The sequence below is a fragment of the Stenotrophomonas sp. Steno-C18 genome, assembly GCF_056393195.1.
In genome coordinates this window covers 57672-113016 of record NZ_JBWJOX010000011.1, presented here as the reverse complement: position 1 = coordinate 113016, position 55345 = coordinate 57672, and the positions used below count along the sequence as shown (strand labels likewise).

General features: G+C 66.6%; 57 protein-coding genes (1 of these 57 running past the window's edge). 45 read left to right on the top strand and 12 right to left on the bottom strand.

Going from position 1 to position 55345, the window contains the following annotated elements:
• From AC06FE_RS18245 to AC06FE_RS18230, 4 genes are all read left to right on the top strand, one after another.
• Positions 1-34, top strand: the 3' end of a protein-coding gene (locus AC06FE_RS18245; protein WP_478073861.1) for an esterase/lipase family protein. Its footprint begins 1589 nt before the window's first position; 34 of the gene's 1623 nt are visible here — the last part of the coding sequence; the start codon falls outside the window, past its left edge; its stop codon occupies positions 32-34.
• Between the two features lie 115 nt (positions 35-149).
• Positions 150-1034, top strand: a complete 885-nt coding sequence (locus AC06FE_RS18240) for a T6SS immunity protein Tli4 family protein (RefSeq protein WP_478073860.1) — start codon at positions 150-152, stop codon at positions 1032-1034.
• Positions 1035-1258: 224 nt separating this feature from the next.
• Positions 1259-1654, top strand: a complete 396-nt coding sequence (locus tag AC06FE_RS18235; RefSeq protein ID WP_478073859.1) for a hypothetical protein — start codon at positions 1259-1261, stop codon at positions 1652-1654.
• Between the two features lie 169 nt (positions 1655-1823).
• On the top strand, positions 1824-2186 hold the full coding sequence (locus AC06FE_RS18230; protein WP_132865973.1) for a roadblock/LC7 domain-containing protein: 363 nt from the start codon (positions 1824-1826) through the stop codon (positions 2184-2186).
• A 128-nt stretch (positions 2187-2314) separates the two neighbouring features.
• On the opposite strand, the gene AC06FE_RS18225 is transcribed toward AC06FE_RS18230, so the two are convergent.
• Complete coding sequence (locus tag AC06FE_RS18225; RefSeq protein ID WP_478073858.1) at positions 2315-2602, bottom strand: hypothetical protein; 288 nt, start codon at positions 2600-2602, stop codon at positions 2315-2317.
• Positions 2603-2891: 289 nt separating this feature from the next.
• Here AC06FE_RS18225 and AC06FE_RS18220 point away from each other — a divergent pair, with 289 nt between their 5' ends.
• Positions 2892-4400 (top strand): EAL domain-containing protein, encoded by a 1509-nt coding sequence (locus tag AC06FE_RS18220; protein WP_478073857.1) that lies wholly within the window; start codon positions 2892-2894, stop codon positions 4398-4400.
• 27 nt (positions 4401-4427) lie between these two features.
• Here AC06FE_RS18220 and AC06FE_RS18215 read toward each other — a convergent pair whose 3' ends face one another.
• Positions 4428-4721, bottom strand: a complete 294-nt coding sequence (locus AC06FE_RS18215) for a hypothetical protein (RefSeq protein ID WP_132865976.1) — start codon at positions 4719-4721, stop codon at positions 4428-4430.
• A 268-nt stretch (positions 4722-4989) separates the two neighbouring features.
• Between AC06FE_RS18215 and lexA the strand changes: the two genes are divergently transcribed.
• The 5 genes from lexA (at position 4990) to AC06FE_RS18190 (ending at position 11245) form a co-directional block, all read left to right on the top strand.
• Positions 4990-5592: a transcriptional repressor LexA gene (gene lexA, locus AC06FE_RS18210; RefSeq protein WP_313256075.1), complete on the top strand. Its 603-nt coding sequence runs from the start codon at positions 4990-4992 to the stop codon at positions 5590-5592.
• A 3-nt stretch (positions 5593-5595) separates the two neighbouring features.
• Positions 5596-6210, top strand: a complete 615-nt coding sequence (gene imuA, locus AC06FE_RS18205) for a translesion DNA synthesis-associated protein ImuA (protein WP_478073856.1) — start codon at positions 5596-5598, stop codon at positions 6208-6210.
• 9 nt (positions 6211-6219) lie between these two features.
• Positions 6220-7638 carry a Y-family DNA polymerase gene (locus tag AC06FE_RS18200; protein WP_478073855.1) on the top strand — a complete coding sequence of 473 codons (1419 nt, stop codon included), beginning with the start codon at positions 6220-6222 and terminating at the stop codon, positions 7636-7638.
• Complete coding sequence (locus tag AC06FE_RS18195) at positions 7635-10892, top strand: error-prone DNA polymerase (RefSeq protein ID WP_478073854.1); 3258 nt, start codon at positions 7635-7637, stop codon at positions 10890-10892. The genes AC06FE_RS18200 and AC06FE_RS18195 overlap by 4 nt, the downstream gene beginning before the upstream one ends.
• An 86-nt stretch (positions 10893-10978) precedes the next feature.
• The gene (locus AC06FE_RS18190; RefSeq protein ID WP_132865979.1) at positions 10979-11245 is read left to right on the top strand and encodes a hypothetical protein; all 267 of its coding nucleotides are present in this window, start codon (positions 10979-10981) and stop codon (positions 11243-11245) included.
• Between the two features lie 27 nt (positions 11246-11272).
• Here AC06FE_RS18190 and AC06FE_RS18185 read toward each other — a convergent pair whose 3' ends face one another.
• Positions 11273-11686, bottom strand: a complete 414-nt coding sequence (locus AC06FE_RS18185; protein ID WP_192285614.1) for a winged helix-turn-helix transcriptional regulator — start codon at positions 11684-11686, stop codon at positions 11273-11275.
• A 119-nt stretch (positions 11687-11805) separates the two neighbouring features.
• Between AC06FE_RS18185 and AC06FE_RS18180 the strand changes: the two genes are divergently transcribed.
• The gene (locus AC06FE_RS18180) at positions 11806-12684 is read left to right on the top strand and encodes an SDR family oxidoreductase (protein WP_478073853.1); all 879 of its coding nucleotides are present in this window, start codon (positions 11806-11808) and stop codon (positions 12682-12684) included.
• 92 nt (positions 12685-12776) lie between these two features.
• On the opposite strand, the gene AC06FE_RS18175 is transcribed toward AC06FE_RS18180, so the two are convergent.
• The gene (locus AC06FE_RS18175; protein ID WP_478073852.1) at positions 12777-15053 is read right to left on the bottom strand and encodes an FdhF/YdeP family oxidoreductase; all 2277 of its coding nucleotides are present in this window, start codon (positions 15051-15053) and stop codon (positions 12777-12779) included.
• 331 nt (positions 15054-15384) lie between these two features.
• On the bottom strand, positions 15385-16245 hold the full coding sequence (gene fdhD / locus AC06FE_RS18170) for a formate dehydrogenase accessory sulfurtransferase FdhD (protein WP_446541724.1): 861 nt from the start codon (positions 16243-16245) through the stop codon (positions 15385-15387).
• Positions 16246-16377: 132 nt separating this feature from the next.
• On the opposite strand from fdhD, the gene AC06FE_RS18165 reads away from it, so the two are divergent.
• Positions 16378-16617: a hypothetical protein gene (locus AC06FE_RS18165; protein WP_478073851.1), complete on the top strand. Its 240-nt coding sequence runs from the start codon at positions 16378-16380 to the stop codon at positions 16615-16617.
• Positions 16614-16943, top strand: coding sequence for a hypothetical protein (locus AC06FE_RS18160; protein WP_478073850.1), 330 nt, complete (start codon positions 16614-16616; stop codon positions 16941-16943). The genes AC06FE_RS18165 and AC06FE_RS18160 overlap by 4 nt, the downstream gene beginning before the upstream one ends.
• On the opposite strand, the gene AC06FE_RS18155 is transcribed toward AC06FE_RS18160, so the two are convergent.
• Positions 16937-17341: a ribonucleotide reductase subunit alpha gene (locus AC06FE_RS18155; protein WP_478073849.1), complete on the bottom strand. Its 405-nt coding sequence runs from the start codon at positions 17339-17341 to the stop codon at positions 16937-16939. The two genes, AC06FE_RS18160 and AC06FE_RS18155, sit on opposite strands and share 7 nt — an antisense overlap.
• A 186-nt stretch (positions 17342-17527) precedes the next feature.
• On the opposite strand from AC06FE_RS18155, the gene moaA reads away from it, so the two are divergent.
• The 19 genes from moaA (at position 17528) to AC06FE_RS18060 (ending at position 37167) form a co-directional block, all read left to right on the top strand.
• Positions 17528-18508 carry a GTP 3',8-cyclase MoaA gene (moaA, locus tag AC06FE_RS18150; RefSeq protein ID WP_478073848.1) on the top strand — a complete coding sequence of 327 codons (981 nt, stop codon included), beginning with the start codon at positions 17528-17530 and terminating at the stop codon, positions 18506-18508.
• Positions 18509-18516: 8 nt separating this feature from the next.
• Positions 18517-19536: a bifunctional molybdenum cofactor biosynthesis protein MoaC/MoaB gene (gene moaCB, locus AC06FE_RS18145; protein ID WP_478073866.1), complete on the top strand. Its 1020-nt coding sequence runs from the start codon at positions 18517-18519 to the stop codon at positions 19534-19536.
• Positions 19533-20789 carry a molybdopterin molybdotransferase MoeA gene (locus AC06FE_RS18140; protein WP_478073847.1) on the top strand — a complete coding sequence of 419 codons (1257 nt, stop codon included), beginning with the start codon at positions 19533-19535 and terminating at the stop codon, positions 20787-20789. Before moaCB ends, AC06FE_RS18140 begins: the two co-directional genes overlap by 4 nt.
• Complete coding sequence (locus tag AC06FE_RS18135) at positions 20786-21046, top strand: MoaD/ThiS family protein (protein ID WP_192285632.1); 261 nt, start codon at positions 20786-20788, stop codon at positions 21044-21046. The genes AC06FE_RS18140 and AC06FE_RS18135 overlap by 4 nt, the downstream gene beginning before the upstream one ends.
• Position 21047: 1 nt before the next feature.
• Positions 21048-21551 carry a molybdenum cofactor biosynthesis protein MoaE gene (locus tag AC06FE_RS18130; protein WP_478073846.1) on the top strand — a complete coding sequence of 168 codons (504 nt, stop codon included), beginning with the start codon at positions 21048-21050 and terminating at the stop codon, positions 21549-21551.
• Positions 21517-22098 (top strand): molybdenum cofactor guanylyltransferase, encoded by a 582-nt coding sequence (gene mobA, locus AC06FE_RS18125; RefSeq protein ID WP_478073845.1) that lies wholly within the window; start codon positions 21517-21519, stop codon positions 22096-22098. Before AC06FE_RS18130 ends, mobA begins: the two co-directional genes overlap by 35 nt.
• Entirely contained in the window at positions 22095-22442 is a 348-nt protein-coding gene (locus tag AC06FE_RS18120) for a DUF7009 family protein (RefSeq protein ID WP_478073844.1), read from the top strand. Before mobA ends, AC06FE_RS18120 begins: the two co-directional genes overlap by 4 nt.
• A gap of 168 nt (positions 22443-22610) precedes the next feature.
• Positions 22611-24026 carry a NarK family nitrate/nitrite MFS transporter gene (locus AC06FE_RS18115; protein WP_478073843.1) on the top strand — a complete coding sequence of 472 codons (1416 nt, stop codon included), beginning with the start codon at positions 22611-22613 and terminating at the stop codon, positions 24024-24026.
• Positions 24027-24095: 69 nt separating this feature from the next.
• Positions 24096-27839 carry a nitrate reductase subunit alpha gene (locus AC06FE_RS18110; protein WP_478073842.1) on the top strand — a complete coding sequence of 1248 codons (3744 nt, stop codon included), beginning with the start codon at positions 24096-24098 and terminating at the stop codon, positions 27837-27839.
• Positions 27839-29383, top strand: coding sequence for a nitrate reductase subunit beta (narH, locus tag AC06FE_RS18105; RefSeq protein ID WP_478073841.1), 1545 nt, complete (start codon positions 27839-27841; stop codon positions 29381-29383). The genes AC06FE_RS18110 and narH overlap by 1 nt, the downstream gene beginning before the upstream one ends.
• Positions 29380-30060 (top strand): nitrate reductase molybdenum cofactor assembly chaperone, encoded by a 681-nt coding sequence (narJ, locus tag AC06FE_RS18100; RefSeq protein ID WP_478073840.1) that lies wholly within the window; start codon positions 29380-29382, stop codon positions 30058-30060. The genes narH and narJ overlap by 4 nt, the downstream gene beginning before the upstream one ends.
• The gene (gene narI / locus AC06FE_RS18095) at positions 30060-30767 is read left to right on the top strand and encodes a respiratory nitrate reductase subunit gamma (RefSeq protein WP_478073865.1); all 708 of its coding nucleotides are present in this window, start codon (positions 30060-30062) and stop codon (positions 30765-30767) included. Before narJ ends, narI begins: the two co-directional genes overlap by 1 nt.
• A 3-nt stretch (positions 30768-30770) precedes the next feature.
• On the top strand, positions 30771-31664 hold the full coding sequence (locus AC06FE_RS18090) for a peptidylprolyl isomerase (protein ID WP_478073839.1): 894 nt from the start codon (positions 30771-30773) through the stop codon (positions 31662-31664).
• 23 nt (positions 31665-31687) lie between these two features.
• The gene (locus tag AC06FE_RS18085) at positions 31688-33019 is read left to right on the top strand and encodes an MFS transporter (RefSeq protein WP_478073838.1); all 1332 of its coding nucleotides are present in this window, start codon (positions 31688-31690) and stop codon (positions 33017-33019) included.
• A gap of 64 nt (positions 33020-33083) precedes the next feature.
• Complete coding sequence (locus AC06FE_RS18080; protein ID WP_478073837.1) at positions 33084-34280, top strand: oxygen-independent coproporphyrinogen III oxidase; 1197 nt, start codon at positions 33084-33086, stop codon at positions 34278-34280.
• A gap of 9 nt (positions 34281-34289) precedes the next feature.
• Entirely contained in the window at positions 34290-35063 is a 774-nt protein-coding gene (locus AC06FE_RS18075) for a helix-turn-helix domain-containing protein (protein ID WP_478073864.1), read from the top strand.
• Between the two features lie 18 nt (positions 35064-35081).
• On the top strand, positions 35082-35825 hold the full coding sequence (gene modA / locus AC06FE_RS18070) for a molybdate ABC transporter substrate-binding protein (RefSeq protein WP_478073836.1): 744 nt from the start codon (positions 35082-35084) through the stop codon (positions 35823-35825).
• A 3-nt stretch (positions 35826-35828) separates the two neighbouring features.
• Positions 35829-36512, top strand: coding sequence for a molybdate ABC transporter permease subunit (gene modB, locus AC06FE_RS18065; protein WP_192285664.1), 684 nt, complete (start codon positions 35829-35831; stop codon positions 36510-36512).
• Positions 36502-37167 carry a sulfate/molybdate ABC transporter ATP-binding protein gene (locus AC06FE_RS18060; RefSeq protein ID WP_478073863.1) on the top strand — a complete coding sequence of 222 codons (666 nt, stop codon included), beginning with the start codon at positions 36502-36504 and terminating at the stop codon, positions 37165-37167. The genes modB and AC06FE_RS18060 overlap by 11 nt, the downstream gene beginning before the upstream one ends.
• Positions 37168-37224: 57 nt before the next feature.
• Here the strand turns inward: AC06FE_RS18060 and AC06FE_RS18055 are convergent, their stop codons facing one another.
• The gene (locus tag AC06FE_RS18055) at positions 37225-38118 is read right to left on the bottom strand and encodes an ATP-grasp domain-containing protein (protein WP_478073835.1); all 894 of its coding nucleotides are present in this window, start codon (positions 38116-38118) and stop codon (positions 37225-37227) included.
• 174 nt (positions 38119-38292) lie between these two features.
• Here AC06FE_RS18055 and AC06FE_RS18050 point away from each other — a divergent pair, with 174 nt between their 5' ends.
• The gene (locus tag AC06FE_RS18050; protein WP_478073834.1) at positions 38293-39648 is read left to right on the top strand and encodes an SWIM zinc finger family protein; all 1356 of its coding nucleotides are present in this window, start codon (positions 38293-38295) and stop codon (positions 39646-39648) included.
• A gap of 17 nt (positions 39649-39665) precedes the next feature.
• Positions 39666-42395, top strand: coding sequence for a DUF6493 family protein (locus tag AC06FE_RS18045; protein ID WP_478073833.1), 2730 nt, complete (start codon positions 39666-39668; stop codon positions 42393-42395).
• An 8-nt stretch (positions 42396-42403) separates the two neighbouring features.
• On the opposite strand, the gene AC06FE_RS18040 is transcribed toward AC06FE_RS18045, so the two are convergent.
• The gene (locus AC06FE_RS18040; RefSeq protein ID WP_478073832.1) at positions 42404-43219 is read right to left on the bottom strand and encodes a hypothetical protein; all 816 of its coding nucleotides are present in this window, start codon (positions 43217-43219) and stop codon (positions 42404-42406) included.
• A gap of 184 nt (positions 43220-43403) precedes the next feature.
• Here AC06FE_RS18040 and AC06FE_RS18035 point away from each other — a divergent pair, with 184 nt between their 5' ends.
• From AC06FE_RS18035 to AC06FE_RS18005, 7 genes are all read left to right on the top strand, one after another.
• Entirely contained in the window at positions 43404-43982 is a 579-nt protein-coding gene (locus AC06FE_RS18035; protein ID WP_318639515.1) for a TetR/AcrR family transcriptional regulator, read from the top strand.
• Between the two features lie 18 nt (positions 43983-44000).
• Positions 44001-44927: an alpha/beta fold hydrolase gene (locus tag AC06FE_RS18030; RefSeq protein WP_192285670.1), complete on the top strand. Its 927-nt coding sequence runs from the start codon at positions 44001-44003 to the stop codon at positions 44925-44927.
• Positions 44928-44959: 32 nt separating this feature from the next.
• The gene (locus AC06FE_RS18025; RefSeq protein WP_478073831.1) at positions 44960-45403 is read left to right on the top strand and encodes an RrF2 family transcriptional regulator; all 444 of its coding nucleotides are present in this window, start codon (positions 44960-44962) and stop codon (positions 45401-45403) included.
• Positions 45400-46293 carry an NAD(P)/FAD-dependent oxidoreductase gene (locus AC06FE_RS18020; RefSeq protein ID WP_478073830.1) on the top strand — a complete coding sequence of 298 codons (894 nt, stop codon included), beginning with the start codon at positions 45400-45402 and terminating at the stop codon, positions 46291-46293. Before AC06FE_RS18025 ends, AC06FE_RS18020 begins: the two co-directional genes overlap by 4 nt.
• Positions 46294-46383: 90 nt before the next feature.
• A complete protein-coding gene (locus AC06FE_RS18015) occupies positions 46384-46845 on the top strand; it encodes an acetyltransferase (RefSeq protein ID WP_478073829.1) in 462 nt (153 codons plus the stop codon).
• A gap of 175 nt (positions 46846-47020) precedes the next feature.
• Positions 47021-47302: a DUF3247 family protein gene (locus AC06FE_RS18010; RefSeq protein ID WP_446541741.1), complete on the top strand. Its 282-nt coding sequence runs from the start codon at positions 47021-47023 to the stop codon at positions 47300-47302.
• Positions 47303-47423: 121 nt separating this feature from the next.
• Positions 47424-48023: an NADPH-dependent FMN reductase gene (locus tag AC06FE_RS18005; protein ID WP_478073828.1), complete on the top strand. Its 600-nt coding sequence runs from the start codon at positions 47424-47426 to the stop codon at positions 48021-48023.
• Positions 48024-48086: 63 nt separating this feature from the next.
• Here AC06FE_RS18005 and AC06FE_RS18000 read toward each other — a convergent pair whose 3' ends face one another.
• From AC06FE_RS18000 to AC06FE_RS17985, 4 genes are all read right to left on the bottom strand, one after another.
• Positions 48087-49532, bottom strand: a complete 1446-nt coding sequence (locus AC06FE_RS18000; RefSeq protein WP_478073827.1) for an efflux transporter outer membrane subunit — start codon at positions 49530-49532, stop codon at positions 48087-48089.
• Positions 49533-49540: 8 nt separating this feature from the next.
• Positions 49541-50722 carry an HlyD family secretion protein gene (locus AC06FE_RS17995; RefSeq protein WP_313256046.1) on the bottom strand — a complete coding sequence of 394 codons (1182 nt, stop codon included), beginning with the start codon at positions 50720-50722 and terminating at the stop codon, positions 49541-49543.
• A 4-nt stretch (positions 50723-50726) separates the two neighbouring features.
• A complete protein-coding gene (locus AC06FE_RS17990; RefSeq protein WP_478073826.1) occupies positions 50727-51245 on the bottom strand; it encodes a DUF3302 domain-containing protein in 519 nt (172 codons plus the stop codon).
• Positions 51246-51320: 75 nt separating this feature from the next.
• Positions 51321-51710, bottom strand: a complete 390-nt coding sequence (locus tag AC06FE_RS17985; RefSeq protein ID WP_478073825.1) for a response regulator transcription factor — start codon at positions 51708-51710, stop codon at positions 51321-51323.
• Between the two features lie 205 nt (positions 51711-51915).
• On the opposite strand from AC06FE_RS17985, the gene AC06FE_RS17980 reads away from it, so the two are divergent.
• The 4 genes from AC06FE_RS17980 (at position 51916) to AC06FE_RS17965 (ending at position 55208) form a co-directional block, all read left to right on the top strand.
• A complete protein-coding gene (locus AC06FE_RS17980) occupies positions 51916-53364 on the top strand; it encodes a sensor histidine kinase (protein ID WP_478073824.1) in 1449 nt (482 codons plus the stop codon).
• A gap of 3 nt (positions 53365-53367) precedes the next feature.
• Positions 53368-53979: a response regulator transcription factor gene (locus tag AC06FE_RS17975; RefSeq protein ID WP_478073823.1), complete on the top strand. Its 612-nt coding sequence runs from the start codon at positions 53368-53370 to the stop codon at positions 53977-53979.
• A gap of 138 nt (positions 53980-54117) precedes the next feature.
• A complete protein-coding gene (locus AC06FE_RS17970; RefSeq protein WP_478073822.1) occupies positions 54118-54777 on the top strand; it encodes a lysoplasmalogenase in 660 nt (219 codons plus the stop codon).
• 53 nt (positions 54778-54830) lie between these two features.
• Complete coding sequence (locus AC06FE_RS17965) at positions 54831-55208, top strand: MmcQ/YjbR family DNA-binding protein (protein WP_313256038.1); 378 nt, start codon at positions 54831-54833, stop codon at positions 55206-55208.
• Positions 55209-55345 lie beyond the last annotated feature (137 nt).

Here is a 55345-nt window from a genome sequence, read left to right as displayed (position 1 = left end):
GGTGCGATTGGCGCAGGGCGCGGACTGGGCCTGAGCGGGTGACGATGGCCTCGGGATGGCCGGCACTGCGCGCCCTGCTGGCGTTGACGGTATTGGCCCTTGGCGCCGCGGGTGTTGCCTGTGCGGCGCCGCTACAACGGGAAAGCGATATGAAGACATTATGCGTTGGACGATTCCTGCTGGATGTCCCGGCCGGTACCACGGTCAACCCTGGCTACGTGTATGCGAAGAAGAAGGTGGAGACCGCCACCGGCGTTTCGACCGAACGGTTCCGGCAGCAGGTTGCCGCGCGCGAGGCCGCGTTGGCGGCCGCGTCGCATCGGTTGGGCGGCAGCATGTCGGTGAGCCAGACCCGCATCGACGAGGATGCGGTGCTGCTGACCTCCTGGGTGAGCGACACCAGCAAGGCCGGCCATCGGCAGGAACTGTATGTGCTGGACCGTGCGCATGGCGTGCGCTACCTGGTCAGCGGCGAGACCGATGCGGCCAAACTGCCGGCCGCTATCGAGAACTATCGCGCCCTGCGCCCGCGTATCAGTTACCGCGATCCCGCCACCATCCCGACCGCCGCCGGGTTCTGCATCGACTCGGGCTTCATCGCGGGCAACCGCATCAACAGCGAGGAGATGACCATCGGCCTGCGTCCACGCGCTTATCCGGGCGCCCGGATGACGCTGATGTCGTACGTGACCGGGCGGCCGGACCGCCCGCTGTTGCAGCGTAGTAGCGACCTGCCACCCGAGTACGCCGCCGCCCAGGCGAAGATGCGCAATCTGCGCCGCGGTGAGCGCGACGTGGGGCCGATCCAGGGGCAGGAGATCCTTGCCCATGCCGAGGAGGGCGGCAAACGCATGTACGCGTTCCTGTGGGAATCGCAGGGGCGCGCGGAGTCGTTGCAGTTCCCGTTCCTCTCGCTGCAGTTGTTGACCGAGAAACAGGCTGCGCCGGCCGCCGCCTTTGACAACGATGCCGAGGCACTGGCGGCCTGGGACCAGGTGCTGGGCAGCCTGCGGTTGCGCCCGGGCGCGATCTGACGTGCCTGCCGCGACCGGGCTGCATCGCCGCCATCTGCCTTATCGATTGATGGCGGCGATCATGCCGGCGCTACAGGCTTCTCCCTTGCAATGGCGGCGGGTGTTCGTGGGGGAGCACGCCCCCTGATTTGTGATCTGCGTGGACAGTTCTCTTCACATTCCGTTTGCTAGATTTGCCTCGGGGAAACCAGCAAGATCACGGGATGTTCAAGTACGCGGTACGAGTGGATGCCAGCCAGGGAAAAGTGAAGGTGGCGCTGGTTGACTGGCCGGAAGTTTCCGTTGCCGCCCGCCGTGATCCGCTCATCGAGCTCAAGGGTGCGCTGTTGGCGGAGATCGCCCGCTGCGTGCGCTCCAAGCTGCCCATCCGCGTTCCCAAGGCCCGGCCTTCGCCTTCCTTCTTTGTGCGGCTCTCGCCGGGCGAGGCCCTCAAGGTGATGGTCATCAACGAGATGTTTGCCAGCGGGCGCGATTTCAGGGCGGCGGCCGCCAGCCTGGACCTGCCCGAACGCGTCATCAAGCAGGCATTGGACCTGGGCCAGCCCACGGATGTCGAACTGCTCAACCGCATCCTGGCCGTGGTGGGCAAGCGCCTGCTGGCCTATACCGTCGCCTGTTGAGGCATTGCCATCGCCGTTGCGTGTGATCGAAAGAGAACATGTGCGATGGTTTGCGATCATTCGTGAGTGAAGCCCGTTCCCCTGCGCTCCTAGACTCCGCCCCAATCGCTTGCGCGGCCGGCCTGCCGGCGTGCGAGCGGGTCACCATGGAGTCGAAAAGGATCAAGCGATGGCTGGAAACGTGAAGCTGGACAAGTTGAGCGAGTTGGAGGGTTTTGTGGGTGCTGCGCTGGTGGACAGCGGCAGCGGCATGGCCCTGGGCCTGCTCGGGGGCGGTTCGTTGAACATGGAGATCGCCGCTGCCGGCAACGCCGAAGTGGTGCGCGCCAAGCGTCGTGCCGCTGCTTCGCTGGGGCTGACCGACACCATTGACGATGTCCTGATCACCCTGGCCAAGCAGTACCACCTGCTGCGCCCGCTGGAGAGCAACCAGGACCTGTTCCTGTACGTGGTACTGGACCGCTCCCGCGCCAACCTGGCGCTGGCACGCCACGCACTGAAGTCGTTCGAACAGACGCTCGACTTCAAGTAAGCAAGGCGTGTCACCGACCGCTTTGGGCGGTCACCTGCAGCGCTCGTCCTGGGGACTGCTGCAGACCACGCCAGGCAGCGGCTTGCTGCCTGGCGACCGCCACGGCCCGGTTCCCCGGGCCGTTTTCGTCAGGGCAGGCGCCGGGACGGAGTGAGCCACCCGGGGGCCGTTTGCAGGATGCGTTCGCACTGCTCGATGGCCCCGACATGGCTTTGGACCCGGTGGAGCAGGGCATCAACCGATGCGGCCACCGCCCCCGCATCGGGCAACCCGTCGGCGGCCGACAGCACCCGGCCGGCCAGCAGGCCGACCCGCTGAAGGTGGAAGGACCGCTCGGCGTGTGACATGCCATAGGCATGGGCGATCAGCTCGGAGGCCGAGTCCTCAAGCGCTGCGCGCAGCTCTGCAAATCCCATCACAGCCCCCTGAATCTGCAACGGATGTCACGGTTTTGGCCAGTATGCGCCTGACGGCAGGCCGAGCGTCAAGGGGCTTTTGCGGCCAGTTGCCGGAGGCCTGGCGGACGTGGCGTCGATGGGTCACCGGCCAGGCCCGGGGCTGAAACGGCCCTTCCCCCATGGCGGTGAATGGCGGGTGTATCGTAATGACGGTTTGCCCAAGGGAAAGGGCATGCCGACATTGCGAGGGTGCATGAGAAAACGATCGGTAATGTTCAGCGCAGTGCTTCTGGCAATCACCGCAGGCATGCTCCCCCTGCTTGGCGTGTCGAAGCTGCTGCAGGCGCAGTCACTGAGGGCGCAGGAACAATACGTTGGCAATGCAGCTGCCTGGACCGCATCACGCGTGGAACGCACGCTGGATGATGCCAGGCAGGCCTTGTCGCGTGCGCAGCGTATCGACCGGACCGACTGTTCGCTCGCGCACCGCAAGATGATGGGGCAGGTGGCCGCGGACTCGCGCAGCATCGAGGACGTGGGCTTCTTCAGGAACTCGGAACTGGTCTGCTCGCGGCTGGGCAGCATCGATCCGCCGGTGCCGGCGCATCCGTCCGACCTTGATATCGGCGGTGGCAACTGGCTGTCCTATGCCGAGCGTCCGGTCCTGTTCAAGGGCAGCCCGCGCGTCGAGATCCGGCGCGGGGACTATGGCGTGCTCATCACGCCGGGGCGGCTCACCGACCTGGTCGCGGACAAGGGCACGGTGTACGGGGTGGCCAGCCGCCAGGGGCGCGTGCTGGAATCCTCCACGCAGGTTGACCCGCAGCTCGTGCAGGCGCTGCTGGTCGGAGGCCATTCGCCGCGCGCCGACCAGTTCGTCTTTGCCGCGCGCCCCGTTTCGGGCCTGGTCGCGTTCGCGCTTGTCGAGAAGGGGGCGCACGAAGCGTCGCTGCTGCTGGACTGGCGCTACACCGTGCTCATCGGTGGTGTCATCTCGGCCATGCTGCTGGGCCTGATCCTGTGCGTGTGGCGGCAGCAGCCCTCGCCGGAAAAAGCCCTGAAGCGGGCGATCAGGAACCGCGAACTGGTGGTGCATTACCAGCCGATCATGGATCTTACGACCGGCCGTTGCCGGGGGGCCGAGGCGCTCGTGCGCTGGCCGCAGCCGGATGGCCGGATTGCCTTGCCCGGCGAGTTCCTGCCCCTGGCCGAAGCCAAGGGCCTGACTTCGGCGCTGACGGAACTGGTGATCGAAACCGCGCTGGAGGAAATGGGGGCCTTCTTCCGTGCACATGGCGAGCTGCATGTCAGCCTCAACATTCCCGCCGATGACATGGAGACGGCGTGCTTCCTGCCCCGGCTTTCCCAGGCGGTGAGCCGGGCAGGCGTGGACCCATCGCAGGTCTGGCTGGAGATCACCGAGCACGGTTTCATGAATGCCTCCGCTGCCGCGGTGGCGATCCGGAAGGTGCGCGCCGCGGGCCACCGCGTGGTGATCGACGATTTCGGTACCGGCTATTCAAGCCTGTCGCTGCTTGAGGGGCTGTCGCTGGATGCGCTGAAGATCGACAAGTCCTTCGTCAAGGCCATCGACCAGGAGGCCGCCCAGAGCATCGTGGTCAACCACATCATCAGCATGGCGCACCAGTTGAATCTGGCGATGGTGGCCGAAGGGGTGGAGACCGAGGCGCAGGCGCGTTACCTCATGGAAGCCGGCGTCCAGTACGCGCAGGGCTGGTTGTATGCCAAGGCGTTGCCTGCCGATGCCTTCAAGGCCTTCGTCCAGGGCCGGCAGGGTGGAACGGTGGGTGGGTAACGCAGCGGCGGCGCAACGATGCGGTGATCAATCGCGGCAGGTGTGCCGGTTGCCGAGGTAATGGCGCGCGGTGCGCTCGCGGATGTTCTCGCACTGCTCCACGGCGTTGACCATGCTGTTGGCGCGGTGGATGGTGCCGTCCAGCGCACACAGGATCTTGACCTCATCGGCCCGTCCCTGCACCACCTGGGCAATCTGGCCGGCGATCAGGCAGAGCTCGCGCATCATGTGCTTGCGTTCGCCATCGCGCAGGGCGAAGGCGTAGACGACGATTTCCTGGGCCAGGCTGTCAAAACTGGCCTGTAGGTTTTCGTAACTCATAAAGCATCCAACGCCGTGGCTGCCTGTCAGAAGTTAGGAATGTTCCCGTCGGGACGGCCCTTACACAATGCGGGTTAGGCCCGACGCCCTGTAAGTTTATTCCTACAGATGCTGCAGTCTGGTTTCCGGCAGATGGCGTTGATGGGGCCAAGGACAGTGGCGCGCGTGAGGTGAATGGGTGGGAGGAGATCGCTTGCCGGCGACGTGCCTGTCAGGTTTTGCAATCCGTTATTGGCAGTTGAATGCCTTTGGTGTACATATGTACACCATGTCAGAATTGTCCTCACAACGTGCAGCGGTACTGGCCTTCCTGCGCGAGCGGGTGGGCCAGGGCGCGCCGCCCAGCCTGGCCGAGATCGCGGCCCATTGCGGGTTTGCCTCGCGCACTGCCGCGCAGAAGCATGTGCAGGCGCTGGCCGAGGCCGGGCTGATCGAGCTGCGCAGCGGGCAGAAGCGGGGCATCCGCATCCCCGGGGCCGAGCCGCAGGCCGTGCTGGACCTGCCGGTGCTGGGCCGGGTGGCGGCCGGCCAGCCGATCGGGCCGGACATCGGCCTGGAGCGGCAACTGCGGCTGGACCGTGGCCTGTTCGCGCGGCGCCCGGACTACCTGCTGCAGGTGCAGGGCGATTCGATGATCGACGACGGCATCCTGGACGGTGACCTAGTGGGCGTGCAGCGCAGCGGCGAGGCACGCAACGGCCAGATCGTGGTGGCGCGCCTGGACGATGAAATCACCATCAAGCGGCTGGAGCGGGGGGCCGATGGGATCCGCCTGTTGCCGCGCAACCCGGCACATGCGCCGATCGTGGTGGCGGCCGATGCCGACTTCGCCATCGAAGGCATCTACTGCGGCCTGATCAGGCAGGGTTGAACAATGGGCGAAGTACTGGCCCTGGATGAGCTGATGGCGGCACGCACGGTATGGCGGGCCAGCCGTGGCAGTGCGCTCAACCATGAGGGCGAGGCCACCGGCCACGCCCCGCTGGACGCGGTGTTGCCCACCAGTGGCTGGCCGCGCAAGGCACTGACGGAACTGCTGCTGCCAGCCGATGGCGTGGGCGAGATCGCGTTGCTGCTGCCGACGCTGGCGCGGATGACGCAGGCCGGCAACCGGGTGGTGCTGGTGGCGCCTCCATACATTCCCTATGCGCCGGCGTGGCAGTCCGGTGGCGTGGCGCTGGCCGGGCTGGAGGTGGTGGAAGCCGAGCCGCGCGATGCGCTGTGGGCGTTCGAGCAATGCCTGCGCAGCGGTGCCTGTGCGGCGGTGCTGGGGTGGCCGAAGACCGCCGATGCGCGGGCGATGCGACGCCTGCAGGTGGCGGCCGACAGCGGCGACTGCTGTGGTTTTGCATTGCGTGATCGACGCCATGCGGTGAATGCCTCGCCGGCCGCGCTGCGGCTGGAATACCTGCCGGCGCAGGATGCCTGGCAGGTGCGCAAATGCCGCGGCGGACAGGTGCCGTCGCAGCCCCTGCGACTGGTGCAGTGAGCGCACGCCATGCTCTGGGCCTGCATTCTGCTGCCGCAACTGGCGCTGGACGCTGTCCTGCGCCGCCTGCCGGATCCGGAACTGCCGTTGGCGCTGGTGGATGGCCCGGCGCAGCTGCGTCGCCTGTACGCAGTCAATGACAGCGCCGCCCAGCATGGGCTGGCGCCGGGCATGCGGCTGTCGGCGGCGCATGCGCTGCTGGCCCAGGTACGCACGCTGGACTTCGATCCCAAGGCCGAGGCGCATTGGCATCGCTTCCTGGCGGCGTGGGCATACCGGCACAGTTCGCTGGTGAGCCAGCAGTGGTCGCACGCGATCGTGCTGGAGGTGAAGGCCAGCTTCCAGTTGTTCGGGCCGTGGCCGCGCTTCGAGCGGCGCCTGCGCAAGGAGCTGGATACCTTGGGCTTCCGTCACCGCATCGCGTTGGCACCCACCCCGCGTGCGGCGCGGGTTTTGGTGGGCCTGCGCGATGGCATGGCGGTTACCCAGTTGCCCGCGTTGCAGGGCCTGCTGGACAAAGTGCCGGTGCGGCGTGCGGCCTTGCCCGGTGATGCCGGTGAGCGCCTGCATCGCATGGGCGTGCGTACCCTGGCCGCGTTGCGCGGCCTGCCCAGCGAAGGCGTGCGTCGCCGCTTCGGCGGCGAGGTGCTGGAGCACCTGCGCCGCTTGTATGGCGAAGCCGATGATCCGTTGAGCTGCTATGCCCCGCCGGACCATTTCGATTCACGCCTGGAGCTGGGCTATGAGGTGGAAACGCATACCGCCTTGCTGTTCCCGCTGCGGCGGTTGATCGGCGACCTGTGTACCTATCTGTCCATCCGCGACGGCGGCGTGCAGCGCTTCCTGTTGCGGCTGGAGCACGAGGAAGGCCATACCGACGTGGAGGTCGGCCTGCTGGCCGCCGAGCGTTCGCCGTCGATGCTGTTCGAGCTGTCGCGCAACCGCCTGGAGCGGGTGGAGATCCCGCGCCCGGTGGTGGGCATGCGCCTGTTGGCGCGCCAGCTGCCGCCGTTCATCCCGGCCGCGCGTGACCTGTTCGATACCCGCCCGCAGCAGGCGATGGATTGGCCGCACCTGCGCGAACGGTTGCGGGCGCGCCTGGGGGACGAGGCGGTGTATCGGCTGGCGGCCGGCGACGACCCGCGCCCGGAACGGGCGTGGAAAAAGGTCAGCGGTGATGCAGCGGTGGAGACGACCGCACCGCATCGCCCGCCACGCCCGACCTGGTTGCTGCCCGAGCCGGTGCCGCTGCGGGACGGGCGGGTGCGCATCCTGTCCGGGCCGGAGCGTCTGGAAAGTGGCTGGTGGGACGGTGACGATGCACGCCGCGATTACTACGTGGTCGAGACCGTGCAGGGGCAGCGCGCCTGGGTCTTCGCCGCGCCGGGCGAACAGCAGGGCTGGATGCTGCAGGGCTGGTTCGCATGAGCCGGGATGACCTGCCGCCGGGTGTGCAACCCGATACACCAGGCGCCCGCGCACCGCGCAACTGGCGCGTGGGGCAACGCCTGGCGGCCGCGGCCAACGACGATGTGGCACATCACGCGGCCGATGGCAGCCCGGCCTATGCCGAGCTGCATTGCCTGTCCGACTTCTCGTTCCTGCGCGGCGCCTCCAGTGCCGAAAAGCTGTTCGAGCGGGCGCGGGAATGTGGCTACAGCGCGCTGGCCATCACCGACGAGTGTTCGTTGGCCGGCATCGTGCGGGGCTGGGAAGCGGCAAAAGCGACCGGCGTTCGCCTGATCGTCGGCAGTGAGTTCACGCTGGCCGATGGCCTTAAGCTGGTGCTGCTGGTGGAGAACGGGGCCGGTTACCGGCAGCTGTGCAGCCTGATCACGGATGGACGGCGTGCGGCAGGCAAGGGGGAGTACCGGCTCGGGCGTGCCGACGTGGAGCGCGTGCTGCAGGACCAGCCGTCCGGCTTGTTCGCGCTGTGGTTGCCGGCCGTCGAGCCCGAAGCGGACGAGGGCAGGTGGTTGAAAGCGGTGTTCGGTGCGCGTGCCTTTCTGGCGGTGGAGCTGCACCGCGAATGGAATGACGCCGAGCGGTTGGCCGCGTTGCTGGCGTTGGCCCGCTCGACCGGGTTGGTGCCGCTGGCCAGTGGTGATGTGCATATGGCGCGCCGTCGCGACCGCATCGTGCAGGACACGCTCACCGCCATCCGTCACAACGTTGTATTGGCCGAGGCCGGCGCGCACCTGTTCCGCAATGGCGAGCGCCACCTGCGCGCCCGGCGCACCTTGGGCAACATCTATCCGGCGGCATTGCTGCAGGCCACGGTGGCGCTGGTCGAGCGTTGCCAGTTTGAACTCAAGCGCGACACGCACTACCAGTACCCGGCCGAGCTGGTGCCGGCCGGGCACACCCCGACCAGCTACCTGCGTGCGCTGACCGAACAAGGCATCGCCGAGCGCTGGAACGGGACCCGGCCGCTGCCGCCGAAGGTGCGCGATGACATCGAGAACGAGCTGGAACTGATCGCCGAGCTCAAGTACGAGCCGTTCTTCCTGACCGTGCACGACATCGTCCGCTTCGCACGCGACCGCAACATCTTGTGCCAGGGACGCGGTTCGTCGGCCAACTCGGCGGTCTGCTATGCGTTGGGCATCACCGCCGTGGACCCCAGCGAGAACCGCCTGTTGATCTCGCGCTTCCTGTCCAAGGCGCGCGACGAGCCGCCGGACATCGACGTGGACTTCGAGCACGAGCGACGCGAGGAGGTGCTGCAGTACGTCTACAGCAAATATGGACGTGCCCGCGCCGCGTTGGCGGCCACGGTCATCAGCTACCGCGGCAAGAGCGCGGTGCGTGACGTAGCGCGCGTGTTCGGCCTGCCGCCGGACCATATCAGCCTGCTCTCCAACTGCTATGGCTGGGGCAACGGCGAGACGCCGATGGAGCAGCGCATCACCGAGGCCGGCTTTGACCTGGAGAACCCACTGATCGCCAAGGTGCTGCACGTGACCGAAATGCTGCGCGACCACCCGCGGCATCTGTCGCAGCACGTGGGCGGCTTCGTGATCTCCGACAGTGCACTGTCCAGCGTGGTGCCGGTGGAGAACGCGGCCATGGCCGACCGCACCATCATCCAGTGGGACAAGGACGACCTGGAGAGCATGGCCCTGCTCAAGGTCGACTGCCTGGCGCTGGGCATGCTGACTTGCCTGCGCAAGACGCTGGACCTGGTGCGCGAACACCGGGGGCGCGACTTCGACCTAGCCAGCATTCCCTCCGAAGACCCGGCTACCTACGCGATGATCCAGCGCGCCGACACCATCGGCGTGTTCCAGATCGAATCGCGGGCGCAGATGGCGATGCTGCCGCGGCTGAAGCCCAAGACCTTCTACGACCTGGTGATCGAAGTGGCGATCGTGCGCCCGGGGCCGATCCAAGGCGACATGGTCCACCCCTACCTGCGCCGGCGGCAGGGCCTGGAGCCGGTGACGTATCCATCCGAAGGGGTGAAGGACATCCTCGGCAAGACGCTGGGCATCCCGCTGTTCCAGGAGCAGGTGATGGAACTGGTGATGCATGCCGGCTACTCCGCCGACGAAGCCGATGGGTTGCGACGTTCGATGGCGGCTTGGCGACGCGGAGGTGACATGGAGCCGCATCGCAAACGCATCCGTGAGCTGATGGAGGCCAAGGGTTACTCATCAGCGTTCATCGACCAGATCTTCGAGCAGATCAAGGGCTTTGGTTCCTACGGCTTCCCGCAGAGCCACGCTGCGTCGTTCGCCAAGCTGGTGTACGCCAGTTGCTGGCTCAAGCGGCACGAGCCGGCCGCGTTCGCCTGCGGGCTGCTGAATTCGCAGCCGATGGGGTTCTATTCGGCCAGCCAGATCGTGCAGGACGCCCGTCGTGGCAACGCCGCGCGCGAAGGCATTCAGGTGCTGCCGGTGGACGTGATGTGCAGCGACTGGGACAACCTGCTGCAGGGCGGACGAGCGTGGCGCAGCGATGCCGATCCGGGCGCCCAGCCGGCGTTGCGGCTGGGCCTGCGCCAGGTGGCCGGGTTCTCCGAGGCCGCCGCGCGGGCGCTGATGGAAGCACGGCGGCAACGGCCGTTCAGCAGCGTGGCTGATCTGTGCCAGCGTGCCGGGTTGGATGGAAAGGCGCGCGAGGCGCTGGCCGAGGCCGGTGCGCTGCAGTCGCTGGTGGGCAACCGCAATGCGGCGCGCTGGGCGGTGGCCGGCATCGAGCGCAGCCGGCCACTGCTGCCGGGCAGTCCGGAGGAGCGTCCGGTGGAACTGCATGCACCGGAAACCGGTGAGGAGATCCTGTCCGACTACAACAGCACCGGCCTGACCCTGCGCCAACACCCGATGGCGTTGTTGCGTGCGGAGATGACGCGGCGGCGCATCGCCGGGCTGGATGCGCTGCGCCAGCGCTCGCATGGCAGCGGCGTGCATGTGGCGGGGCTGGTGACGCAGCGGCAGCGCCCGGGCACGGCCAAGGGCACCATCTTCGTCACGCTGGAAGACGAGTGCGGGATGATCAATGTGATCGTCTGGCCGCACGTAGCGTTACGCCGGCGCCGCGCGTTGCTGGAGTCACGCCTGATGGCGGTGCGCGGGCGCTGGGAAAAGGTGGATGGCGTGGAACATCTGATTGCCGGTGACCTGTACGACCTGAGCGAACTGCTCGGGGAGCTGCAGGTGGAATCGCGGGACTTCCATTGAGCAGGCGCTGCCTTGGTCGCTCCTGTTGGGCTGGTTATTTGTGATGCGTGACTTTAAGGTGCGCGGGTCGCTGGAGAATTGAAGCAATGCAGGACGAGAACACCCCACAAGCCGATGCCCCGCGCAAGCGTGGCCGTCCCAAGATCTACAGCGAACCGCTGACCCAGGCCGAACGTGCCCGTCGTTATCGGGCCAAGCGTGCCAACGATTTCAGCCCGCCGGCGGAGATGCGTGATGCCACGTTGATCGATGCGGTGCGCTGGGGCATCAACCAGAAGCATGCGTCGCTGGACCTGTACCTGGAGGAGTTGGTGCGCCGCTTCCACAGCAAGGGTGCCGACGCCCTGAAATAGGTGCCGCCGCACCATGGGCGCGCCGGGTCAGTCCGGCGGAGATCCCTGCGATGCCTGCTGGATGCGCGCCAGGTTCACCTCGAACCAGTCGGCCAGGGCCGCCACATGCGTGGCCACTTCCTCGCCCAATCCGGTAAGGCTGTACTCCACCCGCGGCGGGACCACGGCATGGGCGGTCCTGCGCACGAAACCATCTGCTTCCAGGCGCTTGAGCGTCTGCACCAGCATCTTCTCGCTGATGCCATTGGTCATGCGGCGCAGCTCTGCGTAGCGCTGCGTGCCCTCGCGCAGGGCAATAAGGCACAGCACGCCCCACAGGCTGGTGACATGTGCGAAAGCTTCGCGTGATTGGCAATTGTCCTGGCCCGTGAACAGGTCACCGCGACGCACGCGGTCGGACAGTGTCGGTGCCGGATCGGGTTGAGGTTGCTGACTGCTCATTGCACTTACCGAACGGTGCGTACTTCCAACCGGGACAGGCACTCAATATTCTCCCGGGCCTTCCGATCGTCAAGTCATCCAACCGGATGCACGACGGCGCACTTCCTGGAGAACATGCAATGACCATCCTTGTCACCGGCAGTACCGGTCATACCGGGCGTGAAGTGGTACGGCTGCTGGCCGGGCGCGGCGCCGACGTGCGGGCGCTGACCCGCTCTCCCGCGGCAGCGGGGTTCCCGCCGGGCGTTGCCGCGGTGCAGGGGGAGCTGGCCGATGTGGCGGGCATGCGCGCCGCGCTGGCCGGCATCTCCACGCTGTTCCTGCTGGCGCCCAATGTCGGTGATGAGCTGCAGCAGACGCTGACGGTGCTGAACCTCGCACGGGAGGCCGGCGTGCGCGGCGTGGTCTACCTGTCGGTCTACCAGTGCGAGCTGCATCCGCAGGTGCCTCACTTCGCCTGCAAGGTGGCGGCGGAACGGATGATCGAGGCCACCGGCATGGCGGCGAGCATCCTGCGCCCGGCCTTCTTCATGCAGAACGACCTGTCGTTGAAGGATGCACTGGAGGCGGGGTGCTATCCGCATCCGGTCGGGCACCGCGGCATGGCATACGTGGACACCCGTGACATCGCCCAGGTCGCGGCCGATGAACTGCTGCGCCGCGAGCATGCAGCGGATGCACTGCCGTTGGTCCGTCATGACCTGGTCGGGCCGGACAACCTCACCGCCAGCGACCTCTGCGCTGGATGGGGCAGGGCACTGGGCCGCGACATCGCCTATGCGGGTGATGACCTGGTGGGCTTCGAGCGGGAGCTGGCAGGCCACGTGCCGGCCAGCTTTGCGCATGACCTGCGGATGATGTTCCAGGGGTTCCAGCAGCAGGGTTCGCCGGCCACCCCGCAGACCGTCGCCCGGATGACGGCGCTGTTGGGCAGGCCGCCGCGCAGCCATGCCGCTTTTGCCGCCGAGGTGGCGGCGTGCTGGCACCCGGTCAATTGAATCCGTCGCCGGCGGCGGGCAGCGACAGGGCAGGAAGGAGGCCTGGAAGCCGATGCTTCCGGGCATCCCCAGCCCACAGGCGGTGAACAGGGCTATGCCAGGGTGACGTGCACTGGCACCGACTTGTAGGAAGGTGTTCCACTCGTCGGGTCAATGTAGTTCAGCGGGATCAGGCAGTTCCCTTCAGGGTAGTAGGTCGCCACGGAGCCCCTGGAGATCCTGTAGCTGATGGCGATCACGTTCTCCAGGACCCGGTCCCCCTCGTTGTCCAGTGCCGTCCTCACCCGGACCTGGTCGCCCTGCTGGATGCCGCGGTCATGCATGTCTTCTTCGTTCATGAAGACCACGTCACGCCGGCCAAAGACACCACGGTAGCGATCATCCAGGCCGTAGATCGTGGTGTTGTACTGGTCGTGGCTACGCAGGGTGGCCAGCTTCAGGACCGCCTCGTCCGACGCCACGGGGTCCTCGGCCACGCCGGAGAACCGGAGAAACTCCGCCTTGCCGGAGGCCGTGGGCCAGATGCGCTCAGTGGGGGGCAGCGGTAGGCGGAAGCCGCCGGGAATCCGGATCCTGGCGTTGTAGTCCGAGAAATCCGGGAACACCGCTTCGATGGCGTCACGTATCAGGTCGTAATCGGCCACCAGGTCCATCCACTGCACACGGCTTGACGGCAAGGTTGCAGTGGCCATGCACGCAACAATCGCAGGCTCGGAGCGGAGCTCTTCGGAGGCCGGTTTCAGCTTTCCACGTGACGCATGCACCATCGACATGGAGTCTTCCACCGTGACGGCCTGGGGCCCCGTGTCCTGGATGTCCTGCTCGGTTCGACCCAGGCAGGGCAGGATGAAGGCATGCTTGCCCACCAGCAGGTGACTGCGGTTGAGCTTCGTGGCGATGTGGACGGACAGCTCCAGCTTGCGCATGCCCGCGAAGCAGGCCTCCGCGTCGGGCAGTGCCACCCCCAGATTGCCGCCGAGGCAAATGAGCACGCGCGAGCGGCCATCAATGATGGCCCGCATGGCGGCAACGGCATCATGACCATGCGCGCCGGGAGCACGGAACCCGAACCGTCGTTCGATCCGGTCGATCATCTCGGCGCTGGGTTTCTCGGTAATGCCGACGCTGCGATCACCCTGGACATTCGAGTGGCCGCGCAACGGGCAGATGCCCGCGCCGGGTTTTCCAATATTGCCCCGGAGGAGCAGAAGGTTGGCAATCTGCTGGACGTTGCCGGTGCCGGTGCTGTGCTGGGTGACGCCCATGCCATAGGTGACGATGGTCGCGTTGGACTTGGCGTAGGCTTGCGCGACCTTGCGCAGGTCCTCCTCGGACAAGCCGGATTCAGACACGATGCCCTGCCAGGAGGTCGCACGCAGATCCTCGGAAAAAGCATCGAAGCCATTGGTATGGCGTTGGATGAATTCACGGTCCAGGATGCCGGCCGCTTTCCCTTGTTCGGCCTCCATCTCGAGCAGCGCCTTCATGATGCCCTTCAGGGCGGCGGCGTCCCCGCCAATCCGTGGCTGCAGGTAGGACGAAGCAATTTCCGTCGCACCAAAGGTCGCCATCTCCAGCGCGTCCTGTGGATCGGCGAAACGCTCGAGCGCACGTTCGCGCAGGGGGTTGAGGACGATGATGGGGGCGCCGCGCCGTGCGACTTCGTGAAGCGTTCCCATCATGCGGGGATGATTGGTTCCGGGGTTGTGGCCGATCGCGATGATGAGCTCGCATGTGTCGAAGTCATCCAACGAGACGGTTCCCTTGCCAATCCCGATCGACTTCGGCAGGCCGACGCTCGTTGCCTCGTGGCACATGTTGGAGCAATCGGGGAAATTGTTCGTCCCGTACTCCCGGGCGAAGATCTGGTAGAGGAACGCGGCCTCGTTGGAGGCCCGACCGGAGGTATAGAACTCGACCATGTTGGGGTCGGGCTGCTCACGCAGGATCTGCCCGATGCGGTTGAACGCCTCGTCCCAGCCGATGGCTTCGTAGATGTCTTTCTCGGCGTTGTAGGCCATCGGGCTGGTCAGGCGGCCCTGGTCTTCCAGCTGGTAATCCGACCATTCCAGCAACGCCGAAACAGTGTTGGATGCGAAGAAGTCCGGCGTGACCCGTTTCCGGGTCGCTTCCCAGGTGACGGCCTTTGCGCCGTTCTCGCAGAACTGGAAGGTTGAGGTGTGCTTGCGGTCCGGCCACGCGCATCCCGGGCAATCGAATCCCTCGGGCTTGTTGGTCCGGTACAGCGTGGCTGCAGCCTCCGGGGCTGCCATCTGCTCACTGATCGCTTTGGCGGTTGCCCTGAGTGCTCCCCAGCCACCTGCCGGCGCATCGTACTTGCGGATGCCGGGGATGTCCTTCTCGGTCATGACGATGCCTCACTTGTCCAGGTACATCGAAGGAGGGTTGGCCGGGTGGAACGGCTGGTGGTGGCGCCTTCAGCTGGCATGATCCGCCCGGCGCAACTGCAGCGGCCACCGGATTGCGTTGCTGCCCAGACGCCTGCCGAGACCAGCGCCCGGGGCCATCAAAAAGGAACGACCCCATCCAGTGGCGTGCGGCCCCCTCGGCATGGCGGCAACATTGAACGCCGGATTGTTGATTCCATGTGAGTTTCCGCACGGGGGCATCCGGTCCTTTCCCCCCGGGGCTCGGCGCCCACAATGCCGACGTCAGGCCCGATGGCGCGTTCGCCAATGTTCAGCAAAGGGGAGTGTCCGTCTCGAAGCCGAGCAGTCTTTCGGGGTGTGCGTACACATTGAATCCGTCCTGACGGGCAAAGCCGACCAGGCAGATGCCTGCTGCCTTGGCCAGATCGATGGCAAGGGCTGTCGGCGCAGAAACGGCAGCGACAATGGCCATCCCTGCGTGCGCCGCCTTGCTCACCATTTCATAGCTGGCCCGGCTGGAGATCAGAACAAGGCCCGCCTCTGTCGAGAGGGACTGGCGGTGCATCGCGCCGGCGAGCTTGTCCAGCGCGTTGTGTCGTCCGACATCCTCGCGAACAAGGACGATTCGACCGTTGCGATCCACCCATGCCGCGGCATGGGTCGAGCCGGCCAGCGTGTTCAGGGGTTGCATCCTGCCAAGCGAAGCCAAGGCGAATCGCAGGGAGGCGACCGGGTATGTCGCGGGACTTTCCAGCGGCGGGGGCATGCGCATCACATCCTCCAGCTGTCGGGCCCCGCATAGCCCGCAGCCACTGCGCCCCGGCAATCCCCGTGCCGCGGCAGGCGGCAGCGAGGTGACCGGTGCAGTGTGCGATACCCGCATGCACAGCTCGATGCCCTCGATGCAGGGCCTGACTTCCACGCCGAGTAATTCCGAGGCGTGTTGAATCAGGCCTTCGCTCATCGAAAAGCCCAGCGCAAAGTCTTCCAGGTCCGCGGGCGTGGCCATCATGACCGAGAACGCAACGCCGTTGTAGCGCATTGCAACCGGGACTTCCTCGGCAATACGGTCAATCACCGTGCTTCGTTCGCCAGCACGCCAGCGGAGCGTCGGCCGACCCACGATTCCCGGGAGCAGGTCATCAGCAGGAGCGGGGTCGGATTCGGACATCGGGGCAGCGACCTGGCGGATTGGCTAAACGCTGTGGAGACTGGGCAGTGGCTCGTTGGCCGGAGGATAGCTCAGAAATCTGGCCGGTCCGTATGGTGGGGCTGGCAATTTCGGAGGCGGTGGGGCAGGCCGATGTCGCTGCGGGTGGACAGCCGATGGACAGGCATCTCTGTCGGCGGCGATCCCGAGCCGGGGCTCCATGGCATTGCCATATCCGGCGACTGTGCCAGCATCGGTGGCCAGGCCATGTTCACGCCGTTCTGCCTGGCGACGACGGAATCGTGGCTGCATGCCATTGAAGTTGACGCTGCCGGTGTTCAGGCGCAAGCTCGCCGCACATGCATTGGTTCCATCCAGCAGGAGGACTCATGACTGTCGCAAGCCCGCTGCCGGCGTCGGGCGGCCATCCATCCCCTTCGCCACTGGGCCGTGTGTTCTGGCTGTTGGGCGTGATTCCAAGCAACCTGCTGTGGGCAGTGGCCCTGTGGGCCCTGGCCCAGGGAATGACCCCGTTGATGCTGGGCATCTTTGGGGTGCTGCTGGTATACACCGGCTGGATCATCCCGACCGTTTGGCGTGCCGCCCCTTCCGCGCACAACCCCAACTATGGTGTGGCCGCACGCGGCCTGACCGTGGCCTGGGGGCTGAACACCGTGCTGGTGATCTTCTTCCTGACCCTGCAGCAGGTTGCTCAGTAGAACTGGACCGGGTTGCCGTCGCGGTCGAAGGCCGCGAACCGGCTGATCTGGCCGTCATTGATGGCATTGACCATCAGCTGTAACGGTTGACTGGCTTCATCACTGGAAGGAGGGATGCCTGCGCGCCCGTCCAGCGCGGCGACGAAGACCAGGTCCCATGCGATGCCGGTCGTATTGGATTCGGTTGCCAGGGCCGCGAAGGACGTCAGTTCATGCGGGGCCTTGTCCACGCACAGTACCGGGGACAGGGTTCCGCCTTCACCGTTGCCGTGCCGCAGGTGCTGGTCCGAGGTGGGTGATTCGGGCAAGTCCGCGCGCACGAAGACGAACAACAGACGCTGGGGTTGCTGCTGCTGGGCCGCCGCGTGCAGCAGGCCATCAAAGTCGTTGAGCATCATGGTTGTGCCAGGTGGCGTGGGGCAGTGCCGGCATGCTGCCACAGCGCAGGACAGTCCGGCAGGGCAGGGATTGATTTAAGTCATGTCACCGGCGGGTTGTCCCCCGTAGGCTGGCAGCCAGTTGATGCGATGAGGGCGCACCGGGTTGCCGGGTGAACAAGCGTGGAGTCACGAGGTGGAACAGCCATGAGCCAACTCACCGATGGCTTCGGTCGCAGTTTTCCCTATCTGCGCCTGTCGCTTACCGAGGCCTGCAACTTTCGTTGCAGCTATTGCCTGCCTGACGGGTACCAGGCTGATGGCCGGCCGCAGTTCCTGGCGGTGGAGGAGATCGGGCGGCTGGTCCGGGCGTTTGCCGCGCTGGGCATGTACAAGATCCGACTGACCGGTGGCGAACCCAGCCTGCGCAAGGACCTGGAGCAGGTGATCCAGACCGTCGCGCGCGTGCCGGGCATCGACAAGGTGGCCATCACCACCAATGGTTGCCTGCTGCCGCGCCGCCTGCCTGGCTGGCATCGCGCCGGCCTGACGGCCCTGAATGTCAGCATGGACAGCCTGCGCCGCGAGCGGTTCCATGCCATCACCGGTCATGACCGCCTCCCGGAGGTGCTGGAGGGCATCGCGTTGGCCCAGCAGCTGGGGCTGCAGTCGATCAAGCTCAACGCCGTGCTGTTGCGGGGACGCAACGACGACGAACTGCCGCAATGGATGGAATTCCTGCGTGAGCGGCCGGTGAGCGTGCGATTCATCGAACTGATGCGTACCGGCGACAACCGGGCGTACTTCGAACGCCGCCATCTGGATGCCGACGTGGTCATCGAACAGCTGCACGCGGCCGGCTGGCAGCAGCGTCCACGCGCGGCCGATGCCGGCCCGGCGCGCGAGTTCACCCATCCTGATTACCGCGGCAGCTTCGGCATCATCGCCCCGTACTCGCGCGACTTCTGCAAGGGTTGCAACCGCCTGCGGGTCACCGCGCGCGGTGACCTTCGCTTGTGCCTGTTTGGTGATTTCGGCATTGCGTTGCGGCCTTTGCTGCAGTCCGACGATGACCACGACGCACTGCTTGCACGCATTACCACCCAGCTCGGCCTGAAGGCCGCCGGGCATGGGTTGCACCAGGGCCTGACCGGGCTCACACCGCACCTGGCTTCCATTGGAGGATGAACAACACGATGAGTGGCGCGATGAATGCAGCCTTCCATATGGCCGATGTCCGCGACAAGCGCATCACCCGGCGCCGGGCCGTGGCGGTGGGAGAGTTGTTTGCCGGCCCGGTGGCGTACCCCTTGATCGTCGAACGCCGCTTGCCCAAGGGGGACGCGCTGATGATGGCGGAAATCGCCGGCCTGCAGGGCGCGAAGATGGCATCGGCGTTGATGCCGTTGTGCCATCCGCTGCCGCTTGAGCTGGTGCACGTGTACTGCGCGGCGGTGCCGGAGCGGCAGGCGATCCGCGTGTGGTGCGAATGCGCCAGCGAGGCCCGTACCGGTGTGGAGATGGAAGCGCTGGCGGGCGTGAATGCCGCGCTGCTCACCCTATATGACCTGAGCAAGCCGGTGGAGCCGGCGTTGGAGATCGGCAGCATCCGCCTCCTGTTCAAGGAGGGCGGGAAGCGCGGGTTGTGGTTGCATCCGCAGGGCATGGATGACGAGGAGCGTGAACGCTTCAAGCCGCGCTCGCCGCGCGGCTTGCAGGGGGCACGCTGCGCGGTGCTCACCTTGAGCGACCGCGCCAGCCAGGGCACGTACGCCGACCAGTCTGGCCCCTTGCTGGTCGAAGGGTTGAAGGCGATGGGCGGCATGGTCGACGCGGCGCAGGTGCTTGCTGATGGCATCGAGCCGCTTGCAGGCACCTTGCAGGCCCTGGCCGATTCGGGCGTGCGGGTTTGCCTGTGCACCGGCGGCACCGGATTGGGGCCGCGCGATCTCACACCGGAGGCCTTGCAGGCGGTGGGTGGGCGGCGCGTGGAAGGCCTGGCGGAAATGGTGCGCAGCCTGAGCGCGCAGCACACGCCGTTGGCCTGGCTCAGCCGGGCCGATGTGGTGCAGGTCGGCGGCATGCTGGTGTTCGCACTGCCCGGCAGCCCGCGTGCGGTCGGCCAGTGCCTGGAGATCATCCGCCCGGTGCTGGGGCATGCGCTGGCGATGATGGACGGCCTCGGCCACGGCCAGCATCGCGAGGCGGACGCATGATCAGTTACGCCGACGCCTTGCAGCACTTGATGGACGCCGCCTGGCCGATGCCGGTCGAACGTGTCGACGTGGCGCATGCCGAAGGACGGGTGCTGGCCGAGGCGGTGGGCAGCGTGCAGGATCTCCCCCCCTTCGACAACTCCGCCATGGACGGCTTTGCGTTGCGTGCCGATGGCGTGGAGATCGCCGCCGGCAGCAGCTTCACGGTTCAGGGATGGCAGGCCGCCGGTGATGCTGCGGTACAGGGAGGCAAGGGCGCCTGGGAGATCATGACCGGCGCGCACATGCCGGCCGGGTTGGACAGCGTGGTGCCGGTGGAGCAGGTGGAGGTGCTGGAAGCGCATCTGGACCGGCCGTTGCGCATCCGCTTGCGCGAGGCGGTCAGGCCGGGCCAGCACGTTCGCCTGAGAGGCCAGGACGTGGCACAGGGCGAGGTGGTGCTGCCGCAAGGCACGACGCTGGACGTCAATGCGGTCACCTTGCTGCATGCGCTTGGCATCACCACCGTGCAGGTCCACCGCCGCCCGCCGGTGGCGGTGATCACCACCGGCAAGGAACTGGTCAGTGATGGGGCACAGGCCCTGGAGCCAGGGCAGATCCGCGACAGCAATCGCCCTTATCTGGTCAGGCGCCTGCAGCAGGCCGGCGCGGATGTCGTGTGGCAGGGCGCGGTGGGGGACGAACCCGCTACGTTCCTGCAGGCCCTGGACCAGGCGACGGCCGCCGGTGCCCGCGTGCTGATCAGCACCGGCGCGGTGTCGCAGGGCAGGTATGACTTCATTCCCGATGCACTGCGTGGCCGTGGCGCGCGCATCGTCTTCCACAAGGTCGCCATACGGCCGGGCAAGCCGTTGCTGTTCGCGCGGCTTGCCGATGGCGCGTTGTACTTCGGCCTGCCAGGCAACCCGATTTCCGCTGCGGTGGGGCAGCGCTTCTTCGTGGAGCCGGTGCTGCGGCGCATGCTCGCGATGGTGGACGAGCAGGCGTTGCAGCTGCCCCTGCAGGCGGACCTGCGCAAGCCGCCGGGGTTGCGGGTGCATCTGCGCGCCCAGGTCGTGGCTGATGCCACGGGGAGCCTGTCGGTCAGGGTGCTTGCCGGGCAGGAATCCTTTCGTTTGAAAACCCAGCTCCACGCCAACGCCTGGGCGATCGTCGATGGCGCGGACGACGTTGTCCGCGCCGGGACGCGCGTGCAGGTGCGGGGCCTGGGGCACCGCGATCCGGTGCGGTTGTCGATGCAGGAGATGTCATGAAGCAGATACAGGTGCAGTTGTTCGGCGCGTTCTCGGAACTGGACCCGAGCCGCGAGATCGTCGTACAGACTGAAGGCGAGCGGGTGGGCGACCTGCGCCGGGCGCTGCGTGCGTTGCTGGCCCGGCAATGGCCGCAGTTCAAGGCCGGGTTGCTCGACTATTCGGCGTTCGCCGATGAGCGCCAGGTGCTGCGGGACGGCGATCGCCTGCCCGAGGACGGGCGCGTGGCGATCCTGCCGCCAGTGAGCGGAGGCTGACATGGGCGGTCAACACGCGTGGAAGGTGGTGGACCGCACGGTCGCGGCCATCGACCCGGCCGAGGCCATCGCCGCAGTATCCGACGCGGGTTTCGGGGGCATCGACGTGTTCATCGGCAAGGTGCGCGACCTCAACCAGGGGCGTGCAGTGCAGGGCATTACCTACGACCTGTTCGAGCCCTTGGTGATGCAGGAGATCGGGCGGTTGGTCGCCGAAGTGGAGGCGCAGTTCGGCCCTCGCGTCACGCTGTATGTCGCCCACGCCAAGGGGCGGCTGGCGGTGGGCGAGGTTGCGGTGGTGGTCGCGGCGGGAACGCCGCACCGGGATGCGGCGTTCCGCGCGTGCCGCCAACTGATCGAGTCGGTCAAGCACCGCCTGCCGATCTGGAAGCAGGAGCACTACGAAGATGGCGACAGCGCCTGGAGCGAAGGCTGCAGCCTGTGCCAGGACACAGCCGAAGCGGATGATCATGCACACGCCCACGGCCAGCCAACCCACTGCTGAAGCCGGGACGGTCGCCGGTATCGTGCTGGCCGGTGGCCTGTCCTCGCGGATGGGCCGCGACAAGGCCCTGCTGCCATGGCAGGGCGTGCCGTTGCTGGTGCACATGCAGGCGTTGCTGCAACAGGCCGGTGCAGATCCGGTCCGGGTCAGCGGGGACTATCCGGCGTGGAACGGCATCGTTGATTGCGTGCCGCGCTGCGGCCCGCTGGGTGGGCTGTACAGCGCGGTACGTACGCTGGCCGATGGACCCGTCTGGGTGGTGCCGGTGGACATGCCACGACTGGATGCCCGCCTGTTGATGCAATTGCGTGACGCGCCCCACAGCCGCTGTGCGCGGTTCGTCGGGCAACCGCTGCCAATGCGGTTGAACATTGATGCCGCTTGTCGCAATCTTCTGGCGTCCATGCTCCAGGACCCGGACGGGCCCCGTTCGCTGCAGGCGCTGCAGCGGGAACTGGGCGTATTGGAGCTGCCGCTCGACGCGACTGATGCGGCACACCTGGTCAACTGCAATACCCCCGCACAATGGGAGGACGTTGCATCATGAAGATCCAGCTGCAGCAGCAATCGGTCCGCCTGCGAATCGACGAGGCGGAGCTTGCGCATCTGCTCGACGGTGATGTGCTTCGCAGCGTTACGTCCTTCGGTCCTGCCGGCGGTTTCTCGCTGGCGCTGCAACTGCAGGACGACAGCCATCCCGCACTGATGGCGGAGGGCGAAGGGTATCTGCTGAAGCTGCCACGCGAAGGGGTCCTCGCACTGGCTGCGCGCCTGCCCAGCCGTGATGGCGTCGCGTGGGACGTGCCTGCCGGCATGCAGGTGCTGCACGTGGAGTTCGACGTGGATGTACGTGACAGCATTCGCCAGCGAGGCGTCGCGCGTCGCGCCTGAGCATCGCATCGGCACTGCGTTTGACATTTGTCAGAGATACCCAACGAAAGCGCATTCGATTGATCTAGATCAACCCCGCCATCCGGCGCGCTCGGCCTAATGACGCCACGACGACGGGGAACACGCAGACACAGCAGCTCGTCGTCATTCCATAGCCCGGAGCCATGTATGACCGTCGATAGCGAACGTGCAACACGCAAGAACACCGCCGGACGCGTCATCACCGACTGGCGCACGGAGGACCCTGCCTACTGGGAACGGAAAGGGCAGCGGGTGGCAACGCGCAACCTGGTCATCTCGATCCCTGCGCTGCTGCTGGCGTTCTCGGTCTGGGTGATGTTCTCCGCCGTCTCGATCAGCCTGCCGCGCATTGGCTTCGATTTCACCACCGACCAGTTGTTCTGGCTGGTGGCCTTGCCCAGCTTGTCCGGTGCGACGCTGCGCATCTTCTATTCGTTCGTCATCCCGATCTTCGGCGGCCGGCGCTGGACCGCGCTCTCCACTGCATCGTTGTTGCTGCCCACGCTGTGGCTGGGCTTCGCGGTGCAGAACCCGGCCACGCCGTTCTGGGTGTTCGTCTGCATCGCCATCCTGTGCGGCTTCGGCGGGGCCAACTTCTCCTCGTCGATGTCCAACATCTCCTTCTTTTACCCGAAGCAGCGACAGGGCATGGCGCTGGGCCTGAACGCCGGGCTGGGCAACGTCGGTGTGTCGGTCTCGCAGCTGGTCATCCCGCTGGTGATCACGGTCGGCGTGTTTGGTGCGCTCGGAGGAAAGCCGCAGCCGCTGGTTGATGGCAGCGGGCAGATGTTCCTGCAGAACGCCGGCTTCATCTGGGTGCCGGCGATCGCGATTGCCGCGGTGGCGGCCTGGTTCGGCATGAACGACCTGACCAGTGCGCGCTCGTCCTTCTCCGAGCAGGCGGTGATCTTCCGACGCAAGCACAACTGGTTGATGTGTTGGCTGTACATCGGCACGTTCGGTTCCTACATCGGCTTCTCGGCCGGGTTCCCGATGCTGGTCAAGAGCCAGTTCCCGGACGTCAACCCGATGACCTACGCCTTCATCGGACCGTTGCTCGGGGCGCTGATGCGCTCGGTCGGCGGCAGCATGGCTGACCGCTGGGGTGGCGCGCGCCTGACGTTCTGGGTGTTCGCGCTGATGATCGCGGCAGTGTTCGGTGTGCTGCAGTTCCTGCCAAACCACGGTGTGGGCGGCAGCTTCCCGGGATTCCTGGTGTCGTTCATGGCCCTGTTCGTGCTCAGCGGCATCGGCAACGGCACCACGTTCCGGATGATCCCGGTGATCTTCCGCACGCTGCACGAACGCCTGTCGGCCGGCGCCGATGCCGATGGAAAGAAGGCTGCCGCGCACCAGGCCAGCATCGAGTCCGCCGCGGTGGTGGGGTTCTCCGGGGCCATTGGCGCCTACGGTGGGTTCTTCATCCCGAAGAGTTACGGCTCGTCGATCACCCTGACCGGCGGTCCCGACATGGCGCTGTACGGATTCATTGCGTTCTACATCACCTGTCTGGCCGTTACCTGGTGGTGGTACTACCGGCGCGGGGCCGAGACCCCCTGCTGACAACGCAGTGCACCGCAGCCAGATCACACACATAGCCACGATGCAGAAGTCCGCGAAGGGAGATTCACCATGAGCTATTTCCTGGATCGCTTGCAGTTTTTCAAGCGTGACCCACAACCCTTTGCCGATGGCCACGGGTTCAGCAAGAGCGAGAGCCGTGACTGGGAGAACAGTTACCGCGCCCGCTGGCAGTACGACAAGATCGTGCGTTCCACCCACGGCGTGAACTGCACCGGCTCGTGCAGCTGGAAGATCTACGTCAAGAACGGGCTGGTCACCTGGGAAACCCAGCAGACCGATTACCCGCGCACGCGCCCGGACCTGCCCAACCACGAGCCGCGCGGGTGCCCGCGTGGTGCCAGCTACTCCTGGTACCTGTACAGTGCCAACCGCCTGAAGTACCCGCTGATCCGCGGCACGCTGCTGCGCATGTGGCGGCAGGCGCGCAAGACGATGTCGCCGGTGGAGGCATGGGCCAGCATCGTCGCCAGCCCGGAGAAGTCGCGCGAGTACAAGCGCCGGCGTGGCATGGGCGGCTTCGTGCGGCTGTCGTGGGATGAGGCCAACGAGATCATCGCCGCCTCCAACCTGCACACGGTGAAGGAGTACGGCCCGGATCGCGTGGTTGGCTTCTCGCCTATCCCGGCGATGTCGATGGTGTCCTATGCCGCCGGTGCCCGTTACCTGTCGTTGCTGGGTGGCGCCTGCCTGTCGTTCTACGACTGGTACTGCGACCTGCCGCCGGCGTCGCCGCAGATCTGGGGCGAGCAGACCGACGTGCCTGAGTCGGCCGACTGGTACAACAGCCGCTACATCATCGCCTGGGGTTCGAACGTGCCGCAGACGCGCACGCCCGATGCACATTTCTTCACCGAGGCACGCTACAACGGCACCAAGACCGTGGCGGTGTGCCCGGACTACTCCGAGCTGGCCAAGCTCACCGATCACTGGCTGCATCCCAAGCAGGGCACCGACGCGGCATTGGCGTTCGCCTTCGGCCACGTGATCCTGCGCGAGTTCCATGTCGACCGGCCTTCGCAGTACTTCCAGGACTACTGCCGGCAGTACTCGGACATGCCGATGCTGGTGCACATCGAGCAGCGCGCCGACGGCCGTCAGGTGCCAGGGCGCTTCCTGCGCGCCAGCGAACTGGGCGGGCTGGGGGAGACCAACAATCCGGAATGGAAGACGCTCGCCTTCGACGAGAACAGCGGTGACCTCACTGTTCCGAACGGCTCGATCGGGTTCCGCTGGGGCGAGAAGGGCAAGTGGAACATCGAGGAGAAGGCCAGTGATGGCCACCCGACACGCCTGCGCCTGAGCCTTGCAGACGCACATGAAGGCATCGAAGCAGTGAGCTTCCCGTACTTCGGTGGCGTGGAGAGTGACGGCTGGACCGCAGCGCCGTTCGAGGACGTGCTGGAACGGAACATCCCCGTGCGTCGCCTGCAGTTGGCCGATGGCAGCAGCGCCCTGGTGGCGACCGTCTACGACCTGCTGCTGGCCCAATACGGCGTGGATCGTGGCTTCGGCGGTGGCAATGTCGCGCGCAGTTTCGACGAGAACGTGCCGGGCACGCCGGCGTGGCAGGAGCGCATCACCGGTGTGCCCCGCGCCGAGGTAATCGAGATCGCCCGCGAGTTCGCACGCACCGCGGACAAGACGCATGGCCGCAGCATGATCATCGTCGGCGCCGGCATGAACCACTGGTTCCACAACGACATGAACTATCGCGGCCTGATCAACATGCTGGTCATGTGCGGCTGCGTGGGGCAGACCGGTGGCGGCTGGGCGCACTATGTGGGCCAGGAGAAGCTGCGTCCCCAGACCGGTTGGCAACCGCTGGCCTTCGGCCTGGACTGGAGCCGCCCGCCGCGGCAGATGAACGGTACCTCGTTCTTCTACTTCAATACCGGGCAATGGCGCTACGAGAAGCTGCAGGTGGACGAGCTGCTGTCGCCGCTGGCCGATGCCAGCAAGTACAGCGGCAGCCTGGCCGATCTCAACCTGCGCGCGGTGCGCATGGGCTGGCTGCCGTGCGCGCCGCAGCTTGATCGCAACCCGCTGGCGCTGGTGCGCGAGGCCGAGCAGGCCGGCGTCGCCCCGGCCGACTACGCGCTGGGCAAGTTCAAGGACGGTTCGCTGGACTTCGCCTTCGCCGACCCGGATGCCGCACAGAACCACCCGCGCATGATGTTCATCTGGCGCTCCAACCTGCTGGGCTCCTCGGGCAAGGGCCACGAGTACATGCTGCGCCACCTGCTCGGCACCCGCCATGGCCTGCAGGGCAAGGACCTGGGCGAGATGGGGGCGATCAAGCCGGAGGAAGTGAAATGGCGTGACGAGGCACCGGAGGGCAAGCTCGACCTGCTGGTCACGCTCGACTTCCGCATGTGCACCACCGCGCTTTACTCGGACATCGTGTTGCCCACCGCCACCTGGTACGAGAAGGACGACCTCAACACCTCGGACATGCACCCGTTCATCCATCCGCTGTCCAAGGCGGTGGACCCGGCCTGGGAATCGCGTAGCGACTGGGAGATCTTCAAGGGCGTGGCCCGATCGGTGAGCGAGATGGCGCCGGGCGTGCTCGGGGTGGAGAAGGACCTGGTGCTGGTCCCGACCCTGCATGACAGCCCGAATGAGCTGGGCATGCCATTCGGCGTCACCGACTGGAAGAAGGGTCAATGCGAGGCCGTCCCGGGCAAGACCATGCCGAACATGGCGGTGGTCGAGCGTGACTATCCCAACCTGTACCGCAAGTTCACCTCGCTGGGCCCCCTGCTGGACAAACTCGGCAACGGTGGCAAGGGCATGAGCTGGGATACAAGGCACGAGGTGGAATTCCTCGGCAAGCTCAACCACACCGTGCGCGACGCCGGCGTCAGCCAGGGCCGCCCGGCCATCGACACGGCCATCGACGCGGCCGAGGTGATCCTGCACCTGGCCCCGGAAACCAACGGCCATGTCGCGGTCAAGGCATGGGAGTCGCTGGGGACATTCACCGGCCGTGAGCACACCCATCTTGCGGTGGGCAAGGAGCACGAGGCGATCCGCTTCCGTGACATCCAGGCGCAGCCGCGCAAGATCATCTCCTCGCCGATCTGGTCCGGCCTGGAGGATGACAACGTCAGCTACAACGCCGGCTACACCAACGTGCACGAACTGATTCCATGGCGCACGCTCACCGGGCGCCAGCAGTTCTACCAGGACCACGAATGGATGATCGACTTCGGTGAGGCGCTGATGGGCTACCGCCCGCCGGTCAATACGCGCACGGTGGAACCGCTGCTCAACCAGCGCCCGAACGGCAACAAGGAGATCGTGCTGAACTGGATCACGCCGCACCAGAAGTGGGGCATCCACAGCACCTACAGCGACAACCTGATCATGCAGACGTTGTCACGCGGTGGCCCGATCGTATGGCTCAGCGAGGATGATGCGCGCAGCGCCGGCATCGAGGACAACGACTGGATCGAGTTGTTCAACGTCAATGGCGCCATCGCCGCCCGTGCGGTGGTCAGCCAGCGCGTGATGCCCGGCATGGCGATGATGTACCACGCGCAGGAACGCATCATCAACGTTCCCGGCTCGGAGATCACCGGCACCCGCGGAGGCATCCACAACTCGGTGACCCGCATCGTGCTCAAGCCCACCCACATGATCGGCGGCTACGCCCAGCTGGCGTGGGGGTTCAATTACTACGGCACGTGCGGCACCAACCGCGATGAGTTCGTGATCGTGCGCAAGATGGAAAAGGTCGATTGGCTGGACGGCGAAGACGCCGTGGTGTCAGCACGGGAGGTGGTGTGATGAAAGTACGTGCACAGATCGCGATGGTGCTGAACCTGGACAAGTGCATCGGCTGCCATACCTGCTCGATCACCTGCAAGAACGTATGGACCTCGCGCGAGGGCGTGGAGTACGTCTGGTTCAACAACGTGGAGACCAAGCCGGGCATCGGCTACCCGAAGGAATGGGAGAACCAGGACAAGTGGAACGGGGGGTGGGTACGCACGCGTGCCGGCAAACTGGTACCGCGCGCCGGCGGCCGCTGGCGGATGCTGGCCAAGATATTCTCCAACCCGGACCTGCCGCAGATTGACGATTACTACGAGCCGTTCGATTTCGACTACCAGCACCTGCATGACGCGCCGGAGGTCAAGCATCAGCCTACCGCGCGGCCGCGATCGCTGATCAGCGGGCAGCGCATGGAGAAGATCGAATGGGGCCCCAACTGGGAGGAAATCCTGGGGACGGAGTTCTCCAAGCGCGCCCGCGACTACAACTTCGACAAGGTGCAGAAGGAGATCTACGGCGCCTTCGAGAAGACCTTCATGATGTACCTGCCGCGCCTGTGCGAGCACTGCCTCAACCCGGCCTGTGTCTCGGCGTGCCCGTCCGGGGCGATCTACAAGCGCGAGGAGGACGGCATCGTGCTGATCGACCAGGACAAGTGCCGCGGTTGGCGCATGTGCGTGTCGGCCTGCCCGTACAAGAAGATCTACTACAACTGGAAGAGCGGCAAGTCGGAGAAGTGCATCTTCTGCTACCCGCGCATCGAGATGGGCGAGCCCACCGTGTGCTCGGAGACCTGCGTGGGTCGCATCCGCTACCTGGGCGTGATGCTGTACGACGCCGACCGCATTGCCGAGGCCGCATCGGTGGCCGCCGAGAAGGACCTGTACCAGGCGCACCTGGATATATTCCTGGACCCGAACGATCCGGCCGTCATCGCGGCCGCGCGCAACGAGGGAATCCCCGACAACTGGCTGGAGGCCGCCCGGCAATCGCCGGTATACAAGCTGGCCATCGACTGGAAGCTGGCATTGCCGCTGCATCCGGAATACCGCACCTTGCCGATGGTGTGGTACGTGCCGCCGCTGTCCCCCATCCAGTCGGCCGCAGAGCGGGGACATGTGGGCATGAATGGTGAGTTGCCGGACGTTGCCTCGCTGCGGATCCCGGTCCGCTACCTGGCCAACATGCTCTCGGCCGGTGACGAAGCGCCGGTGGTGCGCGCCCTGGAGCGCCTGATGGCCATGCGGGCCTGGCGCAGGGCGATGAACGTGGATGGGGTGGAGGACCTGCGTGCGCTGGAGCAGACCGGCCTGACGGTCGCCCAGGCCGAGGACATGTACCGCTACCTGGCCATCGCCAACTATGAGGATCGCTTCGTGATTCCCAGTGGGCACCGCGAGTACGCCAACGACGCTTTTGGCGAGCGGGGCGGCTGTGGCTTCACGTTCGGAAACGGCTGCAACGGCGACAGCCCTGCCGACCTGTTCAGCCAACGCAAGAGCACCACCTATGAGGTGCACCCCAACCGCCAGCACCGCCATGAGGTGATCAAATGAGCCTGCTCAAGTTGATCGGGGTGTTGCTGGACTATCCGCGCGATGAGCTGTGGCAGCACGGGGAGGAGCTGCGCCAGGCCTGCGACGAACCCGCGCTGTCGCCGGCCCGCCGCGCGCAGTTGCGGGCGTTCGTGGACCAGCTGATGGGCAGCGACACACTGGATGCGCAGTCGGCGTGGCTGGCCACCTTCGACCGGGGCAGGGCGATGAGCCTGCTGTTGTTCGAGCACATCCATGGTGAATCCCGCGACCGCGGGCAGGCGATGGTGGACCTGGTGGATGCCTACCGCCGCAACGGCTTCGCGCTCAGCGCCAAGGAGCTGCCGGACTACCTGCCACTGCTGCTGGAATACCTCTCGCATCGCCCACAGGCCGAAGCCAAGGATTGGCTGCACCACATCGGCCACATCGCCGGCATGCTCGCCGCCCGCGCGGCCGAGCGCGAACTGCCGCATGCGGTGCTGCTGGAAATCCTGGTCGAGGCCGGCGAGGGCAGGGTGGACCTGGCCCTGCTGCGCCAGCGCGCCAGCGAGGAAGTGCGCGACGACACGGCCGAAGCCATGGATGCGCTCTGGGAGGAGGAAGCCGTGCGCTTCGGCAGCGAGGCCCCGTCCGAAGACTGCAAACCGCCACATCGTTCACCGGCACGCGCCGTGCACCGGGAGATCCAGCCATGATGAGCTACTACCTGCACCAGTTCGCCTTCCAGTACTACCCCTACATCGCCGTCGCGGTGTTGCTGATCGGCAGCTGGGCACGCTATGACAGGGCCATGTACACCTGGCGCACCGGTTCGAGCCAGTTGTTGTCCGACCGTGGCATGCGCATCGGCAGCAATTGTTTCCACATTGGCATCCTGGCCATCCTCGGCGGTCACCTGGTCGGCCTGCTGACCCCGCATGCGCTGTACGAGCACTTCATCACCTCCTCGCAGAAGCAGCTGTTGGCGATGGTGGTAGGCGGCTTCTTCGGTGCGCTGTGCTTCGTCGGCATCAGCATCCTGCTGGTGCGGCGCCTGACCAACGCGCGCGTGCGTGCCACCGGCAACATCGGTGACACCCTGGTGCTGGTGCTGCTGTTCGCGCAGCTGTGCCTGGGGCTGTACAGCATCAAGGCCTCGGCCGGGCACATGGATGGCGGCGTGATGGTGATGCTGGCCGAGTGGGCGCAGCACATCGTGACCTTCCGTGCCGGTGCTGCGGACTTCATCACCGACGTCAACTGGGTCTACAAGGCCCACATCTTCCTGGGCCTGACCCTGTTCCTGATCGCCCCGTTCACCCGGCTGGTGCATGTGTGGAGCATTCCTGTCAGCTACCTGTGGCGCCCGTACCAGGTGGTACGCCGCCGCCAGGCCACGCTGCGTTACGGGCCGAGGGAGTAAGCCATGGGCACGCTGCCGAAGATCCTGCCGATCACGATCATCGATTCGGCCCAGCCGGTGCCCGCCGAAGCGGGCCACCACCACGACGACACGGGACAAGGCCCACGCTCGCTGGGGCAGCCGGCGCCTTGCCACCTGTTCGTTGATGGCCTGGCCATCAGTGAAGCCGACATCGCCCGCGAGATGCAGTTCCACCGGGCCATGCGCCCGGAGCAGGCACGCGCCGACGCCGCCCGTGCGCTGGTGGTGCGTGAGTTGCTGCGGCGCGAGGCTCAGCGCCTCGGGCTGGAAGAGGGGCAGGGCGATGGCCACCCGGCCGACGAGGAATCACGCATCCAGCGCCTGATCGAACAGGTACTGGAGGATCGTGTTCCCAGCGAGGAAGATTGCCGGCGCTATTTCAGCCAGAACCCGGAGCGCTTCCGCTCGCCGGACCGCATCCGGGTTCGGCACATCCTGCTGGCGGCGCCGGCAGATGATGTCGCCGGGCGCTTCAAGGCACGTACCGAGGCCGAGAAAGTGATCGCCGAGTTGCGGGCACAACCGCATCTGTTCGCCGATCTGGCGGCCCGTCATTCGCAGTGCCCATCAAGCACCGAGGGCGGGGAGCTGGGCTGGCTGCAGCGTGGCCAGACTACCCCCGAGTTCGACCGCCAGGTATTCCGGCTGCGCCAGGGCCTTGCAGGGTTTCCGGTGGAGTCGCGATGGGGATACCACGTGGTGAACGTGGACGCGCACGAGGCCGGCGTGGCATTGGGCTTCGAGCAGGTGTTGCCGCAGATCCGCGATTACCTGGAGCTGCAGGTGCGCCAGCGTGATGTGCAGCAGTTCCTGCTGGAACTGCGCGAGCGCTACCCGGTCAGCGGGCTGGACGAAATCGAGGCCCAGGCCGAGTAAGTTGTTTTCCTGAAGGAGTGGCGATGAGCCAGAATCTGCAATCGGTCCCCCACGGCCAGCAGCAGCGTGCCCTGTGGTTGAGTACCTTCGCGTTCACCGTGTGTTTCGCGGTATGGATGATCTTCTCGATCATCGGCATCCAGATCAGCCAGCAGCTGGGGCTGAACGACACCCAGTTCGGCTTGTTGATCGCCACGCCGGTGCTGACCGGCTCGCTGAGCCGGGTGTTCCTCGGCATCTGGGCCGACCAGTTCGGTGGGCGCAAGGTGCTGGTGCTGGTGATGCTGTGTGGCGCGGTAGCGACCTGGATGCTCACCTATGCGCACACCTACCCGCAGTTCCTGTTCGCGGCGCTGTGCGTCGGCATCGCCGGCGGCAGCTTTTCGGTGGGCGTGGCCTATGTTTCCAAGTGGTTCCCGGCCAGCAAGCAGGGCACCGCGCTGGGCATCTTCGGTGCCGGCAACATCGGCTCGGCGGTCACCAAGCTGCTGGCGCCGATGGTGATGGTGGCCGCCGGCTGGACCATGGTGGCCAAGGTCTGGGCGGTCGGTCTGGCGGTGGCGGCGGTGCTGTTCTTCCTGTTCAGCAAGGAAGACCCGCAACTGGAGCAGCGCCGGCGCGATGGCGTCAAGCCGATGCCGTTCGCCGAGCAGATGGCACCGCTGAGGAACCTGCAGGTCTGGCGTTTCTCGCTGTATTACTTTTTCGTGTTTGGGGGCTTCGTGGCGTTGGCGTTGTGGCTACCGCACTACCTGGTGGGGGCCTATCGCATGGAGGTGGGAACTGCCGGCATGCTGGCGGCGTGCTATTCGATCCCGGCAAGCCTGTTCCGCGTGGTGGGGGGCTGGCTGTCCGACCGCATCGGCGCACGGCGGGTGATGTACTGGACGTTTGGCGTCTCGGCGTTGTGCACCTTCCTGCTGGCCTATCCGGACACGGTCTACGTGGTGAAGGGCATCCACGGCGAGCTGCGCTTCCACCTGGCCATCGGCGTGACCCTGTTCACCGTGCTGGTGTTCGTGCTGGGCTTCTTCATGTCGCTGGGCAAGGCGGCGGTCTACAAGCACATCCCGGTGTACTACCCGCAGCACGTGGGTGCGGTGGGTGGCGTGGTGGGCATGATCGGCGGGCTGGGGGGCTTCATCCTGCCCATCGTGTTCGGCGCCCTGAACGATGCCATCGGCATCTGGAGCAGCTGCTTCATGCTGTTGTTCGTGGTGGTCGCCGCCGCGCTTGCGTGGATGCACCATGCGATCCGCCGCATGGAACGCAGGAACTTCCCGCAGCTGGACACGCAGACCGATCTGCCCGAGGCGATCGAAGCCGCGCGGGTGGCTTCATCCTCGCGCGCTTGATCCAGATCAGGGAAATCCCCGGACAGGCACGCAAGGATGTACGCCACGTCATTCGAGGCCACCCATGGTGGAACGCACCCTGTCACTCAGCAGCGTGTTGCATCAGCCGGTCCATGTGCTGTATCCGTCGCCTGACCAGTTCAGCACCGGTTTTGGCGACGCCGGCTGGCGGACGGCGATCAGGGCCAGCAACGAACACCTGATCCCACGGGGGCTGACCCTGGCATTTCAGGCGCCCCGGCGGCAACCGGCCGGGGATGCGCAGGCATACATGCAGGCCATGCTGGCCAGCCTGAAGCTGCACCGCGCAGCGCTGGCCGAGGACCGGGAGGTGGTGGCGGTCGTCCTGCGACGCGGACTGGCGGAGTTGCTGACGTCGGCCTTGCTGGGCCACCTGCTGGACGCGGTGCCGCAGCAACTGCGGACCGTGGCGAGGCCGCAGGTCGAGGTACGGTTGGATGCCGGCAGCGGCATCGCGCCGGATGCGCTGCGCCAGGTTGGCTGCACCCGCCTGAACATCCTTGATAGCGCCGATGCGGACGGGCCGGCGTTGCTGCGTCGAGCCCAGCAGGCCCGCTTCACCGCCTGCTACTACCAGTTGTCGGTACCGTCGCAGGACGACCGGGCATTCCTGCCGCGCCTGCACGCAGTGCTGGCGTTGGCCCCCGAACGCATCCTGCTGCCATCCCCGCGTCATCTTCCTCCAGCTCCGGCGGTGGACGGCTGGTGGCGCGCCTGGCAGGACGTGTTGGCGGCCGGCTACCTGCCAATGGGCGCAGACCACTACCAGCGCGCGGACTGCGCGCATCCGGAGCGCCGCGGTGACGGGATCCGGCACTGCGACATGGCCGGGGTGCCGCGCCGCGATCGCAGCGATTTCATCGGCATCGGACTGGGCGCCTGCAGCCAGATCGGCGACGTGCTGTGCCGCCAGGAGCAAGACCTGGGGCGCTGGCTGGCCCGGTTGGCTTCCGGGCACCCGGGTATCGTGTCGGGGTTGATCCTCTCCGAGGACGAGCGACTGGCCGACGAGGCAGTACAGAGCATCGCCTGTGACCACGCGCTGGACGTGGCCGCCTTCGAGTGGCGCAACGGCCTGCGCGTGGGAGAGTGTTTCGGGGAGGCGCTCGCCAGCCTGTCACCTTTCGTCGAGCAGGGGTGGCTGCGACATGACGGACGCATGCTGCGCCTTCAACATGAAGGCCAACTGCTGTGGCGTATGATCGCCGCGTGCTTTCGCCCATCCGCCGAAACCACCTGAATGCGAAAGATGTCACCGATCCAGCCATCGCGCGGTGCAAGCGCCGCAAAGACGCCAAACCCGGCCGCCGCCAGTGACGGCGATGCCCTGCATTTCTGCAGCACCTGTGCGTTCTCCGATGCCTGCATGTCGCAAGGCTACGACAAGGCCGCGTTGTCCGAACTGCATGTCCTGGTCGATCACGTCGGCCCTTACCAGGCCGGTGATTACATCTTCCGCGCCGGCGAGCCCTTCGATTCGATCGCGGCCGTGCGTGCCGGCATGGTCAAGACCTTCGTCGATGACAGCCTGGGCAATGAGCAGGTGCTCGGCTTCAGCCTTCCCGGCGAGGTGATCGGGCTCAACGCCATCCATGGCTCGCGCTACCCATGCAACGCCGTGGCGCTGGATACCGTGCACCTGTGCCGCATCTCGTTTCCCAAGATCAGCTCGCTGGCCGCGCGCATGCCGGGGCTGCAGGCCAAGCTGTTCAGCCTGCTAAGCGCGGAAATCGGCAAGGCCGCGCTGTTGGCGGCCAATTACCGGACCGAGGAGCGCATGGCCGCGTTCCTGCTGGACACCTCGGCGCGCTATGCCCGTCGAGGCTTTTCCGCAACCCGGTTCAATCTCACGATGAGTCGCACCGAGATCGCCAACTACCTGCGCATGGCACCGGAGACCGCCAGCCGCGTGCTGCGGCGGCTCAGCGACGACGGCGTCATCGCGGTCAAACAACGCGAAATCATTTTGCTGCAGCCCGAACGTCTGGCACAAATGGCGGCAAGCGACGACTCCCCCACCTGATCCCTGACGGAACCGCACATGATCCGCACCTGGCTTGCCTGCCTGCTGTTGTTCACCAGCGCCACCGCGTCGGCCGAGGACCTGACCGTATCGGCGGCATCCAGCCTGACCGAGAGCTTCCGCGAGATCGCGGTGGCCTACGAGAAGGCCCACCCCGGCACCAGGGTGGACCTGAACTTCGCTGCCTCCGGCGTGTTGTTGCAGCAGATCGCACGTGGCGCGCCGGTGGATGTGTTCGCCTCGGCGGACCAGGCCACGATGGACCAGGCGGCGACCCAGGGGCTGCTAGAGCCGGGTACCCGCCAGGTGTTCGCGCACAACAGCCTGTGGGTGGTGGTGCCGCCGCAGGCCCGGCAGCGGCCCGCCAACCTGGCGGCGTTGGCGGGCGCCGGCTTCGAGCGCATCGCCATCGGCAATCCGGACAGCGTCCCGGTGGGACGCTACGCACGCGGCGCGCTGCAACAGGCCGGGCTGTGGTCGGTGCTGCAGGCCAAGGTGATCACCACCCAGAATGTGCGCCAGTCGCTGGACTACGTGGCGCGTGGGGAGGTTGACGCCGGCTTTGTGTACGCCACCGACGCGCAGGCGATGCCCGACCGGGTGCAACGCGCTTTCCAGGTGCCTGTCGATGGCGACATCAGCTATCCCCTGGCGCAGGTGAAGGGAAGCAGCAAGGCCGCGCAGGCCCAGCGCTTCATTGCCTACGTGCGTTCGGCGGCAGGGCAGGCGATCCTGCAGCGCCATGGCTTCGGCAGCCCTTGATCGATGGACCTGGACTGGAGCGCACTGTGGCTGTCACTGAAGGTGGCCGGATGGGCCACGGCGATCAACCTAGTCGTCGGCGTCGCATTGGGGGCCTTGCTGGCACGCCGGCGATTTCCCGGGCGTGAACTGCTGGACACGCTGCTGACGCTGCCGATGGTGCTGCCGCCCACGGTGCTCGGGTACTACCTGCTGGTGCTGGTGGGCCGGAACGGTCCCCTCGGCGCCTGGCTGCAGGAGGTATTCGGCATCAACCTGGTGTTCACCTGGCAGGGCGCGGTGATCGCCGCGGCCATCGCTTCGCTGCCACTGGTATTCAAACCTGCGCGGGCGGCGTTTGAGGGCGTCGACCCGCAACTGGAGCAGGCTGGTCGCACGCTGGGTGTTTCCGGGATTGCGTTGTTCCTGCGGGTGACGTTGCCATTGGCGTGGCGCGGCATCCTGGCCGGGCTGTTGCTGGCGTTCGCGCGTGCGATGGGCGAGTTCGGCGCGACCATCATGGTGGCCGGCAGCATCCCCGGCCGTACCCAGACGTTGTCCATCGCCATCTACGAAGCCGTACAGGCGGGCAATGACGGACGGGCCAATGCCTTGGTGCTGCTGACCTCGGTGGTCTGCATCGTGGTCCTGCTGCTTGCCGCACGCCTGGCGCGCGGCCGTCAGGGAGGGCTGCGTGATGTGGCTTGACCTGGATATCGGGCAGCGGTTTGGTTCGGGCACATCCGCGTTCGCATTGCAGGTGACGCTGCGTTGCTCCCAGCAGCGGGTGGTGCTGTTTGGCCCGTCCGGCGCTGGCAAGAGCCTCACGCTCAAGGCCGTGGCCGGCCTGTTGCGGCCGGAGCGGGGGCATGTGCGGGTGCACGGGAAGACATTGTTCGACGCCGCCGGTCACACGCATGTGCCGCCGCAACGGCGGGGGCTGGGCTATGTCTTTCAGGACTACGCGTTGTTCCCGCACCTGAGCGTGCGCCAGAACGTGGCCTTCGGCCTGCACGCGGGCTGGCTCAATCCACGCCGTGGCGCGCGCGATCCGAGGGTTGAACAGTGGCTGCAGGCGTTTCGCATCGATCATCTGGGCGACCAGTACCCGGACCAGATCTCGGGTGGGCAACGCCAGCGCACCGCGCTGGCGCGGGCCTTGGTCACTGGCCCGGGTGCACTGCTGCTCGACGAGCCGTTCGCCGCGTTGGATCACACCCTGCGCAGCCATCTGCGCCGGGAGCTGGAAGCGGTGCTGGACCGCACCGGCATTCCCGTGCTCCTGATCAGCCATGACCCGGAGGACATGGAGGTGTTCGGCCAGCAGGTCGTGCAGTTGTCCGAAGGCCGGGTGCTGGACTGAGCCGTGCAGGGCAGCATTGCGTCCAGGCGCCGGCGCAGTCAGGTAACGCCGACGCGCTCAGTCCAATCCGGCGAGCGCCTGTGCAAAGCGCATCGCACTGCCTTCGGCCAACGGAAAGGACAACGACGGTTCGAGGATCTCCAGTTCCAGCAGCTGTGGCTGGCCGTCGTCGGCATGGATCAGGTCGACCCGGGCATACAGTAGCGGCGCATCGAGGCCGAGGGTGCGGCTTGCTGCCTGCAGCGCGGCACTGGCCAGTGCGCGTTCGGTAGCGGTCGCCTCGCATGCGGAAAGGAATCCCAGGCTCGGGGCGTTGGTGGTGCCGTCGCGGGCCAGCAGCGCGGCCTTGCGGATCGCGTGGCTATAGATGCCGTTGATGTAGACCAGGTCGGTCTCACCCTGCCGTTCGATCGATGCCAGATACGGCTGCAGGATGACGCTATGGCCCGCGCCCAGCAGGGTCCCTGCGTGCTGCAGTGCCTGCATCGCATCGGCGCGCAGGAACCGCCGCACATTGCGCGAGGACGCACCGACCGTTGGCTTGACGACGAGTTCATCCAGGCCGGGGTGCGCCTGCAGGAACGCGTCGAGCATCGTCTGCGCCGATGCCTTCGATTCGATGAAGGTGCTGGGAATCACTGCCACGCCGGCCCTGGCGAGGTCGGCCAGGTAATGCTTGTCCAGCGACCAGCGCACGGCCGGCAGCGGGTTCACCAGCCGGCTGACCTTGCTGACGTGTGCGCACCAGTCCAGGAAGGCGTCGGGGCGGCGGGTGTAGTCCCAGGGAGAGCGCAGCACGATATGGCTGAAGCGGGACCAGTCCTGGTCCGGGTCATCCCAGTTGCAGATGTGGATATCCAGCGCCAAGGCCTGGCAGGCATCGCGCAGTGGCGGCATGTCGTAGTCGTCGTCGAGGCTGGTGGCGTCGGTAATCAGGGCAAGGGTGGTCACGGAGGGCACTGTATGGGGGAAGCGGGCTTGTGCAGGATATATGGCAGGGCGCCCTGGCGGCATTGGCGACAACCGATGTCCTCGGCAAGGCACGGAGACGGTTATGTCGTGCCACGACATTGGCTATTCTCCACTCCTGCCCTTCGCGGCGAGGAACGCTTTCAGGGGAAGGGATTGAGCAGTCTCCAGCACACATATCGTTACCTGCAGCCATCAGCCTGGCAGGAAGCCGCCGGGCCACGACTGACGCTGGAAACCAGTGGGATGGCCGGCAATCCACATCCGCACTTCTTCGAGGGCAGGCTACTGCAGCCGCGACTGGTCGCCGAACTGCTGACAGCGGTGCAGTTGATCGTGGGCAGCCGCTTCTTCACTCCGCCCAACAGCGTGGCCCGCGCCATTGTCCTGGCGGACCCGGTGGTTACCTGTGGCGGGCAGGTGCTGCGTTTCGAGGGCTTTTCCTCGTGCTGCAGCGCCTATATCCGCGTGGACCTTCTACCGGCATCCTACGACGGCGAAGTGGTGGGCAAGGGCACCACCAACGTCGACTTCAACGCGCCGATGCGTGCTGCACTGGCGCGGCTGCGCGATGCTGATGGGCTGCAACTGGCCGTCGGGCGCGACGCGGTGCGGCTACGTTCGGCCGGTGCCGAGGTGGTCGAACGCAAAGTGGCACTGCCGACCCGATGGCTGCGCGGCATGGTGGAGGTGCAGTCCTACCAAGCGAGCATGCAGCCCTGCTTCAGCGCGACCGCCGTGGAAGCACTGCGCCTGCTGCGCAGCCTGCCCAAGGCCTCGACCCGGCGCACGCCGTTGTGGATCGCCCGGACGGGCGGCGGTCTGGCCGCGTCGACCCGGCAAACACCCGGCGCGGTGCGGTTGACGGAAACCGCGCGCCTGCGCGTGCTTGGGTTGCTGCTACCCCGTGCCAAGGGCCTGCAGGTTCACGCTGATGCGCAGCAGCAGGCCTGCACCTGGGTGCTGGATTTCGGCAGCGCCCGCCTGAGCCTGGTACTGAGCAGCGAGGTCTGGCGTGGTTTCTCCGGTGAAGGACAGGCGCTGACAGCCTTGATGCAGGCCAGTACAGGTAACGCCGCCGAGCTGGCATGTGTCCGTGCTTCGTTGAATTGGCAGGCGGCGATCGATGCGGCCGCACTGGCTGCCGGGTGCAATAGCAGCGTGGATCGCGTGACCGATGCGCTGCGCGTGCTGGGAGCCTCGGGGCTGGTGGGCTTCGACGTCAGCGAAGGCGCCTACTTCCATCGCGTGTTGCCGTTCGACCTGAGCCTGATGGAGGACCTGCACCCGCGTCTGGCCGAAGCACGCCAGCTGTTGGAGGAAGGTGCGGTGACGCTGGTCAGCGCCCAGCCACTGGCTGCCACCATTGCCAGCGGGGGCGTGTGGCACCGCGTGTGGGAAGTCGACGAGCAGTTGCATTGCACCTGCCCGTGGTTCGCCCGTCATCAAGGGCAGCGGGGCCCCTGCAAGCACGTGATGGCGGCCTCGGCCCTGCGTACGCTCGATCATTGAACCAAGGAACGGCCTGGATGGCACAGAATTTCGTACCGGAAACTGCGCTGGAATCGGCGGTCCACGCTGGTGATTATCCGCAGACACTGACCCTGTTGCGTATCCTCGACCGGGAACAGAGACGTGCGCACCGGTCCAGTGTGCGCCGCATGAAGAAGCTGTTGGACGCGGCGCGCTGGAACAGCCGTGACGAGAATTACGCCGGCTGGGGTGTCAGCCCTACAGACGACCAGGTCCGCGCCATGTTCGCAACGGTGGTGGTCTGTGGCACCGCCGCCGACGTTGCCGCCAGCCACGGTAGCAAGGATGACCTGCTTGATCTGTGCCGGGAGTTCGGTCCCGAATCCCTGCAGGGCATGGCGGACGCCCAACTGCGCGGCAGCCCGCATGCGATTGGAGTGGTGCAGGCGTTGCTCGTCGCCGGGCTGGTACCGCGGCCGGACAGCGATGACTACATCATCGGGTTGATGAGCCTGGCCCAGAACCGTCGCTTCGAGGCGGTGTGGACCGCCGATCCCGGCCTACGCGAGGTACTGCTGCGGATCATGGAGGTGGAGGGCAGCAGCGAGTTCAACCTGGCCGCGGTGGACAAGTACACGCACGGCACCGCCTGCTGGTCGCAGGTGCTGTGTCGGTTGCGCGACGAAGGGGTGTACACGCAGGAACAGCTGATGGAACGCACCTTGTCCACCCTGGCGCAGGATTGGCCACAATTCCGTGCGGGTTGGTTCTCGCGCTTTCATGCCGAACTCGCGCCCGACCTGCCCCTGCTGGCCGCCAATGCGCCGCGCTATCTCGGGCTCTGCCACAGCCGCATCGCACCGACGGTGACGATGGCATTGGAGGTCATCAAGCGGTTGGAGCCCAGCCAGGTCATCGCCGACGCGGATCTATTCGATGCCTTGCGCCCGGTGCTGCACGCAAGCACCAAGGTGCAGGTGCTGGGCGCATTGAAACTGCTGGATGGGCGGGTGAAGCGAGATTCCGCGCTGGCGGAAAGCGCGTTCGGACTGGCCATGGTCGCGCTGGCGCATACCGCCCCGGACGTACAGGCGCAGGTGTTGCAGCGACTTGCGCGCTGGCACGCTGGGCCGGATGTGCGGATGCTATTGCCGCTCTATGCCGACGGAATCGCCGCCGTGCACCGGCCGGCCTTCCTGGCGCTGATGGGGGGAGCGGCGGCTGACGCAGCCGGACCGTCGCTGGTGGAACAGCCGGTCGTCGCACCCGGCAGTGGCCCGGCCTGTCCGCTGGAGGAGGCACATCGCCTGCGGCCACCGGCCGATATCGACGCGTTGGTGCGTTGCATCGCGCACGTGTTCGAGAACGATCACGACAGCGATGCATTCGAGATGGCAGCCGCAACGCTGGTCCAGCTTGCGCCACTCGAAGCAGGGCAACGTGAGCGGCTTGGGCCGGTGATCAAGCGGGCAGGGCGGTTGCGCACCCCTGTGGCGCAGGAGTTGGGGCGCCTGCTGTTGGCTGTGGTGGGTGAGAGGGGAGAGTTGTTGGCGCCGCGGCCATTCGAGGTCTACGCCGATACTGCGCTCGCTTGCCTGCAGGACCGTAGCGAAGACTGGTTGCGGCTGGCAGCTCAAGCGGTGCATCTACCGCCGTTGTCCATGCCGACGCACCGCGGCGGCTTCATTGCCCCCTCAATGCTGGTCGAACGTGCCGCTGCATACGAACAACGGACGGTCGATGTGGGTCTGCGCGAACAGGTCCGCGCCCTGCTGCGGCTGGCACCGATCGGCGATGCAGCCGCCATCGAGGCGGCGCGACAGCTTGCCGACGGGCCATTCACGCGTGCGCTGCGCTACGCATTGGGTGATCATCTCGCGCCGGAGACAGGCCAACTGGCCCTGTTCGCCGCTGCCGCCCGTGTGCGCTTTCCCGAGGCCGACGACCCGGCATTGTTCGCTGCGGTAGGCGATATTGGTGCCGGCGGCGCACACGCCGCGCGCTACCGTTGGCAGACACAGAGCTGGCAATCGGAAGTGCAGGGCAAGACCTACCACCATCATGGTTTCATCGTGGAGGTGGACACCAAGCCGAATGAGGTCGCCGATGAGCTGCTGGCGGTCCGTCGGCATCGGATACCACGCGAGGAGGATCGAGGCTATTACGTGTTCCATGCGCCTGGCTTTGCCGGTCATCAAGACGAAGGGCTGCTCCGTTTCTCGGCGGTGTTGTTACCCAATTGCCTGGAGGCACATTTTGCGGACGGCGTGCGTGCGATCGGCAACAACTTGGACTGGTGGGAAGCGCAGTGGTCGACCAAGGCATACCTGGAGCGGTTGCTGGACCCGGCGGTGACGATGCGGCCCATGGCGACCTTGCTGCTGGCGTTGGGATTGGCGGCGAAGGAGCCCGGCCAGCATGCATTGTCGGTTGATGCGCTGTTGGCCACGTGGCGGGAAGGGCGTCTTGAGACCGATGCTTTGGCTATTGCGCTGCGTCGCCTGTCAGCCACGCCGATGGTCAAGGCATCGCGTTACACACGCAGCCTGCAGCAGGCGCTGCGGCTGGATCCGGGCGCACACCCGCTGGTGTTCGACCTGCTGGTCGCGTTGGTGACGGCGGTGCCGGACGCTCCGCAGCGCGACATCGCAGGACTGCTGGAGCTGATGTTGGAGCTGTCGCTGGCCCATGGGCACCGCCTTCGGGATGCAGAGCGCGCCATGCTGCAGGCGATGCCGTTGAAGGCGAAGGCCGGGCAGTTGGCACGCACGCTGCTGGTTGCCTGAGGGCGTGCTTACCGGCGCGCGCGTTCGACGGCCAGCCGCGTGCGGGAAGGGGCATCGCCAAGCGCTGCGGCCTGGCCGAGCAGGGCAAGCGCGGCGCTGCGATCACCTGCGCCTCCGCGCTCGATCCGCATCACCGCGGCGTTGTAGGCGGCGATGGGATTGCCCTGCGCCGCGCTGAACTCGAACCGCTCCAGTGCCTTGTCCGGGCACAGGAAGAACGCGTCCCAGCCGATGGCCGCCGATAGCTGGAGGGCGTGGTTGTCGGCGGGGATATGCTCCTGCACTTCCGCGGGCCAGCCGGTGGCCAGTGCGGCCAATACGTCCGCCCCCTTGGGTATGAAGTAGGCACCGCTGCTCGCGCGCACGGTGAAGGCCTGGCGGGTGGTGCGCCGCGTGCCGTCCTCGGCCAGCCATAGGAAACCGTCCTCGCCCCGTACGGGAAAGCCATCCAACGCCTGCGAAAGGCGTTCCGCCAGAGAGGCAGCACCGGCCGTGGGTGCGGTAGCGGTCCACGAGCCGATCAGTTCCACGCGTTGCACCCCGCCACCCAGTTTTGGCTGGATGCTGGCGACCAGGTCATCAAGGGTGAGGATGCGCATCTGCGCGTCGTACAGGCGCCATGGGCTGGACTGCAGGACGATGATCAGCACGCTGTCATCGTCGGGAATGGCCTGTATATAGTCGTACAGCGCCTTGCCGGCAAACACGCAGGTGTCCGTTGGCGCTTGCGTAACGCAACTCGGAACCGAGACGCTGCCTGACAGCGGCAGCCGCGCGGCATCACAGGCTGCTGCGACGGGGGCGATGGTGACGGCGATCAACATCAGGACGTGTGGGATCAGGTGCATGGGCAGCACAGGAGCGCGATGAGATCCGTTCTATACGATGCCGCTGCTGCGCCGTCCAGTGGGTGGGGCGTGTCCCTGTTTGCATGAAAAGAACGGTTGTGCTTTTATTTGTCGCATGGTCAGGCAGACGACAGTAGGCAAAGGTGCGGCGACCCGGGAGGTGATCCTGGGCACGGCGTGCGCCCTGGCGCGGGTCAACGGGTTGGATGGGCTCACCATCGGAGTGTTGGCCGATGCGGTTGGCATGTCCAAGAGCGGCGTGTTCGCCCATTTCGGCTCCCGCGAGGACCTGCAACTGGCGGTGCTGGACACCACCGCGCAGCGGTTCGTGCAGCAGGTGATCGAGCCGGCGGCGCTGCAGCCGGCGGGGTTGCCGCAGCTGCGTGCCATCGTTGATCGCTGGTTCGACTGGATCCGCCATGAGCGCACTGGCGGCGGCTGCCTGTTCACCGCGGCAGCCAGCGAATTCGATGACCAGCCGGGGCCGGTCCGCGCGCACCTGGCACGCCAGCAGGCGAGATGGCGCGGCTACCTGTCGCGGGTGATCGACCAGGCCGTGTCCGCGGGCGAACTCGCCGTCGATACCGACCCGGCGCAACTGGCGTTCGAGATCACCGGCTTTGCGATGGTGCTGCACCACGACTCCGGCCTGTTCGACTACACCGAGGCGCGCATGCGCGGGCTACGTGCCTTCGAGCGCCTGATCACTCCCTTCATTCCCCCCCGCAACGCCCGCTGAGGCTCGAGGAGTAGCGCCATGGATTCCGTGCACGACAAAAATAGTACGGTCGTTCGTAAATCACCACGTCGGCGTGCCGACGCAGACTGGCGGTTGGCGGCGATGCGCGCGTGCATGCGTCTGGCGGGATGGGTGAGCCCGGCGCTGGCGGCGCGGCTGATGGCGCGGTTGTGGTTCACCGCCCCGCAGACCCGGCCCAAGCCCGCCGCGCTGGCCCGCCTGGAGGCCGGCCAGCGGCATGATGTCGACGTGGACGGAAACCGCGTGGCGGTATGGTCGTGGGGCAGCGGCCCAGCGGTCTTGCTGATGCATGGCTGGGGCGGCAACGCCGGACAGATGCATGCCTTCGTCGCACCGCTGTGCGCGGCCGGTCTGCGAGTGCTCGCGTTTGACGCGCCGGCGCATGGCAGCTCCGGGCCGAGCCACTGGGGTGGGCGACGGGTCAGCTTCGTCGAAATCGCCGCCGCCATTGGAAAGGTCACCGCTGGGGTGGACCCGCTGGTTGGCCTCGTCGCGCACTCCGGTGGATGCACTGCCGCGACCCTGGCACTGCGCGAAGGGCTCGGCATGCCGGCGCGGCTGGCGTTCATTGCTCCCTTTGCCCGGCCGCAGGAAGCCATCGCGCCGTTCGCGCGTGCCTTGGGTGCGGATGCACGGGCCCTGGCGCGGTTCGAGGCCGATGTACAACAACGGCTGGGACGCCGCTGGCCCGCGTTCGACGTGACCGGCTTGCCGCAGGTGACGCCGGTGGGCCGCCTGTTGGTGGTGCATGACCGCGACGACCGTGAGGTGGCGCATGCCGAGGGCGCTGCCATCGCCGCGACCTGGCCGGGGGCGCGGCTGCATACCACGCAGGGACTGGGCCATCGGCGCTTGCTCGAGGATCCGGAGGTTGTAACCCAGGTCGTGGCGTTCATCGCGGCGGATGAACGCGGGACGGTTTGACGTCCCGTTCAATATGTAACAACATAAGTTACATGAAGCGAGACAGCCGCCTTTCCTCCGTTCTGCATGCCCTATTGCACATGGCCGAGCAGGCAACCCCCATGACGTCCGAAGCGCTGGGGCAGTGCCTGCGCACCAACCCGGTGGTGGTCCGCCGCACCATGGGGCTGCTGCGTGACGCCGGGTTGGTTGCCGCCGAACGCGGTCATGCCGGCGGCTGGCGGATCACCGCGGACCTGCGAAAGGTCAGCCTGCGCGAGTTGCACGATGCGCTGGGCGAGCCTGCGCTGTTCGCCATCGGCAACCGCAGCGAGCACCCTGAGTGCCTGGTGGAACAGGCGGTCAATGCAGCCCTGGACACCGCGTTCGCGGATGCCGAAGCACTGCTGCTGGAGCGATTCGCCGCGGTTTCGCTGGCCGACCTGGCCGAGGATTTCGCGCGCCGGCATGCCGCACACAAGGGAGCAAGGCAATGAAACAGTACGACGTCATCATCGTGGGTGGCAGTTATGCCGGCATGGCCGCGGCACTGCAACTGGTACGCGCACGGCGCAGCGTGTTGGTCATCGATGCCGGCCAGCGTCGCAACCGCATGGCGTCGCATTCGCATGGTTTCCTGGCGCAGGATGGCGCCGATCCGGCCGAGATCGCCCGTATCGCCCGCGCACAGTTGCAGGCGTACCCGAGCCTGTCCTGGTGCGAGGACGAGGCTGTCGATGCCGCCGGCACGCATGACGCGTTCGTAGTCAGCACCGCGCGCTCGGGCCAGTTCGGCGCGCGGCGCCTCGTGCTGGCCACGGGCGTTTCCGATGCCTTGCCCGAGATCGAGGGCCTGCAGGCGCGCTGGGGACGCAGCGTTTTCCATTGCCCGTACTGCCACGGCTACGAGCTGGCGATGGGCCGCATCGGGGTGATCGCGGTCAACCCGATGTCGTTGCACCAGGCGCAGCTGCTGCCGGAGTGGGGTGAGGTGACGCTGTTGTTGAACAACGCCGTGGAACCCGATGCCGCGGCGCGGGAAGCGCTGCAGCAACGCGGTGTACGGATCGAGTCGACGCCGGTCGCCCGCATTGAAGGGGAGGCCGACGTGGTGCTGGCGGATGGCCGCCGGCTGACGTTCGCGGGCCTGTTCACGGCACCGTTGAACGCGCCATCCACCCCGCTGGCCGAGCGGCTGGGCTGCCCGCTGGTCAGTACGCCGATGGGTACGCAGATCCAGGTCGATGAGACCAAGCAGACCGGACTTCCCGGTGTATTTGCCTGCGGTGATGCCGCCCGTGTGCCGCATTCGGTATCGCTGGCGGTCGGGGATGGGGCATGGGCCGGCGCGCAGGTGCATCGCTCACTGGTGTTTCCCGCGGCCTGAGCAGCAGTCCAGCCGCGGGTGCCGGGTGGAGGGTTCGCATCCGCGCAGCGCCTCCGCTACCGCTGCAAGGAAGGCCGGAAACGGTAGGATATGCGGCCTCCCTGGAGCCTCCTGTTCGTGCGCATTCGACCCCTGCAACACACTGACCTCCCGGCCTTGCTCGTGATCTGGGAGCAGTCCGTGCGCGCCACACATGCGTTCCTGTCCGAGCAGGATATCCAGGCACTGCTGCCGATCGTGCGCGATCAGGCGCTGCCCCACCTGGAAGTCTGGGTTGCCAGCGATGACGCCGATGCACCGATCGGCTTCATGGGCCTGGATGGCAACAAGGTCGAAGCCCTGTTCGTGTCGCCCACCCGCTTCCGCCAGGGCGGCGGCAGGCAGTTGATCGCGCACGCACGTGCGTTGAAGGGGGCGCTGGAACTGGACGTCAACGAGCAGAACCCGCGCGCCGTCGCCTTCTATCTCGCCAATGGCTTCGTCGTGTCGGGGCGTTCGCCCGTGGACGGGCAGGGCAATCCGTTCCCGCTGCTGCACCTGAAGGAAGCCTGATTCCTACGGATATCTGTGCGCGCAGGGCCGTGCACGCCGTCGCCGTCTGCAGAATGTGGCGATACCTGCGCGTACAGCGCCCAGGCGTGTGAGGTGAAAGGGTGTGCACAAAGGTTTCATCCGCGTTTAGCGCGATGGCGCCTAGGGTGCGCCTATCAACGGCCCGGAGAAGCCCATGGCCAGGACTGCGCCCCGCGTGCATACCGCGCAGGTTGAAATCGAGCATCTGAAGGCGTTGCAACTGGCACTGGACGCGGAGCTGGTCGTTGCGTTGCGGATGAAGGATGGCCGGGTAATCACCGGCACGGTGACCGAGCGTCCTGCGGTCCAGCAGTTCCGCGGACCGCAGGAAGAAGAGGGGACGAACGGACAGGTGCCGATCGACGTGCCAGGCGAAGGCGTGCAACTGCTCTGGCTGGACGAGATCGAGGACTTCACCCGGCTTGGCAGCAATTGAGACCGTATCCGTGGCAGGACCGTGTCCACATCGCGTGTCCTGATTCGCCGATGACGAGGGGGCTTGCCGGGTGGATGGCCGGCGTGGTTCTGTTGCCGTGACCATTCCACGGAGTTCCCCGATGTCCGATGAGCACACTCCCTTCCACGTACTGGCGTTTGCCGGAAGCCTGCGCCGGCACAGTTACAACCGCCGCCTGCTGGACGCAGCGGCAGCCGCTGCGCCGGCCGGCATTCGCCTGACCGTCTACGACACCATCGCGCAGGTGCCGTTGTTCGACGAGGACCTAGAAGCCGAGACCCACGGCGGGCCGGACGGGGTGAAGCAGTTGCGCGCGGCGATCGTCGCGGCCGATGGCGTGCTGATCTCGACCCCGGAATACAACCAGTCGCTGCCGGGGGTGCTCAAGAACACGCTGGACTGGCTTTCGCGCAAGGACGCCGAATACGGCGAAGTGTTGTCCGGCAAGCCGGCGGCGATCATGGGCGCGACGCCCGGCCGGTGGGGGACGCGGGTCGCCCAGTCGCAGCTCCGCCATGCCCTGGCGGCCATGGGAGCGCTCACGATGACGGCGCCGCAGCTGTACGTCGCCGAGGCGGCCAAGGCCAGCGACGCGGAAACCGGTGCATTCGACGCCGCGACCCAGAAGCGCCTGGGCACATTCCTGGAGGGCTTCCAGGCCTGGATGCAGGTATTGAACGCCGGGCCACGCAACCGCTGAAGCGCGTTGCCGCGCAGCGCCGGCCGGTAGCACCGTGCGGTTGCCTGGCAACCGCACGGATGATCACTCCGCTCCTGCCGCAGATGCCGAGGTAATGCCCGTGGCGGTATCGAAGCTGCCGCCCAGCGCCAGGTACAGGTCGACGCGGCGGGTCAGGCGGTCACTCTGCAGCGCGATCAACGCGACGTCGGCGGCATGCAGGGCCAGCTGGCGCTGGTTCACCGCGCGCAGGTCGGATTTGCCGACGCGGTAGGCCGACTGCTCCAACTGCAACGCTTCCTGGTTCGCCGCCCGGGTGGCCTTGAGGATGCTTTCGCGCTCGCCGAGGATGCGCTCTGCGCTGAGCGCGTCCTCCACCTCGCCCAGTGCCGCCAATGCCTTGCGGGAATAGTCGGCGACGGCCTGCTTCTGTTCGGCGGTGCGCAGCGTCACCTGCCCGCTGAGCGCGCCGCCGGCATACACCGGCACCGTGGTGGTGCCGGTCACGCTGGACAAGGTCTGCTCAAGGCCACTGCGGGTTTCCAGCACCTCGTTGCTGAGCCGGCCGTAGCCGGCCGACAGCGAGAGTGAGGGCAGCATTGAGGCCTTGGCCTCACCGACCCTGTCGAAGGCGGCCGCGACCCGTCGCTCCGCGGCCTGCACGTCGAGCCGCCGGTTGAGCACATCCATCGGGATGCCGGCCGGAACCGGTCCCGGGAACGCGGGAAGTCCGGTGCCCGAGGCCAGGCTGGCCCCCGGGTAGCGTCCCAGCAGCAGTTCCAGCGCACGCCGCGATTGGAGATGGGCCAACTCAACCTGTTGCCGGGCGTTCTCGTAGTCGCTCAGGCTTGCGCGCGCGGCGATGACGTCGCTTTCGTCACCGGCGCCAATGCGACGCCGGTGCTCGGCCAGCTCCAGCAGTGTCTGCGCCGAGGTCACCATCCGGTCGGCCAGCGCCTTCTGCTGCCCGGTTTCGCAGGCCACGAACCAGGCCCGCGCCACGCCGGCGGCCAGCGACTGCTGCGCGAACTGATAGTCCGCACTGCTTGCATCGCGGGCGGCCATTGCCGCGTTGCGCCCGTAGCGGAGGCGGCCCCACAGGTCGATCTCCCACGACAGCCGCAGCATGGCGCCGCTGAACAGCGGCACCAGGTCCGATACGGGCTTGGTGCCGGCGCGGCCCAGCACGCCGATGCCGGGCTTGAGCTGGGCCTGGGCGATCTCCAGCTGGGCGTTGGACTGCTCCAGGCGTGCCGCGGCAATCTGCAGGTCCGGGTTGTTCGCCAGTGCTTCCTGCACCAGCTGCGTCAATGCCGGGTCGTTGAAGCTGGCCAGCCAGCCGTCGATCACCTCCGCCGATGCGGCAGACGATGCCCACGCGTCGGGAATGTCGACATGGCCCAACGCCTCGGACTGGACCTGGCTGCGGGTGGGCTCGGGCAGCACGGCGCAACCGGAGAGGGCGGCAAGCAGGCAGGCCACCGCCACGTGCGAGGCGCGGGTGAGGGGGGAGCGGGAAATGTCGGTCATGTAAGGGCTCAATGCAGTTTGAGGACCAGCCAGTCAAGCTTCGAGCTGACCCGGATCATCACCTTGCGGACCATGTGCAGCAGCTTGCCGTGTTCGGTGTAGATGGCGCCCTGTCCCTGCGCGCCCATGGCCAGCAGCAGGTCCGCGTCCTTGCCGGCCGGCCGCAACCGCACGGCGATGCGCCCGGTGGGAATGGGCTGGTCACCCGGCTGCGGGATCATCCCGCTGATCGGCATCTGGCCGGTGCCCGATGCCCAGACCACCGAGTCGACCTTGCACTTGATGATGCGGTTGGGCTGGGTCTTCAGTGCGATCTCGGCCTCGTTGCCGGGGGCGATGTTGCCCAGCTCGTTCTGGGCGTACATCGCCAGCACCCACTGCTCCTGCTCGACGAAGCTCATCACCGGGGTCAGCGGCAGGTTGGCCGCATACGAGCCTTCGCGCAGCTGGAGGTTGATCACCGAGCCATCCGACGGTGCCCGCACGATGGTCTGGTCCAGCTGCCAACGTGCCTGCACGATCTGCGCGTCCAACTGCTGCAGGGCGGCGCGTGCCTGTGCCACCTCGGAAAGCTCGCCGTCACCGGTCCGCGCGGACAGCTTCTGCTGCACCTGGGCCATCTGCGCGGAGGTGGAGGTCAGCTCGGCGCGCAGGCTGGCCGCTTCGGCCTGTGCCTGCTCGTGATCGAACTTCGGGCCCGCGCCGATCCGGGCCAGCTCCGCGGTCTGGCCTTCGCGCAACTCGGCCAGCTTCAACCGCGATGCCACCGCAGCCTGCGCCGAACGCGCCGACTTCAACTGTTCGTCGAGCTCGCGCTGGTAGGCCTGCGCGGTGTCCAGTTTGGCCGACAGCTCGGGGACCTTGGCCTCCAGCGCGGAGAGCTCCTGCTGGAAAGGCACCGGGTCGATGCGGAACAGCACGTCGCCCTTCTTCACCGGGCGATTGGCTTCGACCGGGACCTCGATGACCCGACCGGCCACGCGCGGCACGATCTGGACGACATAGTTGACCACGCGGATGTCCGAGGAGGACGGCGCGACGACGTTCAGGATCAGGATCATCGCCGTCAGCGCGAACACCGGCAACGAGACCACGATGATCTGCGAAACGAAGTTCCACGCCAGCCACTTGAACTTGAAGAAGATCAGCCAGACGAAGAACGAGTAGATCAGGAGCAGGATGATTTCCACGGTGTCACTCTCCAGTAGTGGCTTGGTCGCCCGCACGGGCCGTGCTGGCGGCCAGCGCCGCTTCCAGCGTGCGGATGCGGCCGCGAAGCGCGTCCAGATCCTCGCTGGAGGCGTCCTGCGTTGCGTCGGCGGCGTGCGCGTGATGGTGTTCGATGCCGGCGTCATGCAGCGGGGTGAGCGCTTGCCCATGGTCGGGGTGGTCGGCGACGTCGGTGCCGTAGGCGAACTTGTGGAACACCGGCTTGGTGTACGCCCACAGCCAGGCCAGCGGCCACAGCAGCCCGCCGAAGAACAGCGAGAGCAGGCACAGTACCTTGATCGCCGCAAGCTGGGGGTGGCGGCGTTGTTCGGCGATCTTCTCGGGCAGGATATGCACGAGCCAGAACACCGTGACCAGGACCACCGGGACGATCACCAGCGCGAACCAGGAAATGACGTTGGCCGCGCTGTCGAGCGCATCGCCACTGAGGAACGAGGCATGTGCCTGGGGTGGCAGCAGGGCGGCGACGGCAAGCAATGGCATGGCCATCCTCCGCAGGCCGCATGATGGCCGCCGGTGCCGGCGGGGGGAATTCTTCATTGAAAGGGCTTCCGTGGGTTAAACGTGGGAGCGGTTCTGGATTGCCGTGACAACGGCATCGATCAATGTCTCGTCGTTCACCGGTTTGACCAGGAACGCCGAGGCACCATTGGCACGGGCGCGTTGCCGGTTCCCCGCCGTGTCATCGCCGGTCAGTACGACGACCGGCAGCGCGGGCCGGCGGTTGGCCAGTGAACGCAGCACCTCGAAGCCGCTCTGTCCCGGCATGTGCAGGTCCAGGACCAGGCAGTCCGGGACGGCATCGGCCACCTGGCCGAGGAATTCACCGCCCGAGCCATACGACTGCACCCCGAACCCGGCCGAGCGCAGCAGGCGCCGGAGGGCGACCCGTATGCCATCGTCGTCGTCGACGATGGCGATCAGCAGGGGAAGGGCGCTGGAGTGCATGGGGCGGGATGGTAGGTAGCACCTCCTCGCCCGGACAATTGGCCCTTGGGCCTACGCCGGTGCCGGGACGGGAACGTGAATGCGTCCTTCCATGCGTGTTCCGGAGGCCGGCCAAGGGCAGTTCGTTCACTGCCCGATGTGTTAAAAACACCGCGGACGAAGAACGGACCGGCGCGCAATGAACTGGATGGAACTCGCCTGGCCCATGCTCGCGAGTGCGAGCCTGATCGTCGCCCTGGCACATGCGGTGATATGGATCGCGCGTCCCGGCCAGCGGGTGCACCTGGCGCTGTCGTTCGCTGCGGCGTCCGTCGCCGCCCTGGCCCTGCTCGAACTCGCCTCCTATGCCGCGCGGCTGCCGGCGGAGATCGCGACCTATCTGCGCTGGATGCACCTGCCCATCACCGTGATGGTGGTTTCCCTGCTGTACATCCTGCACCGCTGGTTCGGCCTTGGCTCGGTGCGCATCGCCTATGGCGCGGCCGCGCTGCGCCTGCTGGCGCTGGCGGTGAACTTCCTGGTCGGCGACAACCTGAACTTTTTGGCCGTGACGGACGTGGGCCGGTCGGTATGGTTCGGCGTCCCGGTGTCCCACCCGATTGGCGTGACCAACCCGGCGGTGGCGCTGGGACAACTCAGCAATGTGCTGGTGCTGGTCTACATCGGCCAGACCATCCTGCACGCGGTCCGGCAGCCCAGGCCCGACCGCCGTGCCGCGCTGATCGTCGCCGGGAGCTGGTTCGTGCTGATGGGCATCATGGTGGCGTCGGCTGTGCTGATGGTCTTCGGGCTGCCGCGTCCACCGTTGGTGGCGGCAAGCGGCTTCCTGCTGGTGGTGGTGACCACCAGCTATTGCCTGGTGAGCGAGCTGATCCGCTCGCAGCGGATGGTGATGGAACTGCAGGAGAGCGAGTTGCGGCGGCTTCGGTCCGAGCAGGAGGTGGCCACCGAGCGCGCCTGCCTGGCGCATATGTCGCGGGTGACCACGCTGGGCGAACTGTCCGGCTCGCTGGTGCATGAGCTCAACCAGCCGCTGGCCGCGATCCTGAGCAACGCGCAGGCCGCCCAACGGCTGCTGCGTCGCGATGCGGTGGACGTGCCCGAGATCCAGGAGATCGTGGCCGACATCATCGACAACGACCGCCGTGCGAGCGAGGTGATCGGCCGCATGCGCGGCTTCCTGCGCAAGGAGACCTATGCGCATGCGCCGGTGGCGGTGAACGAGATCGTCTCGGACTGCGTGCGGATGATGCGAAGCGAGCTGCATGACCAGCGCGTCACGCTGGAGCTGGACCTGGCCGAGGATGTGCCCGCGTGCATGGGCGACCGCGTACAGCTGCAGCAGGTACTGGTGAACCTGATCATGAACGGCTGTGACGCCATGCAGTCCTCCACCGCGGCGGCCGTGCTGGGCATCCGCACGCGGCCATGGCAGGGCGGGGCACGCGTGGAAGTGACCGACGCCGGTAGCGGAATCCCGGAAGGCAGGCAGGAGCAGATCTTCTCGCCGTTCGAGACGACCAAGGCCAGCGGCCTTGGGATGGGCCTGGCGGTCTGCCGTACCATCATCCGCGCGCACGGCGGCACCATCGAGGCGGAGAATGTCCCGCCAAAGGGGGCCCGCGTGTCCTTCAATCTCCCGCCACAAGGCTGAGCCATGGAATCCCTCGTGTATGTGGTGGATGACGATCCGGATGTCTGCAAGGCGCTGGCCCGCCTGCTGGGCAGCGAAGGCTTCCGCGTGGCGATCAGCCACTCCACGCAGGCGTTCCTTGCCAGCCACGACCCCGGCATTCCCGCCTGCATCGTGCTGGACCTGGCCATGCCGGGGATGACCGGCCTGGAGCTGCAGGCATGCCTGCAGGAGAACGGGGTGCAGTGCCCGGTGATCTTCCTTACCGGCCACGGCGATATCCAGAGCAGCGTGCGCGCGATGAAGGCCGGCGCGATGGATTTCCTGACCAAACCGGTGGATGCGGAGGCATTGCTGCAGGCGGTGCGCCAGGCCCTGGACATGGACGAGGCGGCGCATCGCAACGCCCGCCAGCACCAGGACGCCAGGGCCTTGTTCGAGACGCTCACGCCGCGTGAGAAGGAATTGGTGCCCTTCCTGCTGACCGGCCGGCTCAACAAGCAGATTGCCGGGGACCTGGGCATCGCCGAGAAGACCATCAAGGTGCACCGCTCGCGGGTGATGCACAAACTCGGGGTGCGCACGCCGGTGGAGCTGCTTGCGTTCCTTGAACGGAGCGGGCTGCGCAGGGACTGACACGCTGCCCGGTGATCGGGCGCAGGGTTCCCGCCAGAAAGGCCGTCTTGCGGGCGTCACCAACGCCGGCGGGGCTGGTAGATTGTCCGGCCTTGCCCGTCCCGCGGGCGCTGCATACGACCTCCAGCAGGAACGCTCATGTTGACCGGTGTGGGAATCACGATCATTGCGTGCCTTGTGGCATGCGCGGCCCTGGTGGTGTGCGAGTACCGGGGATGGCGGCCGGGCCGGGCGATCTCCAAGATCACCGCCAGCACCGCGTTCGTCGCGCTGGCCCTGCAGCTCGATGCGGTGCATTCGGCCTATGGGCGCGTGATCCTCGCCGCGCTGGTGCTCAGCTGGGTGGGCGACGTATTCCTGCTGTCACACCGGAACCGGCTTTTCCTGCTCGGCATCACCAGCTTCCTGCTGGCCCACGTGGCGTTCTCGGTGGCGTTCTCGTTGGTCGGGGTCCCGTTGCCGGCGCTGCTGGTCGGGCTGGCGGCCATGGCGGTGATCGGTGCCAGCGTGCTTGCCTGGCTATGGAAGCATCTGGATGGGTTCTATCGCGTTGCCGTCGGTGCCTACGTGCTGGCCATCGTCGCGATGTGCGCCTTTGCGATCGCCGCGAGCGCGGCGACCGGCAACTGGCTGCTCGCGGGCGGGGCCATCGCGTTCGCCGTGTCGGACATTTCCGTGGCACGCGACCGCTTCGTGGCACATCGTTTCATCAATCGTCTCTGGGGCCTGCCGCTCTATTACGTGGCCCAGGTCATCCTGGCGCTGTCGATCCAGCACGTGGCCGTCGCGGCGGCCTGAACGGCGGCCGGTCGTGGTACCCCCCTTCCCCTGAGATGCACGGGAGAACACCGATGGACGTGGAACAGGTCAAGCAGCACTGCAGTGCCTACCCGGGTGCGACCGTCAAACTGCATGGGCCGCCGGGCAACGTGCTGGCGTTCCAGGTGGGGGGCCGCCAGTTCGCCTACTTCAAGACCAGCGCGCCGGAGCGATGGCGCTTCAGCCTCCGTACCACCTCCGAACGGTTTCTGGAGCTGACCGATGTGCCCGGCATCAAGCCGGCCCGCTACATGGCCAGGTTCCACTGGGTGACCATCGTCGACGTCGCTACGGTGCCCGCCGGTTATCTGCAGGAACTGATCGGCTGGTCGTACGCCAAAGCACTGTCGGGGTTGTCCCGGCGGCAGCAGTCGGTCATCACCGGGCAGCTGCCCGCGAAAGTCCAATGACGGGAGGCGTGCGCGTGCCGGGAGCACGATCGCGCTGAAGCCGGGTTGTCGCCAAACCGTCATCAACGGCTGACAAGCTCTTGACCCAACTAAAGGGTGCCGGCCCCTGACGAAGTGTGGACGCATGCGATCTGGAT

Coding starts and splice junctions, on each gene's coding strand:
- AC06FE_RS18075 (WP_478073864.1), top strand. CDS start 34,290: ATGTCACCGATCCAGCCATCGCGCGGTGCAAGCGCCGCAAAGACGCCA.
- moaA (WP_478073848.1), top strand. CDS start 17,528: ATGAGCCAACTCACCGATGGCTTCGGTCGCAGTTTTCCCTATCTGCGC.
- AC06FE_RS18045 (WP_478073833.1), top strand. CDS start 39,666: ATGGCACAGAATTTCGTACCGGAAACTGCGCTGGAATCGGCGGTCCAC.
- AC06FE_RS18165 (WP_478073851.1), top strand. CDS start 16,378: ATGTCGCTGCGGGTGGACAGCCGATGGACAGGCATCTCTGTCGGCGGC.
- AC06FE_RS18240 (WP_478073860.1), top strand. CDS start 150: ATGAAGACATTATGCGTTGGACGATTCCTGCTGGATGTCCCGGCCGGT.
- AC06FE_RS18220 (WP_478073857.1), top strand. CDS start 2,892: ATGCTCCCCCTGCTTGGCGTGTCGAAGCTGCTGCAGGCGCAGTCACTG.
- AC06FE_RS18025 (WP_478073831.1), top strand. CDS start 44,960: ATGAAGCGAGACAGCCGCCTTTCCTCCGTTCTGCATGCCCTATTGCAC.
- AC06FE_RS17975 (WP_478073823.1), top strand. CDS start 53,368: ATGGAATCCCTCGTGTATGTGGTGGATGACGATCCGGATGTCTGCAAG.
- AC06FE_RS18020 (WP_478073830.1), top strand. CDS start 45,400: ATGAAACAGTACGACGTCATCATCGTGGGTGGCAGTTATGCCGGCATG.
- imuA (WP_478073856.1), top strand. CDS start 5,596: ATGGGCGAAGTACTGGCCCTGGATGAGCTGATGGCGGCACGCACGGTA.
- AC06FE_RS17990 (WP_478073826.1), bottom strand. CDS start 51,245: ATGCCATTGCTTGCCGTCGCCGCCCTGCTGCCACCCCAGGCACATGCC.
- lexA (WP_313256075.1), top strand. CDS start 4,990: ATGTCAGAATTGTCCTCACAACGTGCAGCGGTACTGGCCTTCCTGCGC.
- AC06FE_RS18090 (WP_478073839.1), top strand. CDS start 30,771: ATGGGCACGCTGCCGAAGATCCTGCCGATCACGATCATCGATTCGGCC.
- mobA (WP_478073845.1), top strand. CDS start 21,517: ATGCACACGCCCACGGCCAGCCAACCCACTGCTGAAGCCGGGACGGTC.
- AC06FE_RS18140 (WP_478073847.1), top strand. CDS start 19,533: ATGATCAGTTACGCCGACGCCTTGCAGCACTTGATGGACGCCGCCTGG.
- AC06FE_RS18135 (WP_192285632.1), top strand. CDS start 20,786: ATGAAGCAGATACAGGTGCAGTTGTTCGGCGCGTTCTCGGAACTGGAC.
- AC06FE_RS18080 (WP_478073837.1), top strand. CDS start 33,084: ATGGTGGAACGCACCCTGTCACTCAGCAGCGTGTTGCATCAGCCGGTC.
- AC06FE_RS18200 (WP_478073855.1), top strand. CDS start 6,220: ATGCTCTGGGCCTGCATTCTGCTGCCGCAACTGGCGCTGGACGCTGTC.
- AC06FE_RS18115 (WP_478073843.1), top strand. CDS start 22,611: ATGACCGTCGATAGCGAACGTGCAACACGCAAGAACACCGCCGGACGC.
- AC06FE_RS18185 (WP_192285614.1), bottom strand. CDS start 11,686: ATGAGCAGTCAGCAACCTCAACCCGATCCGGCACCGACACTGTCCGAC.
- narH (WP_478073841.1), top strand. CDS start 27,839: ATGAAAGTACGTGCACAGATCGCGATGGTGCTGAACCTGGACAAGTGC.
- AC06FE_RS17980 (WP_478073824.1), top strand. CDS start 51,916: ATGCTCGCGAGTGCGAGCCTGATCGTCGCCCTGGCACATGCGGTGATA.
- AC06FE_RS18215 (WP_132865976.1), bottom strand. CDS start 4,721: ATGAGTTACGAAAACCTACAGGCCAGTTTTGACAGCCTGGCCCAGGAA.
- AC06FE_RS18015 (WP_478073829.1), top strand. CDS start 46,384: ATGCGGCCTCCCTGGAGCCTCCTGTTCGTGCGCATTCGACCCCTGCAA.
- AC06FE_RS18085 (WP_478073838.1), top strand. CDS start 31,688: ATGAGCCAGAATCTGCAATCGGTCCCCCACGGCCAGCAGCAGCGTGCC.
- AC06FE_RS17970 (WP_478073822.1), top strand. CDS start 54,118: ATGTTGACCGGTGTGGGAATCACGATCATTGCGTGCCTTGTGGCATGC.
- AC06FE_RS17985 (WP_478073825.1), bottom strand. CDS start 51,710: ATGCACTCCAGCGCCCTTCCCCTGCTGATCGCCATCGTCGACGACGAC.
- AC06FE_RS18040 (WP_478073832.1), bottom strand. CDS start 43,219: ATGTTGATCGCCGTCACCATCGCCCCCGTCGCAGCAGCCTGTGATGCC.
- modB (WP_192285664.1), top strand. CDS start 35,829: ATGGACCTGGACTGGAGCGCACTGTGGCTGTCACTGAAGGTGGCCGGA.
- AC06FE_RS17965 (WP_313256038.1), top strand. CDS start 54,831: ATGGACGTGGAACAGGTCAAGCAGCACTGCAGTGCCTACCCGGGTGCG.
- AC06FE_RS18160 (WP_478073850.1), top strand. CDS start 16,614: ATGACTGTCGCAAGCCCGCTGCCGGCGTCGGGCGGCCATCCATCCCCT.
- AC06FE_RS18180 (WP_478073853.1), top strand. CDS start 11,806: ATGACCATCCTTGTCACCGGCAGTACCGGTCATACCGGGCGTGAAGTG.
- AC06FE_RS18130 (WP_478073846.1), top strand. CDS start 21,048: ATGGGCGGTCAACACGCGTGGAAGGTGGTGGACCGCACGGTCGCGGCC.
- moaCB (WP_478073866.1), top strand. CDS start 18,517: ATGAGTGGCGCGATGAATGCAGCCTTCCATATGGCCGATGTCCGCGAC.
- narJ (WP_478073840.1), top strand. CDS start 29,380: ATGAGCCTGCTCAAGTTGATCGGGGTGTTGCTGGACTATCCGCGCGAT.
- AC06FE_RS18120 (WP_478073844.1), top strand. CDS start 22,095: ATGAAGATCCAGCTGCAGCAGCAATCGGTCCGCCTGCGAATCGACGAG.
- AC06FE_RS18060 (WP_478073863.1), top strand. CDS start 36,502: ATGTGGCTTGACCTGGATATCGGGCAGCGGTTTGGTTCGGGCACATCC.
- AC06FE_RS18190 (WP_132865979.1), top strand. CDS start 10,979: ATGCAGGACGAGAACACCCCACAAGCCGATGCCCCGCGCAAGCGTGGC.
- narI (WP_478073865.1), top strand. CDS start 30,060: ATGAGCTACTACCTGCACCAGTTCGCCTTCCAGTACTACCCCTACATC.
- AC06FE_RS18000 (WP_478073827.1), bottom strand. CDS start 49,532: ATGACCGACATTTCCCGCTCCCCCCTCACCCGCGCCTCGCACGTGGCG.
- AC06FE_RS18195 (WP_478073854.1), top strand. CDS start 7,635: ATGAGCCGGGATGACCTGCCGCCGGGTGTGCAACCCGATACACCAGGC.
- AC06FE_RS18225 (WP_478073858.1), bottom strand. CDS start 2,602: ATGGGATTTGCAGAGCTGCGCGCAGCGCTTGAGGACTCGGCCTCCGAG.
- modA (WP_478073836.1), top strand. CDS start 35,082: ATGATCCGCACCTGGCTTGCCTGCCTGCTGTTGTTCACCAGCGCCACC.
- AC06FE_RS18010 (WP_446541741.1), top strand. CDS start 47,021: ATGGCCAGGACTGCGCCCCGCGTGCATACCGCGCAGGTTGAAATCGAG.
- AC06FE_RS18175 (WP_478073852.1), bottom strand. CDS start 15,053: ATGACCGAGAAGGACATCCCCGGCATCCGCAAGTACGATGCGCCGGCA.
- AC06FE_RS18230 (WP_132865973.1), top strand. CDS start 1,824: ATGGCTGGAAACGTGAAGCTGGACAAGTTGAGCGAGTTGGAGGGTTTT.
- AC06FE_RS18005 (WP_478073828.1), top strand. CDS start 47,424: ATGTCCGATGAGCACACTCCCTTCCACGTACTGGCGTTTGCCGGAAGC.
- AC06FE_RS18155 (WP_478073849.1), bottom strand. CDS start 17,341: ATGATGCTCAACGACTTTGATGGCCTGCTGCACGCGGCGGCCCAGCAG.
- AC06FE_RS18030 (WP_192285670.1), top strand. CDS start 44,001: ATGGATTCCGTGCACGACAAAAATAGTACGGTCGTTCGTAAATCACCA.
- fdhD (WP_446541724.1), bottom strand. CDS start 16,245: ATGTCCGAATCCGACCCCGCTCCTGCTGATGACCTGCTCCCGGGAATC.
- AC06FE_RS18110 (WP_478073842.1), top strand. CDS start 24,096: ATGAGCTATTTCCTGGATCGCTTGCAGTTTTTCAAGCGTGACCCACAA.